Source organism: Acinetobacter sp. AHP123, from assembly GCF_023757925.1.
GTDB lineage: Bacteria > Pseudomonadota > Gammaproteobacteria > Pseudomonadales > Moraxellaceae > Acinetobacter > Acinetobacter oleivorans.
In genome coordinates this window covers 1,326,444-1,384,114 of sequence record NZ_CP092454.1, presented here as the reverse complement: position 1 = coordinate 1,384,114, position 57,671 = coordinate 1,326,444, and the positions used below count along the sequence as shown (strand labels likewise).

49 protein-coding genes and 1 riboswitch are annotated in these 57,671 nt (G+C 40.1%); of the genes, 18 read left to right on the top strand and 31 right to left on the bottom strand.

Features of this window, described 5'->3' with window-relative positions; genetic code table 11:
• Positions 1-8: 8 nt before the first annotated feature.
• Positions 9-983, top strand: coding sequence for a LysR substrate-binding domain-containing protein (locus MJX77_RS06530; protein ID WP_252060938.1), 975 nt, complete (start codon positions 9-11; stop codon positions 981-983).
• A gap of 103 nt (positions 984-1,086) precedes the next feature.
• Here MJX77_RS06530 and MJX77_RS06525 read toward each other — a convergent pair whose 3' ends face one another.
• Together MJX77_RS06525 and gabT are read right to left on the bottom strand one after the other, a co-directional pair.
• Complete coding sequence (locus MJX77_RS06525) at positions 1,087-2,535, bottom strand: NAD-dependent succinate-semialdehyde dehydrogenase (protein ID WP_005134538.1); 1,449 nt, start codon at positions 2,533-2,535, stop codon at positions 1,087-1,089.
• Complete coding sequence (gene gabT / locus MJX77_RS06520) at positions 2,532-3,824, bottom strand: 4-aminobutyrate--2-oxoglutarate transaminase (RefSeq protein WP_031949582.1); 1,293 nt, start codon at positions 3,822-3,824, stop codon at positions 2,532-2,534. The genes MJX77_RS06525 and gabT overlap by 4 nt, the downstream gene beginning before the upstream one ends.
• A 156-nt stretch (positions 3,825-3,980) precedes the next feature.
• On the opposite strand from gabT, the gene pdxR reads away from it, so the two are divergent.
• Positions 3,981-5,480 (top strand): MocR-like pyridoxine biosynthesis transcription factor PdxR, encoded by a 1,500-nt coding sequence (pdxR, locus tag MJX77_RS06515; protein ID WP_013196627.1) that lies wholly within the window; start codon positions 3,981-3,983, stop codon positions 5,478-5,480.
• Positions 5,481-5,545: 65 nt separating this feature from the next.
• Here the strand turns inward: pdxR and MJX77_RS06510 are convergent, their stop codons facing one another.
• Both MJX77_RS06510 and MJX77_RS06505 read right to left on the bottom strand, forming a co-directional pair.
• Positions 5,546-6,988, bottom strand: coding sequence for an amino acid permease (locus MJX77_RS06510; RefSeq protein ID WP_151768127.1), 1,443 nt, complete (start codon positions 6,986-6,988; stop codon positions 5,546-5,548).
• Positions 6,989-7,315: 327 nt separating this feature from the next.
• Positions 7,316-7,864 carry a helix-turn-helix domain-containing protein gene (locus MJX77_RS06505; RefSeq protein ID WP_252060937.1) on the bottom strand — a complete coding sequence of 183 codons (549 nt, stop codon included), beginning with the start codon at positions 7,862-7,864 and terminating at the stop codon, positions 7,316-7,318.
• Between the two features lie 68 nt (positions 7,865-7,932).
• On the opposite strand from MJX77_RS06505, the gene MJX77_RS06500 reads away from it, so the two are divergent.
• Positions 7,933-8,628 (top strand): AzlC family ABC transporter permease, encoded by a 696-nt coding sequence (locus MJX77_RS06500; protein WP_107880477.1) that lies wholly within the window; start codon positions 7,933-7,935, stop codon positions 8,626-8,628.
• Complete coding sequence (locus tag MJX77_RS06495) at positions 8,625-8,948, top strand: AzlD domain-containing protein (RefSeq protein ID WP_144732607.1); 324 nt, start codon at positions 8,625-8,627, stop codon at positions 8,946-8,948. Before MJX77_RS06500 ends, MJX77_RS06495 begins: the two co-directional genes overlap by 4 nt.
• A gap of 41 nt (positions 8,949-8,989) precedes the next feature.
• On the opposite strand, the gene ssb is transcribed toward MJX77_RS06495, so the two are convergent.
• The 3 genes from ssb to MJX77_RS06480 form a co-directional block, all read right to left on the bottom strand.
• Entirely contained in the window at positions 8,990-9,580 is a 591-nt protein-coding gene (ssb, locus tag MJX77_RS06490) for a single-stranded DNA-binding protein (RefSeq protein WP_005300710.1), read from the bottom strand.
• A 51-nt stretch (positions 9,581-9,631) separates the two neighbouring features.
• On the bottom strand, positions 9,632-10,996 hold the full coding sequence (locus tag MJX77_RS06485; RefSeq protein ID WP_005300707.1) for an MFS transporter: 1,365 nt from the start codon (positions 10,994-10,996) through the stop codon (positions 9,632-9,634).
• 147 nt (positions 10,997-11,143) lie between these two features.
• Positions 11,144-12,226: a DUF475 domain-containing protein gene (locus MJX77_RS06480; protein ID WP_005300706.1), complete on the bottom strand. Its 1,083-nt coding sequence runs from the start codon at positions 12,224-12,226 to the stop codon at positions 11,144-11,146.
• A gap of 262 nt (positions 12,227-12,488) precedes the next feature.
• Here MJX77_RS06480 and tenA point away from each other — a divergent pair, with 262 nt between their 5' ends.
• The 3 genes from tenA to MJX77_RS06465 all read left to right on the top strand — a co-directional run bounded on the left by tenA (position 12,489) and on the right by MJX77_RS06465 (position 14,510).
• Positions 12,489-13,163, top strand: coding sequence for a thiaminase II (gene tenA, locus MJX77_RS06475; RefSeq protein ID WP_004789986.1), 675 nt, complete (start codon positions 12,489-12,491; stop codon positions 13,161-13,163).
• A gap of 65 nt (positions 13,164-13,228) precedes the next feature.
• Positions 13,229-13,600, top strand: a complete 372-nt coding sequence (locus tag MJX77_RS06470) for a MerR family transcriptional regulator (protein ID WP_107880474.1) — start codon at positions 13,229-13,231, stop codon at positions 13,598-13,600.
• A 103-nt stretch (positions 13,601-13,703) separates the two neighbouring features.
• Complete coding sequence (locus tag MJX77_RS06465) at positions 13,704-14,510, top strand: SDR family NAD(P)-dependent oxidoreductase (protein ID WP_252060935.1); 807 nt, start codon at positions 13,704-13,706, stop codon at positions 14,508-14,510.
• 42 nt (positions 14,511-14,552) lie between these two features.
• Here MJX77_RS06465 and MJX77_RS06460 read toward each other — a convergent pair whose 3' ends face one another.
• The 4 genes from MJX77_RS06460 to MJX77_RS06445 all read right to left on the bottom strand — a co-directional run bounded on the left by MJX77_RS06460 (position 14,553) and on the right by MJX77_RS06445 (position 16,948).
• Complete coding sequence (locus tag MJX77_RS06460) at positions 14,553-14,894, bottom strand: GlpM family protein (RefSeq protein WP_252060932.1); 342 nt, start codon at positions 14,892-14,894, stop codon at positions 14,553-14,555.
• Positions 14,895-14,945: 51 nt separating this feature from the next.
• Entirely contained in the window at positions 14,946-15,299 is a 354-nt protein-coding gene (locus MJX77_RS06455) for a DUF1304 domain-containing protein (RefSeq protein ID WP_005109291.1), read from the bottom strand.
• A 65-nt stretch (positions 15,300-15,364) separates the two neighbouring features.
• Positions 15,365-16,342: a zinc-binding dehydrogenase gene (locus MJX77_RS06450; RefSeq protein WP_252060930.1), complete on the bottom strand. Its 978-nt coding sequence runs from the start codon at positions 16,340-16,342 to the stop codon at positions 15,365-15,367.
• A 3-nt stretch (positions 16,343-16,345) separates the two neighbouring features.
• Positions 16,346-16,948 carry a TetR/AcrR family transcriptional regulator gene (locus tag MJX77_RS06445; RefSeq protein ID WP_252060928.1) on the bottom strand — a complete coding sequence of 201 codons (603 nt, stop codon included), beginning with the start codon at positions 16,946-16,948 and terminating at the stop codon, positions 16,346-16,348.
• A 297-nt stretch (positions 16,949-17,245) separates the two neighbouring features.
• Between MJX77_RS06445 and uvrA the strand changes: the two genes are divergently transcribed.
• Positions 17,246-20,077 (top strand): excinuclease ABC subunit UvrA, encoded by a 2,832-nt coding sequence (gene uvrA, locus MJX77_RS06440; RefSeq protein ID WP_252060926.1) that lies wholly within the window; start codon positions 17,246-17,248, stop codon positions 20,075-20,077.
• Between the two features lie 40 nt (positions 20,078-20,117).
• Here uvrA and MJX77_RS06435 read toward each other — a convergent pair whose 3' ends face one another.
• Positions 20,118-21,827 (bottom strand): GGDEF domain-containing protein, encoded by a 1,710-nt coding sequence (locus tag MJX77_RS06435; protein ID WP_252060923.1) that lies wholly within the window; start codon positions 21,825-21,827, stop codon positions 20,118-20,120.
• A gap of 1,004 nt (positions 21,828-22,831) precedes the next feature.
• On the opposite strand from MJX77_RS06435, the gene omp33-36 reads away from it, so the two are divergent.
• Entirely contained in the window at positions 22,832-23,731 is a 900-nt protein-coding gene (gene omp33-36 / locus MJX77_RS06430; RefSeq protein ID WP_192834089.1) for a porin Omp33-36, read from the top strand.
• Between the two features lie 60 nt (positions 23,732-23,791).
• Here omp33-36 and MJX77_RS06425 read toward each other — a convergent pair whose 3' ends face one another.
• The 4 genes from MJX77_RS06425 to MJX77_RS06410 all read right to left on the bottom strand — a co-directional run bounded on the left by MJX77_RS06425 (position 23,792) and on the right by MJX77_RS06410 (position 28,840).
• On the bottom strand, positions 23,792-25,759 hold the full coding sequence (locus MJX77_RS06425) for a glycine betaine transporter (protein WP_252060920.1): 1,968 nt from the start codon (positions 25,757-25,759) through the stop codon (positions 23,792-23,794).
• 167 nt (positions 25,760-25,926) lie between these two features.
• Complete coding sequence (locus MJX77_RS06420; protein WP_013196614.1) at positions 25,927-26,619, bottom strand: ion channel; 693 nt, start codon at positions 26,617-26,619, stop codon at positions 25,927-25,929.
• A 171-nt stretch (positions 26,620-26,790) separates the two neighbouring features.
• Entirely contained in the window at positions 26,791-28,506 is a 1,716-nt protein-coding gene (locus MJX77_RS06415; protein WP_252060918.1) for a cation acetate symporter, read from the bottom strand.
• Between the two features lies 1 nt (position 28,507).
• Positions 28,508-28,840, bottom strand: a complete 333-nt coding sequence (locus MJX77_RS06410) for a DUF485 domain-containing protein (RefSeq protein WP_005300680.1) — start codon at positions 28,838-28,840, stop codon at positions 28,508-28,510.
• Between the two features lie 181 nt (positions 28,841-29,021).
• On the opposite strand from MJX77_RS06410, the gene MJX77_RS06405 reads away from it, so the two are divergent.
• Positions 29,022-32,519 (top strand): hybrid sensor histidine kinase/response regulator, encoded by a 3,498-nt coding sequence (locus MJX77_RS06405; protein WP_013196613.1) that lies wholly within the window; start codon positions 29,022-29,024, stop codon positions 32,517-32,519.
• A 389-nt stretch (positions 32,520-32,908) separates the two neighbouring features.
• Positions 32,909-33,676: a hypothetical protein gene (locus MJX77_RS06400; protein WP_013196612.1), complete on the top strand. Its 768-nt coding sequence runs from the start codon at positions 32,909-32,911 to the stop codon at positions 33,674-33,676.
• A gap of 43 nt (positions 33,677-33,719) precedes the next feature.
• Here MJX77_RS06400 and MJX77_RS06395 read toward each other — a convergent pair whose 3' ends face one another.
• A complete protein-coding gene (locus MJX77_RS06395) occupies positions 33,720-34,370 on the bottom strand; it encodes a response regulator (protein ID WP_013196611.1) in 651 nt (216 codons plus the stop codon).
• Positions 34,371-34,746: 376 nt separating this feature from the next.
• Here MJX77_RS06395 and msuE point away from each other — a divergent pair, with 376 nt between their 5' ends.
• Both msuE and sfnG read left to right on the top strand, forming a co-directional pair.
• On the top strand, positions 34,747-35,487 hold the full coding sequence (msuE, locus tag MJX77_RS06390; RefSeq protein ID WP_005300671.1) for an FMN reductase: 741 nt from the start codon (positions 34,747-34,749) through the stop codon (positions 35,485-35,487).
• A 43-nt stretch (positions 35,488-35,530) separates the two neighbouring features.
• Entirely contained in the window at positions 35,531-36,643 is a 1,113-nt protein-coding gene (gene sfnG, locus MJX77_RS06385; protein ID WP_005300669.1) for a dimethylsulfone monooxygenase SfnG, read from the top strand.
• 92 nt (positions 36,644-36,735) lie between these two features.
• On the opposite strand, the gene MJX77_RS06380 is transcribed toward sfnG, so the two are convergent.
• Positions 36,736-37,149: an Lrp/AsnC family transcriptional regulator gene (locus tag MJX77_RS06380; RefSeq protein WP_252060915.1), complete on the bottom strand. Its 414-nt coding sequence runs from the start codon at positions 37,147-37,149 to the stop codon at positions 36,736-36,738.
• A gap of 105 nt (positions 37,150-37,254) precedes the next feature.
• On the opposite strand from MJX77_RS06380, the gene MJX77_RS06375 reads away from it, so the two are divergent.
• The gene (locus MJX77_RS06375; protein WP_252060912.1) at positions 37,255-37,797 is read left to right on the top strand and encodes a cysteine hydrolase family protein; all 543 of its coding nucleotides are present in this window, start codon (positions 37,255-37,257) and stop codon (positions 37,795-37,797) included.
• 41 nt (positions 37,798-37,838) lie between these two features.
• Here the strand turns inward: MJX77_RS06375 and acs are convergent, their stop codons facing one another.
• Positions 37,839-39,788, bottom strand: coding sequence for an acetate--CoA ligase (acs, locus tag MJX77_RS06370; protein ID WP_049837519.1), 1,950 nt, complete (start codon positions 39,786-39,788; stop codon positions 37,839-37,841).
• A gap of 294 nt (positions 39,789-40,082) precedes the next feature.
• Here acs and MJX77_RS06365 point away from each other — a divergent pair, with 294 nt between their 5' ends.
• Together MJX77_RS06365 and MJX77_RS06360 are read left to right on the top strand one after the other, a co-directional pair.
• Entirely contained in the window at positions 40,083-40,658 is a 576-nt protein-coding gene (locus MJX77_RS06365) for a DUF805 domain-containing protein (RefSeq protein WP_252060909.1), read from the top strand.
• Positions 40,659-40,770: 112 nt separating this feature from the next.
• On the top strand, positions 40,771-41,751 hold the full coding sequence (locus MJX77_RS06360) for a mechanosensitive ion channel family protein (protein ID WP_004790025.1): 981 nt from the start codon (positions 40,771-40,773) through the stop codon (positions 41,749-41,751).
• On the opposite strand, the gene MJX77_RS06355 is transcribed toward MJX77_RS06360, so the two are convergent.
• The 5 genes from MJX77_RS06355 to prfB all read right to left on the bottom strand — a co-directional run bounded on the left by MJX77_RS06355 (position 41,731) and on the right by prfB (position 46,590).
• Positions 41,731-42,438 (bottom strand): 16S rRNA (uracil(1498)-N(3))-methyltransferase, encoded by a 708-nt coding sequence (locus MJX77_RS06355; protein WP_252060905.1) that lies wholly within the window; start codon positions 42,436-42,438, stop codon positions 41,731-41,733. The genes MJX77_RS06360 and MJX77_RS06355 overlap by 21 nt on opposite strands.
• Positions 42,435-43,727 (bottom strand): 3-deoxy-D-manno-octulosonic acid transferase, encoded by a 1,293-nt coding sequence (locus MJX77_RS06350; RefSeq protein ID WP_199986800.1) that lies wholly within the window; start codon positions 43,725-43,727, stop codon positions 42,435-42,437. The genes MJX77_RS06355 and MJX77_RS06350 overlap by 4 nt, the downstream gene beginning before the upstream one ends.
• 156 nt (positions 43,728-43,883) lie before the next feature.
• Positions 43,884-44,942, bottom strand: coding sequence for an alkene reductase (locus MJX77_RS06345; RefSeq protein WP_144732563.1), 1,059 nt, complete (start codon positions 44,940-44,942; stop codon positions 43,884-43,886).
• A gap of 28 nt (positions 44,943-44,970) precedes the next feature.
• Positions 44,971-45,273: an ArsR/SmtB family transcription factor gene (locus MJX77_RS06340; protein WP_002121891.1), complete on the bottom strand. Its 303-nt coding sequence runs from the start codon at positions 45,271-45,273 to the stop codon at positions 44,971-44,973.
• A 221-nt stretch (positions 45,274-45,494) separates the two neighbouring features.
• Positions 45,495-46,590 (bottom strand): peptide chain release factor 2 gene (prfB, locus tag MJX77_RS06335; protein ID WP_107880456.1). Its coding sequence is split into 2 segments (ribosomal slippage): positions 45,495-46,517 and positions 46,519-46,590, totalling 1,095 coding nucleotides; the frame shifts between segments, so codons are not numbered across the junction.
• 392 nt (positions 46,591-46,982) lie between these two features.
• On the opposite strand from prfB, the gene MJX77_RS06330 reads away from it, so the two are divergent.
• Positions 46,983-47,750 (top strand): putative porin, encoded by a 768-nt coding sequence (locus MJX77_RS06330; protein WP_004790036.1) that lies wholly within the window; start codon positions 46,983-46,985, stop codon positions 47,748-47,750.
• Between the two features lie 47 nt (positions 47,751-47,797).
• Here MJX77_RS06330 and recJ read toward each other — a convergent pair whose 3' ends face one another.
• The 5 genes from recJ to MJX77_RS06305 form a co-directional block, all read right to left on the bottom strand.
• Positions 47,798-49,498: a single-stranded-DNA-specific exonuclease RecJ gene (gene recJ, locus MJX77_RS06325; RefSeq protein ID WP_252060901.1), complete on the bottom strand. Its 1,701-nt coding sequence runs from the start codon at positions 49,496-49,498 to the stop codon at positions 47,798-47,800.
• Entirely contained in the window at positions 49,499-50,155 is a 657-nt protein-coding gene (pdxH, locus tag MJX77_RS06320) for a pyridoxamine 5'-phosphate oxidase (protein ID WP_252060898.1), read from the bottom strand.
• A 10-nt stretch (positions 50,156-50,165) separates the two neighbouring features.
• On the bottom strand, positions 50,166-51,503 hold the full coding sequence (gene glmM, locus MJX77_RS06315) for a phosphoglucosamine mutase (protein WP_252060894.1): 1,338 nt from the start codon (positions 51,501-51,503) through the stop codon (positions 50,166-50,168).
• Positions 51,504-51,652: 149 nt separating this feature from the next.
• Entirely contained in the window at positions 51,653-53,119 is a 1,467-nt protein-coding gene (gene guaB, locus MJX77_RS06310; protein WP_016139870.1) for an IMP dehydrogenase, read from the bottom strand.
• A 194-nt stretch (positions 53,120-53,313) separates the two neighbouring features.
• Positions 53,314-54,111, bottom strand: a complete 798-nt coding sequence (locus MJX77_RS06305; RefSeq protein ID WP_060465086.1) for an oxygen-binding di-iron domain-containing protein — start codon at positions 54,109-54,111, stop codon at positions 53,314-53,316.
• Positions 54,112-54,337: 226 nt separating this feature from the next.
• Here MJX77_RS06305 and MJX77_RS06300 point away from each other — a divergent pair, with 226 nt between their 5' ends.
• A complete protein-coding gene (locus tag MJX77_RS06300; RefSeq protein WP_252060891.1) occupies positions 54,338-56,476 on the top strand; it encodes a TonB-dependent siderophore receptor in 2,139 nt (712 codons plus the stop codon).
• A gap of 60 nt (positions 56,477-56,536) precedes the next feature.
• Here the strand turns inward: MJX77_RS06300 and MJX77_RS06295 are convergent, their stop codons facing one another.
• Entirely contained in the window at positions 56,537-57,112 is a 576-nt protein-coding gene (locus tag MJX77_RS06295; RefSeq protein ID WP_013196598.1) for a TMEM165/GDT1 family protein, read from the bottom strand.
• Positions 57,113-57,127: 15 nt separating this feature from the next.
• Positions 57,128-57,313, bottom strand: a riboswitch (yybP-ykoY riboswitch).
• 28 nt (positions 57,314-57,341) lie between these two features.
• The gene (locus MJX77_RS06290) at positions 57,342-57,620 is read right to left on the bottom strand and encodes a hypothetical protein (RefSeq protein WP_252060890.1); all 279 of its coding nucleotides are present in this window, start codon (positions 57,618-57,620) and stop codon (positions 57,342-57,344) included.
• Positions 57,621-57,671 lie beyond the last annotated feature (51 nt).

Genomic DNA, 57,671 nt, shown 5'->3' with positions numbered 1-57,671 from the left:
AGATTAGAGTGCTTAAGCGCTCTAATCTTGAATTTAAATGGATTGATCTGACATTGATAAGCTCTTTTGATGATTTTTATTATTTCTATTTAGTCGTAAAACACGGCGGCTTTAGTGCGGCCAGTGAAGCTGAAAATATTAGTAAATCTAAGCTCAGCCGACGCATTATTGACCTTGAAAATAAATTTAACGCTAGCCTCATTCAAAGAACAACCCGACATTTTAAAGTGACCGATTTAGGCCAAGAGTTCTATGAAGAATGCTGCAAAGTCATTGCTCAAGTTGAATGTGCAGAAAACGTTTTGTTAAAGCAAAAAAGTGAACCTCAAGGGTTAGTGAAAGTAAGCTGTCCACCGCTTATGATGCATTTTCAAATTAGAAAAATTTTAAATCAATTTTTAAAAACCTACCCTAAAGTTGAGATTGCTCTTGAGCTGACGAGCCGTCGAGTTGATATTTTGCATGATGACATCGATCTCGCAATTCGGACCAATTTTGAACCCAATGAAGATTCGAATTTAATTGTTCGGGATGTGATTAAAACTGATCACTGTCTAGTGGCTTCGCCCGAATTACTTCAAGGCCGTACCATTGAGCATTATTCGGAATTACAAGACTTTCCAAGTATTAGTTTGGGTACTCAAAAACAAAACCCTATTTGGCATTTATGCAATATACGTAATGGTGAATCGGTTGATGTGCCTTATCAACCACGAATCAAAAGTAATGACTTAGCAGGCGTTTACTATGCCGTGATGGACGGATTAGGTATTGCCGACCTTCCTTTTTTAACCGTTGAATCGGAAATTCGCAAAGGCACACTTGTTCATATTCTTCCTGACTGGAAGTCTAATATAGGCATGCTACAACTGGTCTATGTGTCTAGAAAAGGTCAACGTCTGGTGGTCGAAAAACTCATTGAAACCCTGATTGAAGAACTCAGGCGTTTACCTGAAAGCCATGAAGGATATCTGCCAACTTAAATAAAAAAACCGGTCATGAATGGGCATGACCGGTTTTTGTGAAACATCACATACAGCATAACTGCATGTTTTCGTTCAGAACAAAGCGAACTCGCTTTGTTCCTTACTCAGATAAGTCTACGCATAGGTATTTCATTTCGACATATTCTTCGATGCCGAATTTTGAACCTTCACGGCCTAGACCTGACTGTTTTACGCCACCAAACGGAGCAACTTCATTTGAAATTGCGCCTGTGTTAATACCGACCATACCGTACTCAAGTGCTTCACCCACACGCCATTGACGAGCTGTGCTTTGAGTAAATAAATAAGCAGCTAAACCGAACTCGGTATCGTTCGCCATCGCCACTGCTTCATCTTCAGTTTTAAAGCGGAACAGTGGTGCAAGGGGACCAAAAGTTTCTTCTTTAGACACTTTCATGTCTTGGGTTACGCCAGTTAAAACTGTTGGTTCAAAGAATGTACCGCCAAGTGCCGAGCGTTGACCACCAATACGAACTGTCGCGCCTTTCTCAGTTGCATCTGCAATATGAGACTGAACTTTTGCAATCGCATCTTCATCAATTAAAGGCCCTTGAGTTGAACCTTCTTGACGGCCATCGCCAACTTTCAATTTAGACACAGCTTCAACCAAACGGTCTGCCAACGCATCGTAAATACCGTCTTGAACATAAATACGGTTCGCACAAACACAAGTCTGACCGCTGTTACGATATTTACTTGCCATAATGCCCTGAACAGCTTGTTCAAGATTAGCGTCGTCAAATACCACAACTGGTGCATTACCACCAAGTTCAAGTGAAAGCTTTTTAATGGTTGGCGCACATTGTTGCATCAAGATACGACCCACTTGGGTTGAACCTGTGAAGCTTAACTTACGAACAATATCGCTTTCGCATAGGGTTTTACCAACTTCAACCGCATCACCACTAATGTTAATTAAAACATCAGCTGGTAAGCCTGCCTGTAACGCCAATACTTCAAGTGCATACGCTGTTAACGGTGTTTGTTCTGCTGGTTTAACCAACATTGAACAACCCGCAGCAATAGCCGGACCTGCTTTACGCGTAATCATGGCAGCTGGGAAGTTCCACGGCGTGATTGCAGCTGTAACACCAATCGCTTGTTTAATCACGAGCAAGCGTTGGTTTGGCAACGTAGGTGTTAAAACTTCACCATCAATACGGCGAGCTTGCTCAGCAAACCAACGGATGAATGATGCTGCATAACCAATTTCACCACGTGCTTCTGCCAATGGCTTACCTTGCTCAGCCGTTAAGATTTGAGCCAGATTTTCTTTGTGCTCAAGCATGAGGTTGTACCATGCCAATAACACATCAGCACGCGCCAAGGCAGTTTGCTTTTTCCAAGCAGCCTGCGCTTTTGCTGAACGATTAATTGCGGCTTCAACCCCTGCACGGTCATAGGTTTTTACCCATGCCAAAGTTTCACCCGTAGCAGCATCATTAACCTCGATATAATCATTTGAAGCAGGTGCTTCTAATGAAATATCAGGATGTTTTAATAAATACTGCAAATTATTTTGAATCATGCAGATTGCTCCATTGCTTTTGCACTACCTGCTTTTAGAGTTGCAAAACCTTGTTTTAAGATATCAAGGCCTTGACGGAATTGTTCAGCAGGAATGGTTAATGGATATAAGAAACGAATTACATTACCGTATTTACCACAAGTAAGAAGTAACAACCCGTTTTCCATTGCATAGTTTTGTACAACTTTTGCTTGTTCAGCTGTTTCAAGCTCTACTGCAACCATTGAACCTAATGCACGAATATCAGTTACAACGTCGCCCGTTGCTTGTTGAATATCTTTAAGGGTAGCGACTAACTCTGCACCTAATTCATTTGCACGATCGCATAAGTTTTCTTCTTCAATCGCATCAATTACCGCGTGCGCAGCAGCAACTGCAATCGGGCTACCTGCGTAAGTACCACCTAGTCCACCTGGGTTTGGTGCGTCCATCACTTCTGCACGACCAACAACACCCGAAATTGGGAAACCGCCACCTAAGCTTTTCGCCATCGTGATCAAGTCTGCTTTAGTCTCGTAATAGTTCATTGCGAACAATTTACCAGTACGGGCAAAACCTGATTGCACTTCGTCAGCAACCAATAAAATGCCGTGCTTGTCACAAATTGAACGTAAACGTTTTAAGAACTCAGCTGGCACAACATTGAAACCGCCCTCACCTTGTACTGGTTCAAGTACGATTGCTGCAACATCATGTGGTGCAATATCTTCACTAAAAATATCTTCAACGCTTTCAATTGCTGCATCTACTGAAATACCTTTAGCAGGCACAGGGTAACGTGCGTGGAACACACCCGCTGGCATCACACCGAAATCACGTTTGTAAGGTGCAGTTTTACCTGTCATCGCCATGGTCATGAATGAACGACCGTGGAAACCGTTACCAAAAGTGATAATGCCGTGACGACCTGTGTAACAACGAGCAATCTTCACCGCATTTTCAACTGCTTCTGCACCTGTTGTAAAAAAAGCTGACTTAGCAGGACCAGCAATTGGCGCACGCTCATTAATACGCTCAGCTAAAGCCACATAGCTTTCATAAGGTGTTACTTGATAGGCAGTGTGAGTAAATTTAGTAAGTTGTTCAGTCACCGCTGCAATGACTTTAGGGTGGCGATGGCCTGTATTTAAAACCGCGATACCACCAGCAAAGTCGATAAATTGGTTGCCTTCCTTGTCCCAAAGCGTGGCATTTTCAGCTTTTTCTGCATACCACTGACACATCACGCCTACACCACGTGGAGTTGCTTGCTGTTTACGTGCGTTAAGTGCAGAATGTTGATTATCCATTTGATTCCCTCATATTTTCATCATCAGTTGCAGCTTTGGTTTTTTGCATCCTGTGCTTAATTTTCAGGGTGCTTTACAACGACTGCCTATGCATGTAATTTCGCTCGTCTGGCGGCAACTGACGAGAGCCATTTTTTAACTGTAGGAGAGAGCCAATTGCGTAGTTTACTTGGAGATCATTTATTACAACGGCTCCAACAGGACACCGAAGGTAAACTACATCAACGCCTTTTCCGTTGTCTGCGTGGTGCCATTATTGATGGCGTCATTCAGCCTAAAACACGCTTGCCCGCTTCCCGTGACTTAGCCAGTGAAATTCATGTTTCGAGAAATACTGTTCTTACCGCCTACGAACAGCTACAGGCTGAAGGCTATTTAGAGGCTCGTACAGGTCATGGCACATGGGTTGCCGAAAAACTACCAGAGAGTTTTTTAAATACACAAAATAAGAAAAAAGCAGTTTCAAGTCCGAAAGTTCAAAACTCTTACGCGCTCTCAAATCGTGGTTCAAACTTATTAGGCTATGCCGCAGCGTCGCCGCATCAATGGGGAGCTTTCGTGCCGGGAGCGCCTGACGTAACAGAGTTTCCACATCATATTTTTAGTCGCATTCAGGCCCGTTTAAGCCGAGAGCCCGACATTAACCGCCTGATTTATAGCAATGCAGGTGGATGTATAGAGCTTCGAAGTGCGTTGGCAGATTACTTGCGTGTTGCACGTTCAGTCCAGTGCGATGCAGACCAGATTATTATTACCGAGGGTATTCACCAAGCGATTGACTTAGTCTCGCGTGCGCTCAGTGATATTGGTGATCGCGTCTGGATCGAAGATCCGGGGTATTGGGGAATGCGCAACACTTTACGTATTAATGGCGTAGATATTCAACCTATGCCAGTCGATGCCGAAGGCATTATTCCCGAAGAAAATCCAGTTAAACCACCTAAACTCATTTTTGTCACACCATCACACCAATATCCACTGGGTTCACATTTAAGCCTAGATCGTCGACGTAAACTGATTGAAATTGCCCGCCAGCACAATAGCTGGATTGTAGAAGATGATTACGACAGTGAGTTTCGTTTCTCAGGCCAACCGTATCCGTCATTACAAGGCTTAGAAAATGATGCGCCTGTGCTGTACATGGGCACGTTCAGCAAAACCATTTATCCATCTTTAAGAATTGGGTATTTGGTGGTGCCTAAACCACTCTTTTCACCCCTACGTATTGTGGCAGCCGAGCTGTATCGTGGTGGGCATTTACTTGAGCAAAAGGCCCTAGCAGAATTTATTCGTGAAGGTCATTACGAAGCGCATATTCGTCGTATGCGTTTACTTTATGGAAAGAGACGCGATTATTTAGTCAGTCTGATTAAACGCTATCTTGGCCCCGAATTTATTCATGAATATGACGAAGCAGCAGGATTACACTTAGTTTTAAAACTACCAAACTCTTGCGATGATGTCGCGATTGCAACAACCGCACTTGAACGTGGTGTCAAAGTTCGACCACTTTCACAGTACTACATGCAATCGCATGCTCACGCAGAGCGCGGACTGCTCATGGGCTTTGCCTGTGTAAATGAAAAAGACATGGTGATGGCTTTCGGTGTGTTGCTCCAGTGCTTACGTGAAGCAGGTGTACCTACGCTGAATTAACTGTTTTCTCGTACTAAGCCAAATAAAAAAGAGCCTCATTGTGAGGCTCTTTTTTATTTAAAAATTTAAACTAACTTTTCTTCATGCGTATGGGTTAAATGGGTCGCTCTACGCTCTTTACCCCAACCCAATTTTTCAGACAACAATCCGAAGAACACAATAATGCCGAACAATGCGGTGGTGTAAATTACTTCTTTAAAATATGTACCTTCAATCAACATGGTAAGAATTGCGCCAATAATTGCAAAGATCACCACATAAGTTAAGTAAGGGAACATCCACATTTTAAAGTCAATTTTCACGCCTTCAGCTTCTAACTTTTTACGCATACGAAGCTGAGAATAAGCAATCGTCAGGTACACATACAGTGTTGCTGCACCCGTCGTTAGCATGAAAAAGTCGTAAACATCCATACTCTTAGTTGCAGTTAAAACGACGGCAATCACAGAGAAGAAGCATGACACAATCACACCGACCCACGGACTGCTTTTACTGTTTACAGAGCCAAAACTTTTCGGTGCATCGCCACGTTTAGCTAAAGAGAACAGCATACGTGAACACGTATAAAGTGCTGAGTTAAAGCAACTACATACCGACGTGAGAACCACAAAATTTACGATATGACGTGCCCCCGGAATACCGAGTGCAGACAAAGTCACACTATAAGTACCCCAAGTCGAATCTTTCAAAAGTTCATTGTTGTGAGGAATGAGACATACCGCAACAAACATTGAGCCTACATAGAATAAAATAATTCGCCAAACCACCGAGTTCGAAGCTTTACGAATTTCTTTAGATGGATTTGCCGATTCTGCTGCCGCTACAGTGACAATTTCAGCGCCAATATAAGCAAACATGACCCCAAGCAAGGCTGTAATAACGGATGACCCTCCATTTGGCATAAAGCCTTGAGAGGTTAAATTACTAATACCAGAAGCAGCCGGATTGCCCCAAGGCCACAAATGCATGATGGCTAAACTACCAATCACCAAGAAGATAACAATCGCGATGACTTTGATGAGTGCAAACCAGAACTCAAATTCGCCATAGTTTTTCACGTTTTGTAAATTGACTGCGACTAAGGCACCAATCACGACAACCATATAGGCCCAGATCGGTATAAATGGGAACCAATTATTTAAAATTTTACCTGCCACATAGGCTTCCCAGCCCATGAGCATTGCGAGCGTACACCAGTACAACCAGCCAATTGAGAAACCTGCCCAACGGCCAATCGCACGGTCAGCATATGTTGAAAAAGAGCCACTATCAGGGTTTAAAACGGCCATCTCGCCTAACATACGCATGATGAACCAAACGAGTAAACCACCTAAAGCGTAAGTTAGAAAAACTACAGGTCCCGTATTGTAAATAATACTGCCCGAGCCTACGAATAAAGAGCCACCAATTACCCCTGCAATCGAGATCATCGTTAAGTGGCGTGATTTGAGTCCATGTTTTAAACTTTGGGAGTGATTGGCTTCAGAACCATTTTGATGAGCTGCCATATCATTTTCCTTAATATATGGAGGATATCGGCTAGTCTCGGAAAACCTCCGAAGCCAAAAAATATCCCCTAAAAATTTAGCCGTTCTGCCCAATTCCTAAAACAGAAAAATCACTGAGCTTATCCGGCGCTTCCGTATGCATACTTCCAATGGCTTTAATTTGTCGTTTCGGCAGTCAAGAAACGAGAGCCATTTTTGGAATAAAAGAGAGAGCCAATTGCAAAATTTATACGCAAAATTGGCTCTTTTTGTCTGAAATGCTGGTAAATGCTTTTAAGTTTTTATTTTGAAAATAATTAAGTTTTACTTTAATAAGATTGGAATTATTTAGTTTTGTTCAGAAATTAATAACGCTTTTGTACCTGCTTCCAAGGCTCTAAAGATATGTTTCTGGTCGGCAGGGTAACAAATATAATCTCCGACACCGAGCTCAACAGCTTCATTAATTAAGCCCACTAAAGCTTTACCTTCGACCACAATAATGTGTTCCACAGAACCAACTGGATGAGGTTCTGAAAGACGGTCTTCGCCCGGCTCAACAATTAGTAAATACACATCACGGCGCGCATGAGGGGGACAAGTTGCCAACAAAATTGCCTTGTAATTAGCAATCTCAGAACTCACTGTTGGCCCATCGCCACAGCGAATCACTTGTACCTGATTGCTCGGTTCTTCCATCAAACGTGCAAATGGAATATTCAGTGCCACACAAAGTGCCCATAGCGTTTCAATGCTTGGGTTACCTTGCCCTGCCTCTAATTGAGAAAGTGTAGACTTTGCAACGCCTGCACGACGGGCAACTTCTGCCAAAGAAAGCCCTGCTCTTTGACGTTCACGATTTAAACCTTTGGCAATAATTTCAATTGGCTGAGACATTCACCACATCCGTTCTATAAAAAAAACGATCGTTCGTTTTGACAAAACGATCAGACTTATTCATTATAATGGAAAATCGTTCGTTATATCATACTATGTCCACATACGCTCTCATTAAGAAACTTAGTAAAGACACCACCCGCTCGATTTTCTTTGTCTGTCTAGCAACCAGTGTTGTTGGTATGTCTTTAGGTTCACTCGCCGCAAGCTATGGCTTAGCGCTCTGGATCCCGCTCTGCCTATCTGTATTTGTGCTCGCAGGAACTGCTGAATTTATTTTTATTGGATTCTTGGCTGTAGGTGGTAGCCCAATTGCTGCTGCGATTGCAGGACTACTCGTCAATTTAAGACATCTGCCTTTTGGTATTGCTGTCAATGAATTAATCAGAGGTAAATTCTCTCGATATTTCGGGGCTCATATCATGAACGATGAAAGCGTTTTATTTGGTATGGCACAGCCCGATTTCGAGACAAAAAAAGCCGCTTACTGGCTATGTGGTATAGGCATCATGCTGACTTGGCCACTCGGTGTCACTGCGGGTTATTTTATTGGAAGTGCTATTCCAGACCCAAAAACGTTCGGTCTAGATGCCATTTTCCCTGCCATTTTAATTGCACTTACTTTTAATGCTTTAAAGAATAAATCTACCCGAAAAGCGGCATTTGCCGGATCAACTTTGGCACTGATTACCACACCTTTTTTGGCCTCAGGACTCCCAATTCTGATTTCACTTTTTGGTTTAATATTTGGTAGAAAAAAATGAATCAACAATTACTCATTATTTTGGGCATAGGCTTGCTAGCACTTGGAACATATGGGATTCGTTTTGCTGGTTTTCACTTAGGCGCCAAGTTTACTTTTTCTGAAAAATACCAAATTTTACTGTCAAACGGCGCAACTGTTTTACTCTGTGCGATTGCGGTCACGACGACATTTTTTGAAGGCCAAGATTTCGCAGGTTTCGCGCGTATATTCGGTGTTGGGCTAGCACTTCTCTTGGTTTGGAAAAAAGTACCGCTTTTATTGGTAATTTGCTTAGCAGCAGCAGGCACCGCCCTAATACGTTTGCTCGGAATTGAGTAATAAAAAAGGCGAGATAAACTCGCCTTTTTTGAAACTTTTGATTAGAACGGTAAGTCGTCGTCTAAATCAGCTGGTGCAGACGCAGGTTGTTGTGGCGCTTTAGGAGCGAAACCACCACCTTGTGGGCTGTTGCCACCATTACCGAAACCACCTTGGCCACCATAACCACCGCCATTGTTTTGGCCGTAGCCGCCACCTTGGTTGTTATTATTTTGATAACCATTACCACCTTGTTGAGGTGCATTAAAACGTGGTTGGTTGAAATCATTACCGCCAGCGAAACCTTGTTCACCTTGTTGACGACCATCTAACATTTGCATCTGTTCGCCACGAATTTCTGTTGTATAGCGCTCTTGGCCATTTTGATCAGTCCACTGGCGCGTGCGTAATGAACCTTCAATATAAACCTTAGAACCTTTACGTAGGAACTGCTGAGCAATTTCACCTAAACGGTTATGCAAAACAATACGGTGCCATTCAGTTTGTTCTTTACGCTCACCTGAAGTTTTATCGGTCCAAGCTTCACTTGTTGCGATTGAAAATTGAGTCAGCGAGCCCCCATTTGGAAAAGTTTTTGTTTCAGGATCACGACCCAAAGTACCAACCAAAATAACCTTATTTACACCACGCATTAGCTGTCTTCATCCTATTCATTTCTATGTTTTACTTTATAAGAGTTATGCTTAAATGGCTACCTCTTTACCGAACAACTGCGTTAAATCACGTCGCGCAGCCTCATCAAGAGTCTGTTTATCGACTTTAATATAAGCAACTTGCTGGTCAGGCATCACCACAACTTCTTCTATACCACGAATTGCCAATAGCTGTGTGGTCCACTCATTCACCTGTTGCACTTGCGGTAATGGCAACACAATCGATGACAAATACCGCGGCTGAGCTAAACCAAAACTAATTAGCAACCATATTATAGCAATCCCTGTTAAGACACTCCATCCAATCGCAGTATTATGTAACATCAATAATTGACCACCTAGTGTGCCGCCGAAAAAAGCACCTAAAAACTGGCTACTGGCATTTACACCCATAGCAGTTGCCTTTGACTGAATTGGGGCACATTTTGATAACCACGATGGTAATAAAGCTTCCATCACATTAAATGCAATGAAGAAAATACCTAGGCCTGCGAGTAATACATATTTTGATTGATAACCAAATATAAGCAGCAATAAACCTGCAATAATGCCTGTAATTGCTGTTAAGAAAATGCCTCGCATTTTGCGATATTTTTCAGCCACAATAATGCTTGGAAATGCAAAAAACAGACTAATTACTAGTAGTGGCAGATACACCAAACCATGACTGGCTAAAGGAATATGGGCAAACTCGATAAGCTGTGAAGGCACATAAATAAACATGGCTGTAAGCAATAAATGCAATGCAAAAACCGAAACGTGTAAACGGTTTAAATCACCCATTTGAATGACTTGCTTAAGCTGCGCTATGTAGCCTTGCTGATAATTACGATGATGACGAGTTACTTTAGGTACCAGTAATAACATCAAAATCGCGATTAAACCCATAATGGTCGTGACAAAGAACAAACCAGAAATGCCAACAAGACTTGTGAGCCAAGGCCCCAGACTAAACGCCACCACAAAAGACAGACCAATACTCATGCCCATGGCAGCCATGGCTTTAGTACGCTGCTCTTCGCGCGTCACATCGGCTAAAAGTGCCATCACGACTGCTGAAACTGCACCCGCACCTGCTATAGCACGACCAATAATCACGCCATAAATCGTGTCAGATAAACCCGCAATTGCACCGCCAATTGCAAACAGCAATAAGCCAAGTACCACGAGAGGTTTACGGCTAAAACGGTCAGCCAGTAAGCTAAACGGAATTTGTAAAATAGCCTGACTTAAACCATAGACACCTACAGCCAAACCAATGAGTGCTGGAGTTGCATATTGATATGACTGCCCGACTACAGAAAAGACAGGAATAATCATGAACAAACCCAACATGCGTAGCGCAAAAATACTACTTAAGGCAAAAGTTGAGCGACGTTCCAAAGCATTCATCATATCAATACACGTTTATCAAACTAGGCAAATTATAAGCCGATTCGTTTCTAAAAATACGGGCCACCTTATTTAAATTAACGATTTCAGCTTAAAAAAATAAAGAGGCATTCAGCCTCTTTATTCTAAACAACTTTACTGAAAATTAGCTTAAGGCGACTGTTGCTCGCGCTTCGAATATTGAATTGAAGCAATAACAGCCCACACAATAAACGCTACACCAATTAAACCTGTGACAACTTCAGGTACATGTACACCTGTACCACTTGCAATCATAATGAATGCTAAAGCACCAATTGCGTAATGCGCACCATGTTCCAAGAACACGTAAGCATCTAGCGTACCTTTTTCAACAAGATAAACAGTCATTGAACGGACAAAAATAGCACCGATTGCAAGACCTAACATAATCACAACAACGTCACTGGTGATTGCAAAAGCACCGATCACACCGTCAAAACTGAATGATGCATCTAATACTTCAAGATATAAGAAACCGCCTAAACCAGCTTTAACCACACCAGACGCAGCCCCCGAGCCATCTTGTAATACAGCATTACCATTTTCATCAATTTCAGGCTCACCACCTAACAAATGACTTAATACTTCAACGCCAATGTAAACCACAATGCCCCAAATACCGGCCATGGTCACTGCTAAACGTTGATGGTCATCTACATAACCAGCCATCACAATTAAAGCGATCAAAGCAATAAAAACAGACATTGCAGGTACGCTAGCTAAACTTGAAAGTTTAGATTCAAGCCATCTAAACCAATGGGTTTCTTTTTCATCATCAAAGAAGAAGTTTAAGAAAACTAATAATAAGAATGTTCCACCAAAAGCTGAAATTTCAGCGTGGTGCGCCATTAAGCGCTCAGAATAAGTTTTCGGATCATTGAGTGCCAATTTTGCCACTTCAATAACACCCATATCAGCGGTTACAGCAACAATCACGACAGGGAAAATCAGACGCATACCAAAAACGGCGATTAAAATACCTACCGTTAAAAAGATCATTTTCCAGAACGGATCCCAATTACGTAGAACCGATGCATTTACGACAGCATTGTCAAAAGATAAAGAGACCTCCATTACCGCTAAAATCGCTGTAATCGTTAAAGCTTTAAGCATGGTAGACACGCCAGCTTCAGGTCCATGGGTAAAACCCCAATACGCGGATAGTGCTAAACACACCACCGTAAAAAATATCGAAAATCGGAAATGCTTCATGGATCAGACCTATACCAAGAACTAAATTTAATCTTTCTTAAAACCGCGGCTATTATATCGATAATTAACCACAAAACGATGTTGTTTTGTGCCGTTATTCCCGTTACTTTATCTCTCTGTTTAATAAAGAAATTTATAATTTTTAATTAACTTATTAATCGTATTAAATATTTTCTTGCGATATATCTATCATTATGATTTTTGTATTTTAAAATTGATTTAAAATCCGGTTCAGCTGTCTTATTTTAAATGGAATGATTTTATGCTTTTTTCTCAAGAACTCTGGCAACGTAATTTAAATTTATATCAAAAAATTCTCGACCTGCCTTTTAATCAGGAACTTGCTAACGGTACTTTAGATAAAGAAGCTTTTTGTCATTATGTCATTCAAGATGCTCAATATTTAGTGGCGTATGGTCGCGTACTTGCTGTTGCGGCAGCAAAGGCGTTCGAGGCTGATGATATTATGCAATTTTCAGATGCTGCTAAAATTGCAATTGTAGTTGAACGCAGCTTGCATGATGACTTCATGAAAAACTTTGGGGTGACCAAAGAAGAATTTAAAAATACGCCATTAACTTTAGCAGGCCATCATTACACTTCATTTTTAACAGCAACTGCTTGGTCTGAAAGCTACCCTGTCGTACTCGCTGCACTGTTACCTTGCTTCTGGATTTATGCCGAAGTCGGTAAAGATATTGTAGATAAATCAATTCCTAATAACCCTTACCAAGCATGGATTGATACCTATGCAGGTGAAGAGTTTCATATAGCCGTTCGGAATGTGATTGCGACAGTAGACAAGGTTGCTGCACGTTGTGACGCAGACACTTTAGAAAAAATGCATGCTGCGTACACCATGGGTGCAAAACTTGAATGGTTATTTTGGGATAGCGCCTACCACCAAAGACAATGGCTAGGTTTAGACCATATTTAAAACTTCAAAAGAATCGGTCAGATGGTTCAATACGCTGACCGTTTTTAATAAAATGCGAGATAAATATGTATATCGGTGAATTAGCATCTTTAACTGGAGCCACTCCTAAAGCCATTCGGCATTATGAGAAATTAGGCTTGCTACCAGTCGCAAAAAGAAAAGGCAATTATCGTATTTATGAAGAGATTGATGTTAAATCAGTTAAGATGATCCGCCTTGCACAAGCTGTTGGATTTAGCCTTGCCGAGCTTTATGACTTGTCAGCTTTAAAATATAAAAATAATCGCTTTCCTGTAGAAATTGCACAGCAGCTTATTCAAAAAAAGAATCAACAAATTATTGAGCAAAAAAAAGCGTTAAACCGTTTACAAGAAGATTTAAAAGAACTGGAAGATGAGATTATTCAGACTTATATTACCAATAAGATTTCTGCCTAAAACAGCTGGTTAAAATCTGCAAATAGCTTTCAAAATGAGTGCTTGACTCTGCCCTTAGGGACAAGGTTTATCGTAATGACTTCTTTTATTACGGACCAATAAAATGAGTGCTCATCTTTCTTTATTTAAAAATTCAACAGCATTAATTACAGGCGCATCTTCAGGAATAGGTAAAGCCTATGCTCAAGAACTTGCATCTTTAGGAATTCATTTAATTTTAACAGCACGCTCTGAACAGAAACTAAATGATTTAGCCAATGAACTCAGAAAAAAATATAACGTGAATGTTGAGGTGATCGTTTTAGATTTAGCTCAACCCAATTCAGCTCAAAACTTATTTGATGAAATACAAGCTAGAAACTTAAAGGTAGAGATTTTAATTAACAATGCTGGATTTGGAAAATGGACTAAATTTTTAGATCAATCTATATCTACCTATCAAGAAATGATCACGCTTAATATCAGCAGTGTAACGTCTTTATGTTATTTATTTTTGCCTCACATGCTTGCGAACAAAAAAGGCATCATGATTAATATTTCATCGACAGGCGCGTTCCAGCCGTTACCCTATATTGCCGTTTATGGTGCTAGTAAATCATATGTATTGCAGTTTACTGAAGCGCTTGCAGGAGAATATAGCTCTTTAGGTGTTAAATTTCTGGCAGTTTGTCCGGGCAATACCGAAACCAATTTTACTCAGGTCGCAAATGCCGATACGAGTGGTATGAAAAGCTCTACAGTTGAGGACGTTGTATCTGCAACGGTTAAAGCATTAGATAAGAATAAAGCAACAGTTGTGGTGGGATGTAGCAACTATTTGACATCTCAATTGCCCCGAATTCTTTCTCGCCAAAAGATGATTAATTTAGTTGAAGGTATGCTCAAAACCCGTGTTGTTGAGCATTCATAAAAATAGTTCAATTTAAAAGATTAAGGGATTTCTCTTAATCTTTTAATGTTGAAATAGCTGCCAGCCAGAAATTAAGCCTGCCGCAGCAACCACCCAACAAAGGGTTGCCAACCCTAGACAAGACCACATCGACATCCGTGTTGCCAGTAAATAAACAGCAACTAAGTAAATGGCATAAGGAATAAGTGACCATAGACCAAACAGAGCCGTTTTCTGTAATGCTTCAGCTCCTTTTTGCTGATAGACAATCACATGAGCGATCAAAGCGAATGTAGGAAAAAGCGGAACCAAACCTGCAATATAAAATGCCTTACTTTTCGATAAAATCGAAATAATGAGGACAACCCCTGCCCCCAACATACATTTTAAAAATAACGCCCACATGCGCTGATCCTATCTGGTCATTCCAACTCAAAACGCTGTATTTTGCGCTTTTTAAAGAAAATTAACAGCGACTAAAGCAATCAATGCTGGAACTGCCTGAATATAAATAATCTTTTTACTGGCAGTCAGACCACCATAAATACCTGCAATGAGTACACAGCCTAAAAAGAAGTTGGCAATTGATATTGCAAAAGGTGCATCAGCCAATAAAGACCAGAATAAACCCGCCGCTAAAAAGCCATTATAAAGACCTTGGTTTTGTGCCATCACTTTAGTGAGTTTTGCTTTTTCGGCATTATTTCCAAATGCTTTCATGCCATAAGGCTTGTCCCACAAAAACATCTCTAGCACTAAAATGTAGACATGTAATATGGCAATAAGCGCAATGAATATTTGTCCGATCATATAGTTTTCCTTTTTATTTTAAAGATATGAAAAAAGATCAGTCTCTCGACTGATCTTTTAGTGTGTTACGGCTTTAGCAATACTTTGCCTTGGCGAGCACCTTGTGTTGCTCTTTGGGCAGCTGTTTTAATCTCATCAAAACTAAATACACCTTCTACAGGCAGAATTAATTTTTTCTGAGTTGCTAACGTTAATAACTCAACAATCAGTTCCTTTTTACGAGCTGCTGGCATTTCTTTATTGACTACACTCGCCCAGAAACCTTTTACTGTCGCTTGTTTGAAAATCAAATCGCCCGATGAAATTTGCATGGTTTCACCAGTCATACTGCCAAACGAAACCAATAGACTATTTTCACTGAGTAGATTTAGCATTTCACCACTTGCGCTGCCACCAATCGAGTCCACACCAGCAATGAGAGGCTGGTCGCCATGAATCTGTTTAACTTGCTCTTTCCAGTTTGGCTGATCAGTCGCAACAACATGTTGAATACCTAATGCTTGCATCTCTGCAATCGCATCAGTACGACGAACTAGATTGATCACAGGTAAGCCACGTGCCTGTGCAATCATCGCAACTGTTTTACCTACTGCACCATTCGCCGTGTTTTGAATGAGCCATTGACCCGGTTGAACATTTACAAAGTCGAGTAACATGAGAGCACTAATTGGCATACCAATCAGCTGCGCTGCTGTTTCATCATCAATTTCATTATTGAGTGGAATAAGCCCTTGCACTGGTGCAATAAAGTATTCAGCCCAACTGCCATGCACAGATGCAACTGCGATACGTTGCCCTACCTGTACATGAGTAACGCCTTCGCCCAACGCATCTACAATACCAACGGCTTCACTACCGCCAATCGCAGGTAAAGTTGGCTTGTAGCCATAGCTTCCACGTACTGTCCATACATCATGATTATGAATCGGAGACATGATGGTTTTAATACGCACTTCGCCTGCTTTTGGTTCTGGCTTTGGCATATCCGCCTGCTCTAAAACGTCTACAGGTTCGCCAAAATTACCATGGATAATACTTCGCATTCTTTATTCCTCTATCGGTTTTAAGAGTTGTTGGGTCGTTTCTAAAGCTAAATGTAGATGTGCTTTGTCTTGCGACAATTTTGTGAGCAAAGCGGCACCCAACCATAACTGATACATGACTTGCGCAGTTTTCAAAGGATCAATATGTTTTGGAATTGACCCTTCCTGTTGCCCTTCTTTGAGTAGCAAAGCTAGACGCTGCGTTAATTTGTACACACCGTCATTGAGAATTTGGCGCATATCTTCTGACAAGTCAGAAACCTCTGCCGCCAATTTCACAATCAAGCAGTTTTCAGCCCAGCTGCCATATATGGGATCATCAATCCACGCCTGCCACAACGCCATTAACCGGGCATGAGCACTTTGTTCACTGTGCTGCCAAAGTTGTTCCATACGAACCTTATAATTGGCCATGTATTGCTCTAGCAAGGCACAACCAAATGCCTCTTTCGAAGCAAAGTAGTGATAGAACGAACCTTTGGGTACGTCACAAGTCTTTAAAATTTCTTGCAAACCAACACCGACAAATCCTTTGTGTAATAACAGCTCAAAGCTCGTATCCAAAATATGTTGTCGCGTGGTTTCGCTTTTATTTAATCGTTTCATGCAGACACCATACTCCACTATTAGACCAGTCGTCTAGTAAAATTATGTTGCTCAATAAAATTTGCTAAGAAGTAGAAATCAAAAGAAAGGAATGTTAAAAATACAACCTGCTTATTTAAACAAATTTTGTCGATTGTCGTTTAACCGTCACAATTTGTCGCTTTAAATCATTTTGTACCACTTGAACAATTTTAAATCGTTATCATATATAGGGTCTGTTGTTTATAAATAGCCACATCTCCCTGTGCTAATCAAAACAACACCTAAATTTTCATTAATACATAATTGAGATGTTTTATGAGCCAAAGTCATATCCGTATTCGAGGCGCACGTACCCATAATTTAAAAAATGTGTCTCTCGATATTCCACGCGATAAGTTTGTGGTAATTACGGGGTTATCAGGTTCAGGAAAATCTTCTCTTGCCTTCGATACCCTGTACGCCGAAGGACAACGCCGTTACGTCGAATCGCTTTCGGCCTATGCTCGCCAGTTTTTATCGCAAATGGAAAAGCCTGAAGTCGACTCGATCGAAGGTTTATCTCCAGCGATTGCCATTGAGCAAAAGTCTACCAGTCATAACCCTCGTTCAACGGTTGGTACAATTACCGAAATTTATGACTATTTGCGTTTACTTTATGCTCGTGTCGGTACACCTTACTGCCCTGAACATGACTTGCCGATGGTTGCGCAAACTATTTCTGAAATGGTCGATGCGGTAAAAACACTTGAAGAAGGCACAGCACTCATGTTGCTTGCCCCTGTCGTTCGTGAACGTAAAGGTGAATACAGTAATCTGTTCGAACAACTACAAGGCCAAGGCTTTGTGCGAGCGCGTGTGGATGGTGAAATCATTGATATTGATACGCCACCCGAACTCGACAAAAAGAAAAAGCACACCATTGAAGTTGTGGTTGACCGCTTTAAAGTGCGTGAAGACTTAGGTAACCGTATTGCAGAATCATTTGAAACTGCACTGCGTTTAGGTGGCGATATTGCCGTTTTGTCATGGATGAATGGCGAACATCCTGATCGCGTTTTTTCTGCGAAGCATTCATGCCCTGAGTGTGATCGTGCAGTCGCAGAACTTGAACCTCGCTTATTTTCATTTAACAACCCGTTCGGTGCCTGCCCTGTTTGTGATGGCTTAGGTACACGCAGTCATTTTAGTTCTGAAAAGCTCATTCCAAATCCGGATCTTGCAATTAGTGAAGGTGCTATTCGTGGTTGGGATCGTCAACGTCCATATTACTATTCAATGCTACAAAAAGTTGCCGATCATTTTGGTTTTCAACTTGATACGCCTTGGAACAAGCTAGATAAAGACACTCAAAAGAAATTCTTACAAGGCACTGGCAAAGAAAAAGTTGATTTAAGCTATATCGATGAGCGTGGCCGTAAACATACTCGCGTACAACCGTTTGAAGGGATTTTGCCTCACCTTGAACGTCGTTACCGTGAAACTGAAAGTAACTATGTACGAGATGATTTAGCTCAATACCTTTCTAATGCAGCGTGTGATGCATGTGATGGCTCACGTCTAAATGAAATTTCACGCCATGTTCGCGTTAAAGATAAAACGATTGCCGACATTACTCGCATGTCGATTGGTGATGCTGAAAGCTATTATCAAGATTTAAATCTTGAAGGTGCTAAAGGTGAAATCGCCGATAAAATCTTTAAAGAGATTCGTGAACGTTTACATTTCTTGGTGAGTGTTGGACTTAACTATTTAAGTTTAGCTCGTTCTGCCGAAACGTTATCGGGTGGTGAAGCACAGCGTATCCGTTTAGCCTCACAAATTGGTGCAGGCTTAATGGGTGTGATGTATGTACTCGATGAACCATCGATTGGCTTGCATCAACGCGATAATGATCGCCTACTACAAACGCTGATTCGCTTACGTGATTTAGGTAATACGGTATTAGTCGTTGAACACGATGAAGATGCAATTCGTGCAGCCGACCATATTATCGATATCGGTCCGGGAGCTGGTATACATGGCGGTGTGATTATTGCTGAAGGAACTTATGATGAATTGGCTAACCATGCTGACTCACTCACAGGGCAATACCTTTCTGGCAAACTCAAAATTGAAATACCAAAACAACGGACTCAATCACCACGTCCAGATGAGTTCATTAAACTTTCTGGTGCAAGTGGTCATAACCTTAAAAATGTCGATTTGAAAATTCCGCTCGGCATTATGACTTGTGTGACTGGCGTTTCAGGTTCTGGTAAATCGACACTAATCAACCGTACTTTGCTTCCATTGGCAGCTACACAACTCAATGGCGCAACCACATTAACAGCTGAAAAGTTTGACTCAATTGATGGTCTACAACACCTTGATAAAGTCGTTGATATTGACCAAAGCCCGATTGGACGTACGCCACGTTCTAACCCAGCAACGTACACAGGGTTATTTACGCCAATCCGTGAATTATTTGCTCAAACGCCAGAGGCAAAAGCGCGTGGTTATAGTGCAGGCCGTTTCTCGTTTAACGTGAAAGGCGGACGCTGTGAAGCCTGTGAAGGCGACGGCATGATTAAAGTCGCAATGCACTTCTTACCAGACATGTATGTACCTTGCGATGCATGTCATGGCAAACGTTATAACCGTGAAACGCTTGAAGTGGGCTATAAAGGCAAAAACATTTCTGATGTTTTAGAAATGACGGTTGAAGATGCTGCTGAATTCTTTAGTGCAATTCCAGTCATTCACCGCCGCTTAGAAACCTTAACTCAGGTGGGCTTAGGCTATATTCGTTTAGGTCAAGCTGCGACTACACTCTCTGGTGGTGAAGCACAGCGTGTAAAACTTGCACGTGAGTTAGCAAAACGAGATACGGGTAAAACTTTATATATCTTGGATGAACCAACAACAGGTCTGCATTTCCATGATATTGCAAAGTTACTCGATATTTTGCATGAGCTACGCAACAAAGGTAATACCATTGTGGTGATTGAACATAACCTTGACGTGATTAAAACAGCGGATTGGGTTGTGGACTTAGGTCCTGAAGGTGGCTCAGGCGGTGGGATGATCATTGCCGAAGGTACACCTGAACAAGTGTCCGAGGTTGAGATTTCCCACACGGGTCGTTTCTTAAAACCGATGTTGAAGTAATTTATTGAATAAAAAAGCCGGAACTCATTTCCGGCTTTTTTTATCCTTCAACTGCATTCCGACCTCGGGCCTTAGCTCTTAATAGTGAACGATCAGCTTTCTCTAAAAGCTCGATCCAACTTGCTGCGCCTATGGCAAAACCAATACTGACAGACACATGCAATTTTTCATCTGAACCAGATAAACAGATCTCTTCTAAAGAAATCGCAATCCGAATTTTTTCAGCTAAAAGACGGGCATCTACAAATTGTACCTGTTCTAATAATATTAAAAACTCATCTCCGCCATAACGAACAATTAAATCCGAACTTCGAATATTTTGCTTTAACTGCTCGGCAATACTGACAATGACATGGTCACCCACAATATGCCCATATTGGTCATTCACCTGTTTAAAACGATCAATATCTATAATCATTAAACAGGTTTGCGTAAATTTTTGAGGGTAACTTTCAACAATTTTTAAATATTCAGATAAAGCTAAACGGTTAGACACACCAGTTAATGGATCTGTATTGGCAATATTCTTTAATTGAAATTCAAAAGCATCGCGTTGCTGCAACATACGCTGTAATCGATCAATCGCTTCAAACAGGGAAAGAAATTCACCTTTTGTTGTCATATTCATCTCATCTGTCCAATGATTAGAACTACGCGATAAATCTAAAATTAAAGTCCTTGCTTTTATTAAAGGAGAAAAAACCCTTCTTTGTGCATAATTAAGCGTAAGTAAAGCTGTAGCTAAAGAAATTAAAGATATTAATAAAGTTAAAAGAAAACCTTTTCGGGCACTTATATTTTCTTGAGTTGCAATTGCTACACTTTCATCAAGAATATAACTTTGTAAATCAACCACTGTAGTAAATTTACCTACGATTACTTCTGTCAATTGGGTGCCATTTAAATCATATGGCTCCCCTTTTTGGCTTTCATCTAATAGGTTTTGTACAATCGGAATACCCTTATCTATAAATTCTGATTTCACTCGGGCATATAACCGACGGTATTCAGGAGTCTTTGCCTGTTCAGGCTGCAAGGTATCGACCAAAATCCATAAATATCTAGATTGATGCTGAGTTTGCAGAGAACGTGCGCGATTATTACTTGGAATTTCTTCATTAAAGCTCACAGGAGCAATAATATTAGAAGCCATCCGTCCCGCCTGATCGCGCATATCGGTTAGAACTATAATGAGCGTAAAGTAATTAGAAATACGGCTATCTTTACTTTTTAGCTGCAACATCAGTTTTTGCAGTATTTCCCTGCAATGATCCCAGACTCCAAACATCCCTAAAATAGCATTATCCATTTGAACGGAAGTTCTGGCTCCATAAGGAGTTTCACCATAATAATCAACGACACGTCGGGCTTGTCTAAGGTTTTCTTTGAAATTAGTTTGCAGCTCATTTGCTAATGAAACATAGCCTGCTTGTTTTAAGATAAGAATGCTTGTATCAATTTGCGCATCAACAATTAAACGAAACTTTTTTAATTCTTGCTGATTCTTTAATAAATCACCAGGACTGCTCGACATCATCTTATTGGCAGGAGCACGCTCCTTAGAAATTTTATAGGCAATATCAGCTACTGCTCTTAAACTTTTTATTTCGGCTAAGGCTTGTCTAGTTTTTATATAATCCTGATAGCTTCCCACAATAAGCGGTACAGCCATGAATAATAAGGACAAAATAATAACCAGCATAAAAAAGAACAGTCGATTACTAATATGCTCTGAACGTAATCCTGACATTTCTAGCTGGTACTCCGTAAATGTCCTGCCATTTTTAATACGATATAAATTAGGCTTAAATCCATCCTAGCATTTTAATAACTAGAATTTCATCAATAAAACCTTCATTTCTCTTTTAATAATTATACGGCTTCTAGATTTTAGTAAGCTTAAATAAATAGTATCGAAAAATTAAATGATTTTTATAAAAAAACTCTATTTTACAGATTAAAAATTTTTAGCAATGATAATAAACATATCTAGTTATCCTCTTGGATGCGCTTCTCCCAGCATCCACTGCCCAGCTTTAAGCTGGGTTCTTTTTGTTCTATTATTTTCCAATAAATTTCATATAAATTTTCTTATAATTTTAAGATTTTCTTATAGATAAAAAAAAGCTCAACCTTGGGGAAAGCTGAGCTCGTAAAGTCTGATGTGATACACACATCGTATCTGGGAAAGCACTTTAAATCCTAAAAACGTTAGGCAGTGAACTTTGCGATTGAATTATGTGACTTATCTCTACTTTTGTAAAGTCGATTAAATTAATCAGAATTAAAAATTTAATCGATTTTTCAACTTAAAATAGAGATTTCTTTTATTTTATTCACTTATATAATAATTAAAAATAGTTAAATTTTTTAGTTAAACTAATCTAAATATTGTTAACTACTCCTCAAAATAGTATGAATACGATAATAAATTGGTGAATTTTTACTCAACATGTAAGCAACTCTACAATTTACTTAATGTTAAAACCGATCATATTAATCATTTTTTCCAATCGTAATTGTAATAACTTTTAAACATTTATTTCTAAATTCGTTATGAAATATAATTATTAGCCTCTTGTAAATGTTCATTTTTTTATCAGGTTGACAATTTACTTTTCATTTGATTAGTTTTTCACCAATTTTAACATAAGTGTCAAATATCTTTAACATTCCTTTTTTTCATTGTTGACTTCATAAATTGTTACAATACAATGACCCCAGCTTTATCTCTTGTTATTGCTGGAAATGATTATGAAAAAACTTGGTTTAGCCACTGCTGTACTATTAGCCATGACCGGTGCTCATGCTTATCAATTTGAAGTTCAAGGTCAATCTGAATATGTTGACACAACTGCAAACGATAAAAACTTCACTGGTGACGTTGCTGGTACATACTATTTAAAAAATGTTGATACCACTAAAGGTCCTTTAGCTGAAGCAGCTTTCTTGAACCAAGCTTCTAACGTATCTGTAGGTTACAGCTACCAACAGTATGACCAAGGCAACGTAAACTACCACGTTGGTACTTACGGTGTTAAAGGTGAGGCTTATGTTCCTACTCCTTACCTTCCTGTATATGCTAGCGCAACTTACAACCACACTGATGTTGATGGTAAAAACAACAACTCTAAAGATGACAACGGCGACCGTTATGCATTAGAAGTTGGTGCTATGTTGTTACCTAACTTCTTGATGACTGTTGGTTATACAAGTGTTGCTAACCAATTCGCTTTAGACAACTTTGGCATCATCAGCAACGGTATCTATACTGCTGCTAACCAAACTGCTGCGATTCAAGACGACCAAGATGCTGTTACAGCACGTGCTAAATATGTAGGTCCAATCGATGGAACTAACATGGCAATTGGTTTTGAAGCTGCTGGTGCTTTCGGTCAAGAAAACCAATACGGTTTGAAAACTGACCTTTACTTAACTCCTAAGTTAAGCGTTGGCGCATCTTTCGTTGGTAACGATGGTTCAGCTGACATCAAAGGTAATGACCTTGGTGAATTCCGTCAAGCTTGGGGTGGTAACGTAAACTACTTCATTACTCCAGCTGTAGCAGTTGGTGCATCGTACATGAAAGCTGACGTTAAAAAGTCTAGCTACGATACACAAACTATCGGCTTAAATGCTAAATTCCGTTTCTAATTTAATTTAGAAATCGAATTAAAAAAGGACTCAATTGAGTCCTTTTTTTATACTTAAATATTAGCTTCGCACAATATTTAAGAAATACAGATGACGTTCATATTGATCAATAATGTCTTGAATTAAATCTTCTTGCGTCCAATCCATTACATCATAGTTCTGACCACCCTCTCTTAAGAAAACTTCTGCTTGGAAATATTGTCCATCTTCAGCTTCAGTACGCCCAATTAAAAAACTTGGCGGTACTGTTTCACGTGGAACAACTTTATAAATAAAATTAATTTCATTGTGATGGTCCACCCGAAGCTGCATACCATCTTCAAGTTGGCTAATTGAAACCTCAAGATGACGGCGTCTAAATTCATGTTGAATATTTTCAAATGCACCAGCCACTTGCTTCTCAATATATTCACGCACTTCTTCTTCATTATGAGGATAGTGCATGATTAACCCTAGACGCTGTTGCCAGCTTCTTGGATTATGAATCGCACGCGGTGTAATACGTGCTTCCTGAATGGCTGTCATTTTTGTGACATCAAGATGCAAGGCTTTTATTAATCCCCAACTCATTAAGAGCATGACGACAGTAAAAGGTAAAGCACTCATAATGATGGAAGCCTGAAGTGCAGCCAAGCCACCGACTAGCAATAAAATAATTGCGAGCACAGCCATGAGTACCGTCCAGAACAGACGCTGCCAAGTTGGTGAATTTTCAGATTTAGCAGTTAAATAGTCAGTGACTAATGCCCCTGAGTCAGCAGATGTCACAAAAAATAAAACCACCAAAATAGTTGCTAAGACATTCATCACACCAGACCACGGTAAGTGACCTAAGAATTCAAATAATGCAACTGACGAATCTTGCTGAACAGCCTGAATTAATGTTGTTTGATGTTCGTGAATAATACTGAATAAGGCAGCATTTCCTAAGAAACCCATCCAGATGATGGTAAAGCCTGTTGGAATAAGTAAAACCCCAACAATAAATTCTCGAATGGTACGACCACGAGAAACTCTGGCAATAAACATTCCCACAAACGGCGACCAAGAAATCCACCAAGCCCAGTACAAAATTGTCCAACCACCAATCCAGCCATTCGGCTGATAGGCATATAAGTTGAATGTCATGGTAAATAGGTTAGAGATATATTGCCCAGTGTTTTGAATCGTCGTTTGAAGTAAATAAATACTTGGACCAGCAATAAAAACAAATACCAATAATATTAAAGCTAGAACTAAGTTTAACTCTGATAAACGTTTTACACCTTTATCAAGACCGAGGAACACAGATAAGGAAGCTAACATACTCACGAAAATAATGAGTAAGACTTGAATATTGGTGCTTTGCTCTATTCCAAATAAATAATGCAAACCAGAATTGATCTGGGTTACCCCAAAGCCAAGAGAGGTCGCTACACCAAATACCGTACCAATGGTTGCGAATATATCGATACCATCGCCCCACACTCCATAAATTCTCTTCCCAATAAGAGGATAAAGTGCAGATCGGGTCTTTAAGGGTAAATTATGCCGATAGGCAAAGTAAGCCAAAGCTAACCCAACTACAGCGTAGATTGCCCAAGCATGTAGTCCCCAATGGAAAAAGGTAACTCTTAATGCTTGCTGTGCTGCATCAATAGTCTGGGCCGCACCACTTGGTGGATTAACATAGTGCATGACAGGTTCGGCAACGCCGAAGAACATCAGCCCAATCCCCATCCCTGCGGTAAACAGCATGGCGAACCAAGACCCATTGTTATAATCAGGCTGACTATGATCTGGTCCTAATTTAATGCGTCCAATCGAGGAGCAGGCAATGTAAATCAATAAGATGAGAAAGAAAGCAACAGATAAAACATAGAACCAACTAAATGAATCAGTGATCCACTGTTTTAATTGCTGTGTTAGAAGCTCAAAAGAACTCGGGGCGATCACAACCACTGCTAAAAACAAAGCAATAATAATGACCGTGCCCAAAAATACGTTAGGATTAACGTTTGCGAACCAACCGGACTGTTTGGAAGGCATAAATCCTCCATGTTATTTTAATGACGAGTGACAGGCTTAAATGCCAATAAGATATTCATAGAATGAACAAAGCTAGGGCTTTCAATAGAGAAAGCCGATAACACTCTAAATAAACTTAAAGAATATTGCAGTTACAAAGGTGTAAATAAATTAAAACACCTCCTCCATTATTTATCTGAATTTTTTTTAGGGAGGTGGGTAATATATTGTAAAGCAATTAGACGGGTGACGATTAAAGCTAAATACATGACTCCACAGAACATTTGCAGCATGGCTAAAACTCGCGCTGGTGGAGTGATTGGCATGAGGTCGGATAAGCCTGTAGCCGACTGCAAGCTAAAACTTAAAAAAAGTAAATCTAGCCAAGTTTGGAAAGCATGGGGGTTATTTGGATTTTGAAAGCTATAAGGGAAAATAAGCTGACAAATGTTATATAAAAATGCAAAACCCCATGCAATCAGTGTAAAGACTGCTGCTGCCGCAAATAGTTCATCTCTTGTTAAATATCGGTCAGCGAACATATAACGAAATAAACCATAAGCTGCCGAAAAATAGGCCAGAGCTTCACAGCTATGGGCAAATAGTTGAATATATAAATTGCTATATCCCAACACAATCAGTACTGATGACAGAATTGCACCGCTCACAAATGTTAAGCCCAAAAAAGTAAACATCGGGGTCTGGCGAATAACTTTGGCAATCAATAATAAAGCAAGGACGCCTAATGACCAGGTTAAAGTCCGGTAAGGCAAACTATCAAATGTCAGCATAGCTAAAATCAATAAAATAAACTGAACCAGTAACAGCCATGCAGAAGGCAGTAAACGAAAACTTGCCCAAAACTCAATAATAGATCGCATTATTATTTTCCTTGTTTCATTATGCTTTTTTGAGATTTAACAAATAATACTGTACACAAAATCAGGCAAACAAGTTGTTCTTTATTAATATCTAAACTCTGGATTGGAAATAAAATAAGTATAAAAAAAGCCCCGTAGGGCTTTTTGAGGAATGAGCTAACAATATTCGTCTTAGTGATCCGATGCACCAGATGCACCAATACCTGTCATTGAACGAACATATTGAGCATCGAAAGCAGCACGCTCTTTTTTAGCACGTGCAGAGTTGTCAGTTACCGAGAAGAACCAACAGCAAAGGAATGACAATGGCATCGCAAATAACGCTGGACCATTGAACGGGTTAACTGGTGTATCAGAGATTTTTAAAGTATCTACCCAAACTGCTTTAGACAGAACAATAAGTACTACTGCTGTTACAAGACCAACCACACCACCAATAACTGCACCACGAGTCGTTAAACCTTTCCAGAACATTGAAAGAACAAGGATCGGGAAGTTTGCACAACATGCCACAGAGAACGCCAAACCAACCATGAATGCTACGTTTTGCTTCTCAAACAAGATACCCAAAACCATTGCGAAGATTGCTAAGCCCAATGTCGCAATTTTTGACATACGAAGTTCAGAAGCAGGCGTCGTTTGACCTTTCTTAAATACGTTAGCGTATAAGTCATGAGAGATTGCAGATGCGCCTGAAAGTGTTAAACCAGCAACAACAGCAAGAATCGTTGCGAACGCTACTGCTGAAATGAAGCCCATGAATAAGTCACCGCCTAAAGCGTCACTTAAATGCACGGCGGCCATATTGTTACCACCAACAAGCTCAAGTTTGCCTGTTACTGCCATTTTCGCAACGTCAAGGAATTGTGGGTTGTTTGATACGAAAAGGATCGCACCGAAACCAATAATGAAAGTTAAAAGATAGAAGTAACCAATGAAACCTGTTGCAACCACAACCGATTTACGTGCTTCTTTTGCATCTTTTACAGTGAAGAAACGCATAAGGATGTGTGGAAGACCTGCTGTACCAAACATCAACGCCAAACCTAGAGACAAGGCATCAATTGGATTTGCCGCAAGTTTACCCGGCCCCATAATTTTTGAAGCATCGGCCAAACTGATGTCGTGTACTTTACTGAATACTTCAATTGATTGGCTAAACATGTTGCTGAAGCTGAAACCAACTGCTTTCATCACCATGAATGCCATGAAGGTTGCACCACTGAGTAACATAACCGCTTTAATAATTTGTACCCATGTTGTTGCTAACATGCCACCAAAGATTACGTATGCCATCATCAATAAACCAACGATGACAACAGCGATATTGTAGTTCAAACCAAATAATAATTTGATGAGCTGACCCGCACCTACCATTTGAGCAATCAAATAGAATGCCACTACAACAAGTGAACTGACTGCAGCTAAAGTACGTACTGGTTTCTCTTCAAGACGGAATGAAACCACATCTGAAAGGTTATATTTACCTAGGTTACGCAAACGTTCTGCAACCAAGAATAAAACGATTGGCCAACCTACCATGAACCCAAGCGAGTAAAGCAAGCCATCAAAGCCTGAACTAAACACAAGTGCAGAAATACCAAGGAAAGATGCAGCAGACATATAGTCACCCGCAATTGCCAGACCATTCTGGAAACCGCTGATACCACCACCTGCTGTATAGAAATCTTGTGTTGATTGAGTTTGCTTCGCAGCCCACTTAGTAATAAACAAAGTGAAACCAACGAAGATGACAAACATAATAATGGCATGCCAGTTGGTGGCTTGTTGCTCTGCTTCACCTAAGTCTGGACTTGCTATAGCCACTGTTGAATATAGCGATGCTGCTGCCAATAAGGCTTTCGCTTTTAATGAATTCCATTTCATATTAGTGTAGTCCTTTCTCATGCGTGATGGCTTCAACTTCCTTCAACGCTTCTTCACTCAACTGGTCAAGGGTATTATTTGCGATAAAAGAATACACACCACACAATAGGAAAGATAAAACGATAATTCCTAAACCTAGTGGGATTCCCCATGTCGTTACACCGCCACTAAATGAACTCATCAAAAATTCTTTGTTGTAGCCAACAAGCAGCATAAAACCCACATAAAGAACTAACATGATGATTGTGAGCGTCCAACTTAATGTACTTTTTTTCTTGACCATCTTTTGAAACTTTGGATTGCGTAGAATCTGTTCTACTTGGTTCTGATCCATAACCAAACTCCTTGCCCTGTGCCCAGCCTTGGCCACTTTTTAATAGTAGTTTCTCAGGATTAAAGTTAGCAAAATTACGTGTAATTCGTAACTTAGACTTTGGTCGTTAAAATTTAATCAATTTATAGCTTTGTTTCTGCTTGGGGTATGATAGGCACAAGGTTTTAATCATGTGAGTCATATGAACAGCTGGCTGATTATTGGGGTACTCACCCTTTATATAGCACTCTTATTTATTTGTGCTTTTTTTGGTGAAAAGCATGCCAGCCGTCTGAGTACACGTGGCCGCATGTTCTTGTTCAGCTTAACGCTGGGTGTTTACTGTTCATCATGGACATTTTACGGCGCGACTGGAGCAGCTGTTCGAGAAGGCGTCATTTTCTTGCCTATTTATTTAGGCCCTCTCTTATTTGTATGGTTTGGCTATGACATTTGGCGACGTTTAGGTCGGGTACGCCAGCACCACGCAATTTCCTCAATTGCTGACTTTGTTGCGGCGCGTTATGGGAAAAGTGGGGTGTTGGCTTCACTGGTCACCATTTTAGCTGTAATCGCAATTATTCCCTATCTGGCCTTACAGTTACGTGCGATTGCTTTAAGTACTTCTGTCATTATGGAACAGAATGCTCATATCCACACAACCACCAATAGTGTTTTGCTTTTAACCAGTGTACTGGCTATTTTGGCCATGATTTTTGGTACAAGGCAAATTGCCAATACCGAACAACATGGCGGCCTCATGTTAGCTGTGGCATTTGAATCTTTTGTAAAATTATTCGCGCTGATTTGCGTTGCTTTATTTTTTATTTTTGAAACACCAGCGAACCTTGTCCAAGTCACATCAGATGTGAACCAAACCTTTCAGGAGGTTCAACTATTTGGAGTGCCTGAAACTTTCTGGATTCAGACCTTATTGGCAGGTTTGGCAATTATCTGCCTGCCACGCCAGTTTCATGTAGCAGTGGTCGAGCTGCGTGACGAAAAGCATATTCGCGGTGCACGCAAATGGTTTGCGGTTTATCTGATTTTAACGATTTTAGCCATTATTCCGATCGCAAGCTGGGCATTACATGCTGCACCAAAGTTCTTAACTGTACCGGATGTTGCAGTACTCTCATTGCCCCTGAGTTATAACCAAGAGTGGTTGGCTTTACTGGCCTTTTTAGGTGGGTTCTCTGCATCAACAGGCATGTTGCTGGTTTCATCTGTTGCTTTGTCTATTATGCTCAGTAATGACTTGATTATGCCCGCACTCTGGCGTTTTAAGTTGCTATCACGTCACGATAAACATTTACCTAAAGTTCTTAAATTCAGCCGTCGTATTAGTATTGTCGCGGTGATGCTACTTGGCTTTTTATTCTTCCATTTCTTTAATGATATTAACCAGCTTTCAGTATTTGGTTTATTGGCGTTTAGTGCCGTTGCCCAGTTTGCACCTGCGCTTATTGGAGGCTTGTATTGGCGAGGTGGAAGCCGCCAAGGTGTCTATGCTGGCCTCATTATTGGATTTTTGATGTGGAGTTACACATTACTATTTCCAACGATTTTACGTAGCTTGCCAGAGGCGTATCAGGAAACTGCCCAAAGTATTTTGCTTTTTGGCCCTTTTGGAATTAACGCCTTAAGACCAGAGTCACTTTTTGGTTTTGAATCATTTGCACCTTTAACCCACGGCGTTATTTGGTCGCTTGGTTTAAATATTGTTTTATATATTTGGATTTCTAAACTTTACCGCCCAAGTGTGGCAGAACAAATTCAGGCAGAAAGCTTTTTCTACTATGAAACCAAACCCCTGCCATCACCGCATACCTCTACCGATTTAACTTATTTACCTCACGATGCTGCACGTTTAAAAGTAGGTGATCTGTTCGCTCTTGCTAAAAGAATTACTGGTGAGCAGCCAACAACACAAGCATTCGAGAACTTTTGCGAGCAAAATCATCTCACACTCAACCCCAATAGTATCGCCAATGGCATGTGGTGGCGTTTTACCGAACAGTATCTAGCTGGCATTATCGGTGCAGCCTCTGCCCGTACTTTGCTCACTACAGCAATGATCAATAATGGTCTTGCATTAGGGCAAGTCGCTAATATTTTAGACCAAGCCTCACAGTGGCAACGTTTTAATCAAAACTTGCTCATGACCATGATTGACCACATGACCCAAGGGGTAAGTGTGGTTGATAAAAATATGTGTTTGGTGGCTTGGAATAACCAATATTTAAAACTGTTTGGTTACCCAAAAGATTTAGTTTATGTGGGTTGTCCAATTGCCGATTTGATTCGTTATAACGCTGAACGCGGCGAATGTGGTCCCGGTTCAGTCGAAGAACATGTTCGTAAACGATTACATTGGATGAAAGTCGGAAGTGCGCATGAATTTGAACGAATCCGTAAAGATGGACGCGTTATTCAAATGCGCGGTAATCCTATTTCAGGTGGAGGCTTTGTTACAACGTTCGCCGACATTACTGCTTTCCGTGCAAATGAGGCAATACTCGAAGCCCGCGTAAAAGATCGAACCCAACAACTTGCTGGTGCTTTAACCGAGCAACAGCTTGCACGCGAACAAGCCGATATGGCAAATATGTCAAAAAGCCGATTTATTGCAGCGGCAAGTCATGACTTATTACAACCCATGCATGCGGCTCGTCTCTTTAGTACTGTTCTTGAACAAAGCATTGCGACCGAAGAAGACCGCCAAACTTTGCAACAGCTTGACCGTGCCCTGTATGGCGCAGAAAGCATGCTCTCTGCCCTACTCGATATTGCCCGCTTAGAAGGCGGTAGCATACAGCCAAAAAGACAGCCTTACCCGTTACATGATTTACTCAGTGATCTTGAGCTACAGTTTAAATCGATTGCTGCACAGCGAAATATTTCACTCAAAGTTCACGATGTATCATTCTGGATTGACACAGATCCACAATGGATACGACGTATTATTCAAAACTTTGTGAGTAATGCACTGCGTTATACTGCCAAAGGCCGAGTGATTGTCGGTGTTCTACGTTCGGCTCAAAAACCTGATCATATTCGTATTGGTGTTTGGGATACAGGTCCCGGAATTGCCGAAGAACAACGTATTAAACTGTTTCAAGAGTTCGAACGCTGTGGGCATTTATCACCTTGGGGTGAGCAAGGTCTAGGCTTAGGCCTCGCGATTGTGCAGCGTATGACAGGTTTGTTGAATTACCCTGTTCATGTCTACTCTCAACTCAATAAAGGCTCCTGCTTTATGATTGAGGTTCCAGTCGTAGAAGCGCCAAAAGTAATAACTCCAACCGTACAGGCAGTGCCTTTAAAAACTAAAGCCTACCGGATTTTATGTTTAGACAATGATGAAACTATTTTAGAAGGAATGAGTAGCTTATTAGGTCGATGGGGTTATGAGGTTTTTAAAGCCACTGAACCAGAACAAGCACTTGAGATTATTCAAAAAGAGAATATTCAGGTCTGGCTTATCGATCAGCATTTAAATAACAACCAACTCGGTGTCGATTTTATTATGCAAAATCGACAGCATGACGTTCCAGTTGCTTTAATTACAGCAGACTCTCATCCAGAATTACCTCAACAATTGAAAGAACTGAATATCGTTTTACTCAAAAAACCGCTTAAACCGGCCTCTCTAAGAGCATGGCTATCGGGACTTAAAATTGCCAGCGCGGCAGATTAAATATTTTCCTCTCCCAAGCTTTTTATAAGTTTGGGAGAGATTTTTTGGCAAAAGTTATAGGTTTAATTTAAGCCAATAGGCAGAACTGCTCAAAAAGTCTTCTTTTGTTGATTAAATAATTGGCCAAACTTTCCAACAGCCCTTTTTCTATGGCAAAGCCCATCTTTTTTGTAAGTGAACACTTGTATACTTAGTTACAATTTAATAAATATTTGTTTTTAAAAAATATTATCTGGCCAGAACCATCATATACGACTTTAGTCGTATTCTACTTGCATTCTTGATGACACATAACTATTCCAAACGCATTTGATAAATGTATAACCATTTTTTAACCGATTTCTATATTAAGCACCCCTGCTCACGAATTAATGCAAAGGACAATTGCCATGAATATTTCTGATAATAGCCCACAAAATCAACTCTCATCTCAACAGTTTTATCGTCAATACAGTGCCAATGCTTTACTTCCTGAACTAGATTGGCAAAGTATTTTTCCCAACAGCAAACTGAATGAAGCCCATATCAAAGCGTTAAATACGATTTATCAAAGTGCAGTCCCACTCGCACTTAATGTATTTCATGATCTAAATTTTGATGTATTTGCACCTGCAGCTTATCATCCTCAAGGATTAGGCTTATTTGATAAATTGGCACAACAAGAAGAAAACTTCTTAAAAGTGCTTAGCGCTGAAAGTGAAAATCTTGATCACGATACACGTCATCAAATTTGGAGCATGTTACTTCGCGGTGGAGCTGTACTGGTTTTCAAAGCTTGGCTTGGCCATGTCAAACTTGGCGAAAATCAGCTAGATATGACTCAGTTTGATGAGCTTTCTGACTTACTCTTTATTAAAACTCATCCAGATCAACTTGCTGAACGACTACATGTCGATGAAAAAGCAAAACTCGACCATATCTTCTTAATGTATGGCAATGATATTTTCCTTGATCGCTTCAATAGCCTAGAAACAGCTGCACTTTTTGTAGATTTAGGCGTTTATGATGCAGCTTTTTTAAGCTTGCGTGATGACCGTGTAGCTGAATATTTAAAAATGAAAGGTTATGTGACTCAAGATCAAATTGATGATTTGCAATGTGCACTCAATCCTTTGTACTGCGACAGCCTAACACCAAAGCAAGATTGCCTTGCTTAAGTGGCACACATAAAAAAGACCTCAACTGAGGTCTTTTTTATTTTTAGATCTTCTTATCTTCAATATTTAATGCGCTAATGGCCAATACGGCTTGTGTACGGTTTTGCACACCTAATTTTCTAAAGATAGCTGTCACATGCGCTTTAATCGTTGCTTCCGAAACATCGAGTTCATAAGCAATCTGTTTATTTAGTAAACCTTCCGCAACCATCATCAAAACACGGAATTGCTGTGGTGTTAAAGATTGAATACGTTCAGCTAAAGCAGTTTCATCTGCCGCTCTCGGATCAAGATTAAGGTTAGGTGGCAAATTAGGTGGTAACCAGATTTCACCTTCTAATACTTGACGAATCGCTTCACCAATATGACTTGGATGAGCAGATTTAGGAATATAACCCATCGCACCATGTGCAATCGCACGCTGAATAATTGAAGTTTCTTCATGTGCAGAAACCACAATAATTGGAATAGCTGGATACTGTGCTCGTACATAGACTAGAGCAGAAAAGCCTGAAGCACCCGGTAAATTTAAATCGAGTAATACTAGATCAGGTTCTGCCCCATTTTCCAAACGCTCATAAAACTCATCAACCGAAGCTGTTTCATGAATTTGTGCCTGTGGCAGGCTATAACGTACTGCTTGAATTAAAGCATGACGAAACAAAGGATGATCATCAACGATTAAAATATTCATAAGCGATTAAAGTAATCTTGAGCATAAGTATGGCCTATTGTAACCCTACTATTTAGTTGAAAGATACGTTCATCTTATCCATTTTTATGCAAAATGATGATAAATGCAGAACTTAGCTAAAATTTTCAGTTGTTTTTTAACATTTAATCAAAATTAATCTGTTTTTTATATAAGCTTACTTTTTATTATAAAAAATATATCACCAATAATTATATAAAATAAAAACAGCAACTTAATAGAGAAATAAAGTATAAAAATCCACTATTTATCTTTTATATTTAAAACTGATAAGGTTGACCAATTTCGTTATTTTACAGTTTGCCGTCGTTGTTGATTAATAAGTCCAATCTCTTGTTTTAGGCTTAGGAACCAAATTATGACTGGTATCACATCACCAAAACCTTTGAATATTGTTGCTGTTTCTGGTGGCTTAAATACCCCATCTAAAACGGAAAGTTTGGTTCAAGCCATTCTTGATGAGTTATCCGAAGCAACCGACATTAAAGTTCATTTTATTAAATTAAGCGAAATTGGGCCTTTATTAGGCGGTGCATTTTATCGCAACCAACTTCCACAGCGCGTGCAAGATGATCTTGCAGCGGTTGAAGCAGCTGATGCTTTAATTGTAGGTACACCTGTTTACCGTGCATCTTTTACAGGTCTTTTCAAACATTTCTTCGATTTTGTTGAACAAACTGCATTGGTCGATGTGCCTGTACTTTTAGCAGCATCGGGCGGTAGTGATCGTCATGCACTGGTACTTGAACATCAACTTCGTCCATTGTTCAGTTTCTTCCAAGCACAAACTTTACCAATTGGCGTATATGCAACTGATCGTGACTTTACCCCTGAATATACGGTGAAAAGCGAGCAATTATCAGATCGTATTACGTTAGCCGTGGCACGTGCATTGCCAATTTTAGAATGGGCACCAGCGAAAGGTGAACGTGCTGAAGTAGTCAAATCTAAGACTCAGCAAGCAAATCAAGAGCTTGGTATTAACAAGCAAATTGAGCAAGAAGAAGTATTACCTTCAGCGGCTGTGCCTGATCTTGATGCGGCAGAGTCTCGCTTGCATCACAAGTCTGGCAAATCATTAACAACGCATGTTGCCTAAGTGCAATATCGCTAAATAAAAATACGAATTGGGGGAGCAAACCATGACGCAATTACAACAACCTATTAAATTTGCTTATTGGGTACCAAATGTAAGCGGTGGCCTTGTAGTAAGTAACATCGAACAGCGTACAGACTGGAGTTATGACTACAATGTTCGACTTGCACAGGCTGCCGAAAAAAATGGTTTTGAATATGCGCTCACTCAAATTCGTTTTACGGCGGGGTACGGAGCAGAAAACCAGCATGAATCAGTAAGTTTCAGTCATGCATTACTGGCAAAAACTGAAAAACTTAAGGTGATTGCAGCTATTCTGCCCGGCCCCTGGAAACCGGCACTCGCAGCTAAGCAACTTGCAACAATCGATTATCTAACTGAAGGCCGTATTGCCATTAATGTGGTGAGTGGTTGGTTTAGAGGAGAGTTTGATGCGATTGGTGAAGAGTGGCCAGAACATGATCAACGCTACGTCCGCTCTGAAGAATTTATTCGTACGTTAAAAGGAATCTGGACCACCGATAACTATAGTTTCGATGGTAAATACTATCAATTCCAAAACTACACACTTAAACCGAAACCTCTGCAAAAGCCTCATATTGAAGTGTTTCAAGGCGGGAGCTCACGTGCAGCACGTGACATGGCTTCACGTGTATCTGACTGGTATTTCACCAACGGTAATACCGTAGAAGAAATTCAAAAACAAGTCGAAGACATTCGCACTAAAGCTAAAGCCAATAACCATCAGGTCAAAATTGGTGTAAATGCGTTCATTATTGCTAGAGATACCGAAGAAGAAGCAAAAGCAGTACTTCAAGAAATTATTGATAAAGCCAACACTGAAGCGGTAAATGCATTTGGAGATGCTACACGTGAAGCAGGTGCTGCTTCACCAGAGCAACAAGGTAACTGGGCAAAATCAAGTTTTGAAGACTTAGTGCAATATAACGATGGCTTTAAAACCAATTTAATTGGTACACCGCAGCAAATTGCAGAGCGTATTGTGGCGCTTAAAAATGTAGGTGTTGATTTGATTCTTTCTGGATTCTTACATTTCATTGAAGAAGTAGAATATTTTGGGGAAAAAGTTCTACCACTCGTTCGCCAATTAGAACTTCAACAAGAAAAGGAGATAGAAATTCAAGCAAAATCAGCCTAGAAAACTTCATTTAAAGCAGCGCAAGACAATAAAAACAATAAATTAAAAATAAAGACTTATTGGCTCCAAGACTCGGCTTGGAGCCTTTATTTTTAAGATTTCTCGACTTCTCGAATCACTGTTTCAACTGAGTAACGGCACCATTTTGAAAGTTTCTCGATGAATTCATTTAATGCTGCGGGTTCAAAATGACTCACAATCATATAGCAAGCATTGCCCATAACTTTAAAGCATTCATCTATTTGTTCATATTGCTTAACCAAATTTCCAATTTCTTCAAATGCGCGTTGTTCATTTAAATGCAAATGAATAAATTGTTTATGCGAATATTGCACGGCAATTGTGTAATTTTTAATGACACCAGCATCCATTAACTGAGCAATTCGAGCGCCCACTGCCTGCCCTGTCCGGTGAACTCGCTGTCCAATTTCTTTATTGGTTAGTCGAGAATCCTGTTTAAGCAATGCAATAATTTTTAGATCAATCGGGTCTAATTCAATATTCATTTTTCATGGCGAAAGAAATCTGGCGGTAATGCTTTCATCTGACTATAGCCGATTTTACGGGCAGAGAATAATCTTGTTTTATTGCATATCAACAAGAGTGATCTCATGAAACAAGCACTATTAATTATCGATGTACAAAATGATTATTTTAAAAATGGCAAAATGGAATTGGTTGGGCCAGAGCAAGCGCTAGAAAAAATAAAACAACTCGAACAATATTTTAGCGAGAAAAACTTGCCCATCATTTATGTGCAACATATTAACCCGCCACAAGCGAGTTTCTTCCAAGAAAATACAGATGGGGTTTTACTTCACCCTGAACTTAGTGCTGGCAGTGATTCATTAATCGTGACAAAGCACTATCCAAACAGTTTTTTAGAAACCAATTTAGATGAACTTTTAAAAGCACATCAAATTGAGCAACTCGTGATTACAGGCATGATGACTCACATGTGTATTGATTCAGGCACACGCGCAGCCAAAGAACTGGGCTATCAACCCATCTTAATTGCAGATGCAACGGCAACTCGTGATTTAAGCTATGCTGGGAAGACTGCAAAAGCAGAAGACGTACAAACAGCTTTTTTAACTGCGCTAAGTACATTCGCGAATGTACAAAATACTACTGATTTTTTAGCAAACTCTTAATAAAGCTTAATAAAAAAGCCCCAAATGGGGCTTTTTTAAAATTAGTTTTGCTTATCGGGATAAACCGTTGCAATTAACTGATCTACTACAGCAGGTTCAGCCAAAGTTGAAGTGTCACCTAAACTATCTAATTCATTTGCCGCAATCTTTCTTAAAATACGGCGCATGATTTTACCCGATCGAGTTTTAGGTAATGCTGGTGCCCAATGGAGTGCATCTGGTGAAGCTACTGGCCCGAGTACTTTACGTACCCAGTTAATTAACTCTTTACGCAGTTCTTCCGACTCTGGAACACCCGCTTGTAGAGTCACAAAAGTACAAATACCTTGTCCTTTAATATCATGCGGCATACCCACCACCGCGGCTTCTGCTACGGCTTCATGTGACACCAAAGCACTTTCAATTTCAGCAGTACCTAAACGGTGGCCTGAAACGTTCAAGACATCGTCAACTCGACCTGTAATCCAGTAATAGCCATCTTCATCACGACGAGCACCATCACCTGTAAAATAAGTATTTTTAAAGGTCGAGAAATACGCTTCAATAAAGCGATCAGGATCGCCCCAAATAGTACGCATCTGGCCCGGCCATGAATCTTTAATCACCAGATTACCTTCGGCCGCACCTTCTAGCTCATTGCCCTCACCATCTACAATGGCAGGTTGAATACCAAATAACGGACGTGTTGCCGAACCCGGTTTTAAAGCTGTTGCACCCGGCAATGGAGCAATCAAAATACCGCCTGTTTCGGTTTGCCACCATGTATCAACAATCGGACAACGGCCTTCACCAACAACGTTGTAGTACCAATTCCAAGCTTCAGGGTTAATAGGCTCACCGACAGAACCAAGTAAACGCAGGCTGCTACGGTTACTTTCACGTACAAACGAATCACCTTCTCGCATCATGGCGCGAATTGCAGTTGGCGCCGTATATAAAATAGAGACTTTGTGCTTATCGACCACATGACCAAGTCGTGCCCATGTTGGATATTGAGGGACACCCTCAAACATTAAGGTCGTAGTTCCATTTGCAAGTGGGCCATAGATCAGATAACTATGACCTGTAATCCAACCTACATCTGCCGTACACCAGTACACATCATCTTGTTTTAGATCAAAGACCTCTTTAAAGGTACTTGTTACATACACTAAATAACCACCTGTGGTATGCAAAACACCTTTCGGTTTACCTGTTGAACCCGAGGTATAGAGGATAAATAATGGGTCTTCAGCCTTCATCGGTTCTGGAGGACAGTTGGCATCCACTTCCATAATAATGAGGTGATACCACAAATCACGTCCCGGCTTCATTTCAATCGGGTTCGCATTACGGTAAACCACAACTACATTTTCAACACACTCTGTGCCCGGCAACTCTAGAGCCAAATCGACATTTTCTTTGAGTGGTAATAGTTTTCCGGCACGTAGACTTGAGTCTGCGGTAATCACCAGTTTAGCTTGGCTATCTTCAATACGGCTTGCTAAAGAGTCTGGCGAGAACCCACCAAATACCACGCAGTGAACAGCACCAATACGGGCACAAGCTAACATGGCAATTGCAGCTTCTGTCACCATTGGCATATACAGTACAACGCGGTCACCTTTACCAATACCATATTTCTTTAAAACGTTGGCAAAGCGGCAGACTTCGTCGTGTAATTCTTTATAAGAAACGATCTTATGGCGAGAAGGATGGTCCCCTTCCCAAATAATTGCAGGTTTATGAGGGTGTTCTTTAAGATGCCTGTCTAGGCAGTTTGCTGATACGTTCAACTCACCATCGGCAAACCATTCAATCTTGAAATTGTCTTTGTCAAAACTTGTATTTTTAACTTGGGTAAATGGTTTTATCCAATCGACAATTTTAGCTTGCTCTGCCCAGAATTCATCTGGGTTCTCGATAGAGTGTTGATAACGTTTAAAGTAGTCTGCTTCAACAGTACGAGCTGTTTTTTTAAATTCCTCTGGTACTGGATAGATCTCATTCATACGCAACTTCCTTGATCTTGTGCATCCCATCTCGAGACTGTGGCTATTATTTTACTGGATCTTATTTGCATGCCTTTGCAGTATGATGACTCTTTCAAAGTCTAAACAATGCGACTTTGGTCATATATTAACCACTTACTCAAGCACACGAAATTGTGAACATTTTTATAAAATTAAGTTGATTTAAAACATTTGTCTATAGCTTTTACTTTTATAATTTTTGCAAGATTTGATGGTTTTGATCATCAACAAAGATTATTTTGTCTCTCATACGCAACACAGGAATAAAATAATATGTTTGCCCAAACAAGCTCCTCACGCCCACCTCAGCTCCCTTTTCGAGATAGTCCATTTTCAATTCATGGACGCTTTAATCGCATGAGCTATTTAGGTGGTTATGGACTGATTTATTTAGTCACCCTATTGGGCTATTTCATTTTGGCTTCATTTCTTGGAAGTTTTCAGCTTTCAAACAATTTATTTAATTTTGAATTTTATAGCTCTCTTTCTGGACCCAGTGCATTAGTAGTCTGGGCTTTCTCGCTGTTTTTAATTTATTTAAATATTGTTCTCGTTGTTCGACGCCTGCACGATCTAAATAAGAGTGGTTGGATGGGATTGCTATTGTTCATTCCAGTTGTTCAGTTCTTTTTTATGATTTATTTACTGCTTGCCTCAGGTACAGCAGGTCCAAACGAGTACGGTCCTGTTCGACCAGCAACGTTTATAGAAAAACTGATGGCTTGGCTTATTTTAGTCGCTATTTTAATTAGCCTTATTTCAACAGCAGGAATTTTTTATTATTTCTCAGGAACTGATACTTTAGAAACACCGACACAAATCTTACAAAAAGGAACGGAATACTTTTAATTAAAAAACACTTTATTATTTAGATGAACTCATTATAGTAGGCGCACATTTTATCTCCTACTATGATGAAAGCCGAAAATCGCTTTCATAAATTTTTTAATTGAGACTTGCCGTGGCTGATGAACAAAAATCCTTAACGGATGTCGCAAAGAATACAGGCGAACTTTTGCAAGAAGCGGGCACTAAAACCACTCAAACGGTTTTAGCCCATACTGAAAAGTATCATGATGCCTATACCACTATCGACAAAATCGTGGATAGCTTCTGGGAACGTGTGCCTTATATATGTATTGCGATTATCGTTTTTATTATTTTTTGGCTACTGACCAAATTATTTAAGTTCTTTGTTCGTAAAACCTTAGAAAACCGCTCTTACACACGCCAAAACCTAGTTTTGGTCTTAAACCGTGTAGGCAGTACAACAATTTTATTCTTTGGTTTCTTAATTGCTCTCGTCATTATGATTCCAGGGTTTACACCAGGGCAACTCATGAGTGCCTTAGGTATTGGTTCTGTCGCTATTGGTTTTGCATTTAAAGATATCTTTCAAAATTTACTGTCAGGCATCTTAATCTTATTAAGCGAACCATTCCGCATTGGCGATTCGATTGTTGTCAATTCGCTTGAAGGAACTGTTGAAGATATTCAAATTCGTGCAACATTCTTACGCTCGCCAGATGGTCGTCGTATCGTTATTCCAAATGCAACTGTTTATACCAGTGCTTTAACTGTAAATACTGCTTATCAACAACGACGCTGTGAGTTTGTAGTCGGAATTGGATATGACGATGACGAACAAAAAGCCAAGCAGATTATTTTAGATATTCTTAATAATGACCGAAATGTACTGAGTCAGCCAGCCTTCTCGGTTAACGTTACCGCGTTAGCAGATTTCTCGGTTAACCTGACTGTACGCTGGTGGGTTGATACGACTGAAACTGATATTTCGTCATCTACGAGCACCATTCAAGCTCAGGTCAAGCAAGCTTTTAATGCGAACGGAATTAATATTCCTTACCCAATTCAGGAATTAAAAATGGCAGCAAATCAGCCACTTTTAAATCCTGAAGCATCAACTAAAGAGACGACCTAAAATATAAGAAATAGACGTTTCAGTTCTTAAAATACGGTTGCCTAAGCTCACAGCTTGGCAGCCGTTTTTTGTGAGCAAATCAATTTCATAGGGAATAAAGCCACCTTCAGGCCCAACGACTACACTACAAGCATGAGGAATATTAACGGGCATGCTCTGCTCGGCATAAGGGTGGGCCACATAGGCTGGTGTTTCTTTCGAGATCAAGCTTGGCAAAACATCTTCAACAAAAGGTTTAAAACGTTTATACATTTGAATTTCAGGAACAATCGTGTCACCTGCTTGCTCAAGCCCTAAAGTCACATAGTTATCGAGTTGTTGCAAAAATGGAGTTTGCCAATAGCTTTTATCTACCCGATAACTATGAATCAAACTAATTCTTTCAACACCTAAAGTCACACTGTCCATGATTAAACGGCGTAAAACTTTGGGTCTTGGTAAAGCCACAATTAAATGAACCGGAAGTTTTGCAGGTACAGCTTCTTCACTAATAGGTCTGATACAAACTTCTTCCTCGTTAATCGAAATAATTTCAGTGGTATAACGTGCGCCATTACGAACACCAACTTTTAGATTCTGGCCAACCGTAATATCAAGATGTTCACGTAAATGTTGTAATTGGCGTTTTGAGTGAATTGACCACGTGTCTGACTGAATATCTTCAGGCTCTAGCAAAACAATATTCATGGTTTATCGGCCAAATACCGATTAATTACGCCAATATGTTTTTGCAATGAACCTTGGTTACGTTGTAAGACTTTATGCGCTTGTTCCACCACTTGTTGAGCCTGATCAGGCTCAGCTAAACATGCCATCCAGATTGCCACAACTTGCTCAGCGTCTTGAGCAATAAGCACACCATTTTCATCAATGAATTCATCGACAATAGTTTGGAAATTAAAGTAACGAGGTCCAATTACGGTCGGTACATTTAAAACCATAGGCTCTAAAATGTTATGACCACCACCCGGCTCATTTAAAGAACCACCCACAAAACACACCTGACTTAAGGCGTACCATAACCAAAGCTCCCCCATACTATCGGCTAGATAGACCTGTGTACTTGTATGAATACTTTGGTTCAAGCTTCTACGGTGAGTAATTAAATCTAGGTTTTGGCAAATTTCAAATACTTCATCGAAACGTTCAGGATGTCGAGGTGCGACAATACAGACTAACTCTGGGTCTGACTTTAAATAAGGTTGAAGTGCTTGCAAAATTTGTTGTTCTTCGGGTGCATGTGTACTGGCAATTGTCAGTACTTTTCGTTGGCCCAAATACCATAGCTGGTGTAACTTTGCTGCCTGATTTATAAATGCTTCTGGTGCGTGAATATCAAATTTAATATTTCCAACCACCTGACTTTTTTGTTGATCTAAGCCAAGCTCGACATAGCGTTGGCGAGTAGCATTATCTTGTGCCAACACCCAGTCAATTTGTTTCAGCATTCCTGCTGTTAGACCTGAGACTCGGCTATAACCTTTAGCTGATTTTTCTGATAACCGCGCATTTAACAATAAACAAGGAACCTGTTGTAGCTTGGCTTGATCAATTAAATTTGGCCAAAGTTCAGTTTCAACCAATGCTAAAAGTTTTGGCTGATACAATTCAAAGAATTGTTTTAAAAGATGCTTTTGATCAACAGGCAAATAAACTGCTTGAAATAAATCTAAATAAGGTGCTTTTAAAAATAATGATTTGGCACGCGCCTGCCCAGTTTTAGTCGTATTAGTAACCAAAACAGGTTGTCCGAGTTTAAGATAATGCTCGATTAAAGGCTGCGCAGCATTGGTTTCTCCAACCGAAACAGCATGGAACCAAATTGCTCTCACATTTTTTGGAGATTCAAACGGCCCAAATCTTTCCAGACATTCCTGATTATATAATTCCTGGCTTTCTGCACGTTTTTTTATCCGCCAGTGGTAAAAAGGTTTTAATAAATGGAGTGCGGTGTTGTACCAAAAAGGGGTCGCCAAGCGGTTTGCCTCAAATAGTCAAAGTTTAAAACTGGGGAAAATATAACATAGATAGAAAAAATGGCAGAGTTTCGATACCTAAACTCTACCATTACAAGAAAAGCGATTTACTGAGCCCATAAATGAACGAGGTCAGTAAATCATCAGTTCAAAAAATTACGAAGCTTCTAGCGTTGGATAGTCTGTATAACCTTCAGCACCTTTCGCATATAAAGTTGTTGGTTGAAGTTCATTTAAAGGTAAGTCTTGCTCTAAACGCTGTAAAAGATCTGGGTTGGCAATATATGCTTTACCAAAAGATACTGCGTCAGCTTCACCATCACGCAAAATACGTTTTGCTGACTCTGGTGTTAGGTTCTCATTCGCAATCCATACACCATTAAATTTTTCGCGAAGTTTAGGGCTAATACTATCAGCAGCTTCGTATTCACGAGAGAAAATGAAAGCAACATTACGTTGGCTTAATTGTTCAACCACATAACCAAAAGTTGCTAATGGATTTTCATCACCCATATCGTGTGAATCACCACGTGGTGCAATATGTACACCTACTCGGCCAGCACCCCACACTTCAATAAATGCATCAACGACTTCTAATAATAAACGTGCACGGTTTTCAACAGGGCCACCGTATTCATCATCACGTTGATTCGTATTACTTTGAAGGAACTGGTCAATTAAGTAACCATTCGCTGCGTGTAATTCAACACCATCAAAACCAGCTGCTTTAGCCAATTCTGCTGAATGTTTATATTGAGCAACAACCTCTTTCACTTCTTCTAATGAAAGTGCGCGTGGCGTTACATACGGACGTTTAGGACGTAATAAACTCACTTCACCCGCAGGTTGAATTGCACTTGGTGCAACAGGAATATCACCATCTAACAGTTCAGGATGCGAAATACGGCCAACATGCCAAAGCTGAGCTACAATTTTTGAACCTTGAGCATGAACTGCCTCAATAATTTTATTCCAAGCTTGTGCCTGCTCTTGTGACCATAATCCTGGGGTTTCTGCATAACCTACAGTTTTTGAACCAATCACTGTTGCTTCAGTCAAAATAAGACCAGCATTTGCACGCTGTTGATAATATTCAACCATCAAATCATTAGGTACTCGGCTTTCACCACTACGCGCACGCGTTAATGGAGCCATTACCAATCGATTTTTGATTTCAAAATCACCAACCGTTAAAGGAGTATTGAGTTCAGCCATAGTCGCCTCGACTTACACTTTAATATTGTTAAAGTGTTTGTTTTAAATGTTCGATATATTGCTGAATCAAAGCTTCGTTACGTGAAAAATAAGACCATTGACCATATTTTTGGACCTGAATCAGACCCGCCTGTTGTAAAACAGACAAATGATTCGACATTGTAGACTGTGCTACTTTGCCCAATCGTTCAATATGACCTGCACAAACACCCTTCTCAAAACTACCACCACACTCTTCCACTGGTAAATAATGCGCAGGTTCTTTCAACCATTGCAAAATCTGCCGACGTAGCGGATTGGAAAGGGCTTTGCTAATTGCATCAATATCCATAGGCTCAACACGTCTTTTAAACGAACAAAGCTTTATTCAGCATTTCGAAAACATCATATCGCACTTTTGCGATATTCATATCTATTTTTTTCGATATTCATATCGCATTTTTTCGATTAAGATTCGAAGGCTGAATTGCTTTGCCGTTTTAATCGCTAAAAATCCAAGAGTTCTACATATTCATAGATGAACTGTATTTAAACTAAAAGTTCAGCAGACTCTTATAAACCTTGTTTTAAGCTCGCCTCAATAAAGCGATCAAGGTCACCATCAAGAACAGCACCTGTATTAGAGTTTTCAACACCCGTGCGTAAATCTTTAATACGCGAATCATCTAATACATATGAACGAATTTGGCTTCCCCAACCAATATCAGACTTCGAGTCTTCTAGAGCTTGAGCCGCTTCATTACGTTTTTGCATTTCCAATTCATACAAACGTGCACGTAACTGTTTCCATGCATGATCACGGTTAGCATGTTGCGAACGCTGGTTCTGACACGCCACCACAATACCTGTGGGAGTGTGAGTCAAACGCACTGCCGAATCGGTTTTGTTAATATGCTGACCACCTGCACCAGATGCACGGTAAGTATCTGTACGAACATCAGAAGGATTAATATCAATTTCAATATTGTCATCAACTTCTGGTGAAATAAATACGGCAGAGAATGAGGTGTGACGGCGGTTACCACTGTCAAATGGTGATTTACGAACTAAACGGTGGACACCCGATTCTGTGCGTAACCAACCATAGGCATATTCACCCTCAACACGAATTGTTGCAGATTTAATACCAGCTACGTCACCATCAGATACTTCCATGAGTTCTGCTTTAAAGCCATGACGTTCAATCCAGCGCATATACATACGTAAAAGCATAGATGCCCAGTCTTGTGCTTCGGTACCACCTGAACCTGATTGAATCTCGACATAGCAAGGATTCGGGTCCATTGGGTTACTAAACATACGACGGAATTCAAGTTTAGCCAGTTCATCTTCAGCAGCACTAAGCTCCGACTGAACATCTTCAAGCAAGCTTTCATCATCAGCTTCTACAGCCAAATCTAACATCGCTTTTGCATCTTCAAGTTGTGTTGACAACCCATCCAATACATTAATAACGTTTTCTAGTTCGCCCTTTTCTTTCGCCATTGCCTGAGCACGGCTTTGATCATTCCAAATCGCAGGGTCTTCTAACTCACGTAAAACTTCTTCTAAACGCTCTTTTTTCAGATCGTAGTCAAAGATACCCCCGTAGTGTTTGGCTACGATCAGTTAAGTCTTTCAATTGGTTTAGATAAGGATTAATTTCCACGCGAGTGTTCCCATAAGAGCAGATAAACAGTCAATTATTTTAGCATAGCTGCGGTTATCTTCGAACCTGCTTTGTATTTCTCATTATATTTCACTCATCTAATTTCTAAATTTTGTTCAGTTCATTTTAAGCTTAACCAGTAACATCCTCATACAAAATTGGGTACTTTTACAGCATTTTTTATGATCTACACAAAATCTCCTCAATTTTAATAAAATTAAACATTCTATTTTTATACTTTAAAATCAAATGTTTAAGTTAAACATATTTACAAAAAAAGCACATAGTTACAGTGTGGTTACTTGTACAAGATTGACGCTACCCGATTTTCCTCTAGACTAAAAGTTGTAACAAAACATTTATAAAATCGCTTTTTAGAGGGGAGAGATTCCATGAAAAAACTAGCAATTGCATCAGCTCTTTTATCTGCACTCGCAGTAAGTGGCGCAGCAAACGCTTACCAAGCTGAAGTTGGTGGTTCTTACAATTATCTTGATCCAGACAACGGTAGCAGCGTAAGTAAATTCGGTGTTGACGGGACTTATTACTTTAATCCTGTTCAAACTCGTAACGCTCCACTTGCAGAAGCAGCATTTTTAAGCCGTGCAAGTAATGTTAACGCACTTATCAACTATGGCGATAACAGCGGTACTAAAGATACTCAGTATGGCGTAGGTGTTGAATACTATGTTCCTAACTCAGATTTCTACCTTAGCGGTGATGTAGGCCGTAATGAGCGTGAAATTGATAACACCAATATTGATAGCAAAGTAACTACTTATGCAGCTGAAGTAGGTTATTTACCAGCTCCAGGTTTATTACTTGCGTTAGGTGTTAAAGGTTACGACGAAAAAGATGGTAAAGACGGCGCTGATCCAACAGTTCGTGCTAAATACGTAACTCAAGTAGGTCAACATGACGTAAACCTTGAAGCGTTCGGTGCGTTTGGTGACCTCGACGAATATAAAGTTCGTGGTGACTACTATATCGATAAAACTTTAAGTCTTGGTGTGGATTACTACAATAACGACTTAACTGATAAAGATGAATTTGGTATTAATGCTAAAAAATTCTTAAATCAACAAGTAAGTCTTGAAGGTCGTATTGGTTTCGGTGACAACGATAACACTTATGGTGTTCGTGCAGGCTACCGCTTCTAATCTTACCGACAAGTTTATAAAAAAATCCGCTCAAATGAGCGGATTTTTTATTGGTTTAAATGCACAATACGCAATTGTAAATTTACATTACCCTTAAATACATTACGGTCAATCTCATAGACCAAATGAACTTCATCTCGCATAGGATTAAATTCAAAGCGTCCAGCGGCATTAAAAGCAATCGCATCAAAAGTATATTGATCAAGAGCCAATCTAAGTTTTAGATGTGTTTCTTTAAGCCAGCGATAATCGACAACTTTAAAATGTCCTTCAAACTGAGGAAATGGGAATTTTTGCCCCCATGGTCCAAGCTGCTCTATCCAGTCCAATGTGTCTAGTTGCAAAGCCGAAGCTGGTAATTCCCCATCCGTCCATAGCGTTGCTTGAAACAAAGACTCTTCCATAGCTGCAACACAGGTAGTAAACACTGTTTTAAAAGCATCAAAATTTTCTTTACGTATCGTTAAACCTGCCGCCGCCGCATGTCCACCAAAATGGCTCACCAATTCAGGATGTTGTTCAGCAACCTGTTCAATCATATCTCGAATGTGCACACCATCAATTGAACGTGCAGATCCTTTAATATGGACACCATCTTCATCTGGTGCAAAGACAATAGCTGGGCGATGGAACTGTTCTTTTAAACGCCCTGCGACAATCCCAATCACGCCTTGATGCCAGTTTTCTTCGAACAGCACCAGAGCTGGGGGAATATCTTCTTTTGAGAGTTGCAAGCTATCTAAAGCAGATAAAGCTTGTTGCTTCATCTCTCCTTCAATTTGTCGCCGCTCTATATTCAACTGATTTAATTGTTGAGCAATCGGGTAAGCTGTTTCCATAGAGTCTGCTAATAAACACTCTATACCGATTCGCATGCTCTCCATACGCCCAGCAGCATTAATACGCGGACCTAAAACAAAACCTAGATCTTGTGCACGCAAAGACGACGCCTCTCGGCCAGCAATATCCAACAGTGCCAATATTCCAACTCGACATTGATGTTGCTGAATGCGCTTCACGCCTGCATCCACTAAAATGCGGTTGTTATAATCTAATACAGCAACATCCGCATAAGTTCCCAAAGCGACTAAATCTAGATATTGAGTGACTTTACTTGTGCTTTTATCTTGTCTGCTACGTAAACTTGCCAAATTGGCCAGCACATAAAATGCAACACCAACACCAGCAAGCGCCTTACTTGGAAAATCACAGCCTAACTGATTTGGATTAACCACCGCTTCTGCTAGAGGCGTTTCTTTTGTTGTTAAGTGGTGATCGGTAATAATAACTTGCATACCCAGCGCATGGGCTGTATCAACCCCAGCATGGCTGGAAATTCCATTATCAACTGTAATTAATAAATCGGGCTGATAAGTTTGATGTGCAAGCTCTGCAATTGCGGGGGTAAGCCCATATCCGTATTTAAATCGGTCTGGAACTAAATAGTCGACTTGTGCTCCCATATCGCGAAGCACCAATACCATTAACGCTGTGCTGGTTGCACCGTCAGCATCATAGTCGCCAACAATAACAATCTTTTTCTGTGCATCAATAGCTTGATCTATTAATGCCACAGCAGTTTCTAATCCTTTGAGCTGAGGAGCAAGTAAATTCTTAAGTTTTAGCTCTAATTCCTGCTCAGATTGTACTCCACGCCTTGCCAAAATCTCGGCAATAAACGGAGGCACGCCCTGAAACTGTTCAGGGCGTGTCAATAAAGGTCTTTGTTTGATTTGTATTTTTGTCATTTAAGGCATCAGTCGGTGCAGCGTCCATTGACCGTCGATTTTTTCATAACTCAAGCGGTCATGTAAACGATTTGGTCGCCCTTGCCAGAATTCAAAATAATCTGGTTGCAGACGATAACCGCCCCAAAACTCTGGCTTATCAAGCACTTCACGGCTTTCAACTTGCTGTTGTAAATCTTGAAAACGTTGCTGTAACAGCTCTCGGCTTTCAATTTTACCACTTTGGGGAGTACTGATATGCGCTGCAATCTGGCTATCACGTGGTCGTTTAAGATAGTAATCTGTAGATTCTTGCTCAGCAATTTTAACTACATGACCACCAACTCTCACCTGACGCTCTAGACTTGGCCAGTAAAATAATAATTCGGCATAAGGATTTTCTGCCAAATCAATACCTTTCTGACTGTCATAATTCGTATAAAAATCATAACCAGCTTCTGTGGCCCCACGTAACAATACTGTTCGAACATGGGGTCTGCCATTTGCACTTGCTGTTGCTAATGACATGGCATAGGGTTCATGCAGATTGGCTGCTAGAGCATGGTTAAACCAACCAAGAAACTGCTGATGAGGGTTAGAGTCAACCTGCCCCTCATACAACTCGCCTTGCTCATAGCTCAAGCGTAATTCACTTAGATCTTTGATGACATCACTCATGTCATGCACCTTATGCGACTTGTGCTTGTGAACGAACTGAATCTGCTAAATGCTGAGCTAAAGCATTCACTTCTTGCTCATTGTCACCTTCAACCATGACACGAATTACAGGCTCTGTTCCAGACTTACGAATCAAGATACGTCCACGACCTTTGAGCTGTGCTTCAGCTTTATCAAATTCAGTTACCAATGCTGGAATAGAATATGGATCAAGCATTTGTTCTAAACGTACATTCAAAAGAACTTGTGGGAATAATTTAAAGTCTTGAACCAATTCATGAAGAGCCTTGTTTTGCTCGACCATCACAGTTAAAACTTGAAGAGCAGCGATAATGGCATCACCAGTCGTGCTCTTGTCTAAAGTTAGAATATGACCAGAAGGTTCGCCACCTATCACCCAACCATTTTCTTCTAAAGCCTGTAGTACATAGCGGTCACCGACTTTTGCACGAACAAAATTAACATTTGCTTTTTCAAATGCAACTTCAAGTGCCATATTACTCATGACAGTACCAACAATACCCGCTGGCTTATTTTGCGCCTGAGTCGCCAAAATATATAAGATATGGTCACCATCAATTAAGTTACCAAACTTATCAACCATCACAACACGGTCAGCATCGCCATCAAAGGCAATACCTAAATCTGCTTCTTGCTCAACCACTGCTTTTTGTAAGTGTTCAGGATGTGTTGAACCACAGCCTTCATTAATATTTAAGCCATCTGGTTCATTATATAAAGCAACAACTTTTGCCCCTAGCTCACGGAAAACTGAAGGCCCAACGCTATATGCCGCGCCATGAGCACAGTCCAACACAATCTTTAAATTATTTAAATCAAAGTGGTAAGGGAATGTAGATTTACAGAATTCGATATAGCGACCATTTGCATCATTTACACGAACACTTTTACCTAAGTTTGCAGTGTCCTCAATGAATAAATCTTTTTCTAATTCGCGGTTAATTTCTTCTTGTAATGAATCCGGTAATTTTTTGCCTTCACTTGAGAAGAATTTAATCCCATTATCATAATATGGATTATGTGATGCAGAAATAACAATACCTGCATGTGCATGCAAAGCACGAGTCAGATGTGCAATTGCTGGTGTTGGTAGTGGACCAAGTAAATGAACATATACGCCAGCAGCATTTAAGCCCGCCTGCAAAGCAGATTCTAAAATGTAACCAGATAAACGAGTGTCTTTTCCTAATACAACGAGTGGTTTATTTTTTTGACTCGTTCGTTTTAATACCTTCCCTGCAGCAAAACCGAGTTTTAAAGCAAACTCTGGAGTAATAGGCATTTGCCCAAATTTTCCACGAATACCATCCGTTCCAAAATAACTCATAGCTTATCTCATTCTTACGCCACTTCAGCGGTGGCTCACTTCATATATGGCAATTCCGCCATATTTCTTTTCTTCAGTTTTACTTTACACCAAAAACAAAAAGCCGTCAGTGTAATGACGGCTTTCTTCATTGTTTTGGTTACCAAAATCTAACCAACACGATAGTTTGGAGCTTCTTTAGTAATCGTTACATCGTGAACATGTGACTCAGACATACCTGCTGAAGTAATTTTCACAAATTTCGCATTTTGGCGAAGATCTTCAATCACAGCTGAACCGGTATAACCCATCGATGAACGTAAACCACCCATCATTTGATGAACGATGTTACCCATTGGGCCTTTATATGGAACACGGCCTTCGATTCCTTCTGGTACTAACTTCTCAGCACCCGCTTTTGAATCTTGGAAATAACGGTCAGCAGAACCAGTTGCTCCCGCCATTGCACCTAATGAGCCCATACCACGGTATGCTTTGTAGTAACGACCTTGGAAAAACTCAACTTCGCCAGGCGCTTCTTCAGTACCAGCTAGAAGTGAACCAACCATGATCGTGCTTGCACCCGCACCAATCGCTTTTGCCATATCGCCAGAGAAGCGGATACCACCATCTGCAATTAAAGGAATTTGATCTTTTAGTGCGTTAGCAACGCTGTCAATCGCAGAAATTTGTGGCATACCAATACCTGCCACAATACGTGTTGTACAGATAGAACCAGGACCAATACCTACTTTTACAGCATCTGCACCTGCATCTAATAATGCTAATGCAGCATCACCAGTTGCAATGTTTCCACCAATCACTTGTACTTGAGGGAAGTTTTGTTTCACCCAACGTACACGTTCAATTACACCAGCTGAATGACCGTGTGCTGTATCAACAACGATTACGTCAACACCAGCTTCAACCAATGCTTCCACACGACTTGGTGTATCAGCACCTGTACCTACCGCAGCACCAACACGTAAGCGACCAAGATCATCTTTACAACTGTTTGGATAGCTCTCAGCTTTGCGGAAGTCAGTCACTGTAATTAAGCCTTTAAGTTCGTTGCTCTCGCCAACGACCAAGACTTTTTCAATACGGTGTTTTTGCAATAATGCTTGAATATTTTCTTTAGACTCGCCTTCACGCACAGTGACTAAACGATCTTGGCCTGTCATGATGTTGCTAACAGGTTGTTCTAAATTGGTTTCAAAACGCGTATCACGGCCTGTCACAATACCAACAACCTTGCCGTCTTTAACAACAGGTACACCGCTAATGTTATTAGCAGTGGTAATTGCAATCAGTTCACGTACTGTAGTTTCAGGCGTTACAGTGATAGGGTCTTTCACCATACCCGCTTCGAATTTCTTTACACGGCGTACTTCTGCAGCTTGAGCAGCAATATCCATGTTTTTGTGCAAAATCCCGATACCACCATTTTGTGACATCGCAATCGCCATACGTGACTCAGTCACTGTATCCATTGCAGCTGAAACTAATGGGATATTTAAATGAATGCCGCGAGTTAAACGTGTCTTTAAAGAGACATCTTTTGGGAGAACAGTAGAGTAGGCAGGAAGTAATAAGACATCATCGAAGGTTAGCGCTTCTTGAACGATGGTCAGCATAACAATCTCACTGGTAAATTCCGTGAGCTATTATAAACAAATTTCAATGCAATTTTCATATTATCTTTGCCTTTTTCAGCAATAGATGTAGAGCTGCTCTAAATAATTCCCACTTATTATCGTTTTAACGTTATTTTTTAACCCATGTTTTTGCAACCCAGAATTTTATCTGGGTTGATCATTAGACATCATATTTAGGCAGGACAACTAAAAACTTGTTCTGTCATCAAGTCGACACCACAAGGTAAAACCTCAATCCAGTCCAAAAACTGATTAATCATTTCTTTGCCAATAAATGGACTGCCATGCTGTGGAACAATCATTTCAATGTCCATCTGGCGGACCATGTTTACCCATAAACGAATAACCTTATTGGAACACATATAGCGTTGGTGAAAAGCTTTCATTTTTAGAACATGCGTATCGAAATCTGTTAAAGGTTGGTTAGCATCCTCAACAATCGAAGCTCCCATATCGCCAGAAAATAAAATTTTAGCGACTGGATCATAAAACTGAAAATTACCGACCGAATGTAGAAAATGGGCAGGAACTACAACTAACTTTGATTCCCCCAATTGAATCACTTGGCCACGGTCAGGTAATTCAATAAGACGGTCTTCCCAATTCCCTTTCATACGCTCACTCATAAATGAGGAATTTAGGTGCGGTAGAAAACGTGCCCATAATTTTGACGCCACCACTTTAGCGTCGGTATAGACTAACCAGCGTGGCATTGAAGTAATAATATCTGGATCCTGATGCGAAGCCATCACATAGTCCAGATTTTTCAAACGTGTATATTTATTTAATTCCATCGTTAATGGAACATAGGTCAAATCGCCACCCGGATCGATTACAGCAGCACGCTCATGATCAATAATTAAAAATTGATTGGCTTGGATACCTTCCCCTTTGACCAAACTGGTAAAACTAATACATTTATGTACGCCATTATCAAATAATATCTGCGATGTTGTTTTTTCAAACCCCATACAATTCCCCAAAAAAACTTTAAATATTAGATATTTTTATATCCATACTAAAATAAAGGGATTCGTTAACTCTTGCAATGAATTGCTTTATTTTTCTCATAATATTTTAAAATAGCTTTTGCTTTTCTTATTTTATAAATGAATCATAATGTTATTTAAAATTCACATGCAATAAATTAAAATAATTCTCATTATCACTTTGTCTTTTGCGCTGTCTAGACCTCCCATGAACCAAGCACCTTATTTTTCAAGCTCTAAAACATTATTAGCAGTTGCTATTTTTAGCTTAATGACAGCAAGTTATGCTGATGAAACAGCAGAAAAACAGAATTCGACCAATGTGCTACCCACAATTTCTATTCAGGCGCAAAAAGAACCCAGCTCTGCCTATGTCGCAACAAAAGCAAGTTCTGCCTTAAAATCAGATGCACCCTTATTTAAGACGGCTCAATCGGTTTCTGTGGTGACTCGTGAACAGCTCGACCAGAAACAAGCTAGAACTCTAGCAGATGCACTTGAAGGTGTTGCAGGTGTTGAAGCTGGAAAACTTGGTCGTCGTGGTTGGGATGATTTTGTTATTCGAGGGCAGACCTCTTCTGATTCGGTTTACGTAGATGGTTTAAGAGTTGGACAAAATACTTATGTTGCCACTGAACTATCAGGCATGGATCAGGTCCAAGTCTTAAAAGGCCCTGCCTCTATTAATTTCGGTTTGGTTGCACCAGGTGGTATGGTCAATTTAGTCACTAAACGACCTGAAGCAGAAAACTTTGCACGTGCTAGCATGACTTATGGCAGCTATAACTTAAAAGAAGGTACATTCGATTTAAACTATAGCCCTAATAATAGTGAAAAAGGTGCTTTTCGTTTAAATGGCCGCATCTCTGACCAACATGACCCGACAGATTATGTGTATTTTAAAAATTACTATATCTCGCCTTCTTACAACTTCGACTTAGGTGATAAAACTGACCTCTCTGTAATCGCAAGCTATCAGCATCGTGAATATATTCGTCAGCAAGGCTTGCCTGTAATTGGCACATTAAAAGACAATCCTAACGGCGCCATAGACCGAAGTTTATATATTGGCGATCCTAATTTTGGTAAATATGAAGCAGATGTTTACCGCACTGGTTATACGTTTAAACATGCCTTTGATAATGGCTGGAACTTTAACCAGAATTTTGCCGTCCAAAAAACCGAAATGGATGGCACTGCGGTTTTTGCTCAAACTAAAAAGTTTTGGGCAGACTCATCTTATACAACCATTAACCGAGCTAATAATAGTCGGCATCAAGTGATTGATAACTTAAGTTTCGCCATCGATAACCGTTTAAACAAACAGTTTGATTTATATGGCATGCAGCACGACATTAATATTGGCGTAGATGCTTTTCAGGAAAAAAGTGACTACACCAATGATAAATACGATATTGGTAATTTAAATATCTATGACCCCGTTTATGGTCAAAACGTGACATTGAAACAAAATGTTCGGGATATTAATCGTCTCAAATATTTGGGCCTCTATTTACGTGACCGCATTCAACTTAATGACCAATGGCTTTTAAGCTTGTCTGGACGCCAAGACTGGGCACAAACCCAAAGCACAAGCTTAGTTACAAGTAGTGCGAGTAAACAATCAGACAATGCATTTACGGGTAGCGCCTCTGTCATGTATACCCTTAATGACATTGTTGCCCCTTATGTCAGCTATGCCACTTCATTTACACCTAACAGTGGTACTGATGTAAATAACAATCCGTTCAAACCTGAAGAAGGAAAACAGGTTGAAGTCGGAATGAAATTACAAAGCCCTGATCAACGAGTTCAAGGTGCTATCGCTTGGTATGATTTAAAACGTCAAAATGTTTTAGTCACTGATACTGCGAATAGTGGCTATAAAGCTCAGCGTGGCGAACAGTTAACACGTGGTATTGAAACTGAGCTCAGCGCAGAAATTTTAGAAGGCTTAAAATTAACCGCTGCATATACTTACACCATTGATGCTGAAATTAGTAAAGATGCAAACTCAAGCAATGTAGGAAAAGCGCTCGATAATATTCCTGAGCATGCTTATAGCTTGTCAGCGCGCTATAAATTTGATCCAACATCAAAACTTGGCTGGTATGTTGGCGGTGGATTCCGTGGTGAAACCTATAAAACTGTCGATGGCTTAGATGTCCACATCCCAGGCTATACAGTCTTTGACACTGAAGCTGGCTATGATGCTGGACATTGGGGTGCTCAACTCGCAATCCGTAATTTATTTGATAAAGATTACTATGCAGGTGCGCTGAACGAGAATTTGGTGACGCTCGGCAACCCACGCCAAATTAACTTCACAGTGAAATTTAACTACTAAAATGACCTACAAAAAAACGCACTCGAATTGAGTGCGTTTTTTATGGCAGCTTTAAATGCTTTAGAAGAAATAATGCTGCACTAAAGTAGAGATACCTACAATTAAGAAAATTGCAGCGCCAATTTTATGAATGAGAGAGATAGATAAACGTTCAGCTAATTTATTACCAATAAATACAGCTGGAGCATTGGCAATCATCATCCCTAAGGTTGTGCCTAGCATCACCCAGAAAATGCTATCGTAACGTGCAGCTAAAGCAACTGTCGCAATCTGAGTTTTGTCACCAATTTCTGCTAAGAAAAACAGGATAAAGGTTGCACCAAAAACACCAAATTTTTGCCATCTGTTAATGCTATCTGTTTCATCATCTAGCTTATCTGGAATAAGCATCCAGAACGCCATACCAATGAAACCACCCGCAAGTACCCAAACTAAGATTTCAGGACTCAACACGGTTGTAATCCACTGCCCAAGCACAGCAGAGATACCATGGTTAATTAAAGTGGCTAAAAGAATCGCAATCAGAATAGGGATTGGCTTACGGAAACGTGCAGACAGTAAAAGGGCCAACAATTGAGTTTTATCGCCCATTTCAGCAAGGGCAACAATCGAGGTAGAAATCAGAAATTCTTGCATGTCGTTTCTCTGGCTAGCATAAATGCCCATGACCTACCGCTCCTGCTAGCCAAATATCTGCAGAGTGGTAAATCAAAGGTCTTGCCAACTCGGAAACGATGAGACGTTTAAGCTATGATGACCATGTTCTGTTGAACAATTATGTTGATCATCACCTATTCATTCAGAAATGAATAGCGGCTACTCCCCAATGAAGTATGTGCTCATTATATTCGAGCAGTTCTATTTTTCAAACAAAAAATTTTATCCATGCCCATATTAACAGCCGCCCTAAGCCTAATAGTAAAGCTAAACAGATACTTAAGTTAATAAAACCAAAATTGTTAATACCAGCTATATGTTGGGATTGAAATTCAAATGGCAAAATAAGCGTTGCCACAAATACTTCCAAACCGATTGCAACGTAGGTCATCCACTCCCAAGGAAAGTGCAAAAAACTGACCCATAATCCCATCAATAAAAATACAACCAAAAGAATCGGCAACATGATTTTTAAAAAACCCGCCATCTATTATTTCTCCTTTACCTAAAACGAGAAATTTTTCCTCTCTCGATCACT

What these genes read in the sequence shown, in the direction of transcription:
- MJX77_RS06525 (WP_005134538.1), bottom strand. Translation starts at nt 2,535, where the DNA reads ATGATTCAAAATAATTTGCAGTATTTATTAAAACATCCTGATATTTCA.
- gabT (WP_031949582.1), bottom strand. Translation starts at nt 3,824, where the DNA reads ATGGATAATCAACATTCTGCACTTAACGCACGTAAACAGCAAGCAACT.
- MJX77_RS06510 (WP_151768127.1), bottom strand. Translation starts at nt 6,988, where the DNA reads ATGGCAGCTCATCAAAATGGTTCTGAAGCCAATCACTCCCAAAGTTTA.
- MJX77_RS06505 (WP_252060937.1), bottom strand. Translation starts at nt 7,864, where the DNA reads ATGTCTCAGCCAATTGAAATTATTGCCAAAGGTTTAAATCGTGAACGT.
- MJX77_RS06500 (WP_107880477.1), top strand. Translation starts at nt 7,933, where the DNA reads ATGGAAAATCGTTCGTTATATCATACTATGTCCACATACGCTCTCATT.
- MJX77_RS06495 (WP_144732607.1), top strand. Translation starts at nt 8,625, where the DNA reads ATGAATCAACAATTACTCATTATTTTGGGCATAGGCTTGCTAGCACTT.
- ssb (WP_005300710.1), bottom strand. Translation starts at nt 9,580, where the DNA reads ATGCGTGGTGTAAATAAGGTTATTTTGGTTGGTACTTTGGGTCGTGAT.
- MJX77_RS06485 (WP_005300707.1), bottom strand. Translation starts at nt 10,996, where the DNA reads ATGATGAATGCTTTGGAACGTCGCTCAACTTTTGCCTTAAGTAGTATT.
- MJX77_RS06480 (WP_005300706.1), bottom strand. Translation starts at nt 12,226, where the DNA reads ATGAAGCATTTCCGATTTTCGATATTTTTTACGGTGGTGTGTTTAGCA.
- tenA (WP_004789986.1), top strand. Translation starts at nt 12,489, where the DNA reads ATGCTTTTTTCTCAAGAACTCTGGCAACGTAATTTAAATTTATATCAA.
- MJX77_RS06470 (WP_107880474.1), top strand. Translation starts at nt 13,229, where the DNA reads ATGTATATCGGTGAATTAGCATCTTTAACTGGAGCCACTCCTAAAGCC.
- MJX77_RS06465 (WP_252060935.1), top strand. Translation starts at nt 13,704, where the DNA reads ATGAGTGCTCATCTTTCTTTATTTAAAAATTCAACAGCATTAATTACA.
- MJX77_RS06460 (WP_252060932.1), bottom strand. Translation starts at nt 14,894, where the DNA reads ATGTGGGCGTTATTTTTAAAATGTATGTTGGGGGCAGGGGTTGTCCTC.
- MJX77_RS06455 (WP_005109291.1), bottom strand. Translation starts at nt 15,299, where the DNA reads ATGATCGGACAAATATTCATTGCGCTTATTGCCATATTACATGTCTAC.
- MJX77_RS06450 (WP_252060930.1), bottom strand. Translation starts at nt 16,342, where the DNA reads ATGCGAAGTATTATCCATGGTAATTTTGGCGAACCTGTAGACGTTTTA.
- MJX77_RS06445 (WP_252060928.1), bottom strand. Translation starts at nt 16,948, where the DNA reads ATGAAACGATTAAATAAAAGCGAAACCACGCGACAACATATTTTGGAT.
- uvrA (WP_252060926.1), top strand. Translation starts at nt 17,246, where the DNA reads ATGAGCCAAAGTCATATCCGTATTCGAGGCGCACGTACCCATAATTTA.
- MJX77_RS06435 (WP_252060923.1), bottom strand. Translation starts at nt 21,827, where the DNA reads ATGTCAGGATTACGTTCAGAGCATATTAGTAATCGACTGTTCTTTTTT.
- omp33-36 (WP_192834089.1), top strand. Translation starts at nt 22,832, where the DNA reads ATGAAAAAACTTGGTTTAGCCACTGCTGTACTATTAGCCATGACCGGT.
- MJX77_RS06425 (WP_252060920.1), bottom strand. Translation starts at nt 25,759, where the DNA reads ATGCCTTCCAAACAGTCCGGTTGGTTCGCAAACGTTAATCCTAACGTA.
- MJX77_RS06420 (WP_013196614.1), bottom strand. Translation starts at nt 26,619, where the DNA reads ATGCGATCTATTATTGAGTTTTGGGCAAGTTTTCGTTTACTGCCTTCT.
- MJX77_RS06415 (WP_252060918.1), bottom strand. Translation starts at nt 28,506, where the DNA reads ATGAAATGGAATTCATTAAAAGCGAAAGCCTTATTGGCAGCAGCATCG.
- MJX77_RS06410 (WP_005300680.1), bottom strand. Translation starts at nt 28,840, where the DNA reads ATGGATCAGAACCAAGTAGAACAGATTCTACGCAATCCAAAGTTTCAA.
- MJX77_RS06405 (WP_013196613.1), top strand. Translation starts at nt 29,022, where the DNA reads ATGAACAGCTGGCTGATTATTGGGGTACTCACCCTTTATATAGCACTC.
- MJX77_RS06400 (WP_013196612.1), top strand. Translation starts at nt 32,909, where the DNA reads ATGAATATTTCTGATAATAGCCCACAAAATCAACTCTCATCTCAACAG.
- MJX77_RS06395 (WP_013196611.1), bottom strand. Translation starts at nt 34,370, where the DNA reads ATGAATATTTTAATCGTTGATGATCATCCTTTGTTTCGTCATGCTTTA.
- msuE (WP_005300671.1), top strand. Translation starts at nt 34,747, where the DNA reads ATGACTGGTATCACATCACCAAAACCTTTGAATATTGTTGCTGTTTCT.
- sfnG (WP_005300669.1), top strand. Translation starts at nt 35,531, where the DNA reads ATGACGCAATTACAACAACCTATTAAATTTGCTTATTGGGTACCAAAT.
- MJX77_RS06380 (WP_252060915.1), bottom strand. Translation starts at nt 37,149, where the DNA reads ATGAATATTGAATTAGACCCGATTGATCTAAAAATTATTGCATTGCTT.
- MJX77_RS06375 (WP_252060912.1), top strand. Translation starts at nt 37,255, where the DNA reads ATGAAACAAGCACTATTAATTATCGATGTACAAAATGATTATTTTAAA.
- acs (WP_049837519.1), bottom strand. Translation starts at nt 39,788, where the DNA reads ATGAATGAGATCTATCCAGTACCAGAGGAATTTAAAAAAACAGCTCGT.
- MJX77_RS06365 (WP_252060909.1), top strand. Translation starts at nt 40,083, where the DNA reads ATGTTTGCCCAAACAAGCTCCTCACGCCCACCTCAGCTCCCTTTTCGA.
- MJX77_RS06355 (WP_252060905.1), bottom strand. Translation starts at nt 42,438, where the DNA reads ATGAATATTGTTTTGCTAGAGCCTGAAGATATTCAGTCAGACACGTGG.
- MJX77_RS06345 (WP_144732563.1), bottom strand. Translation starts at nt 44,942, where the DNA reads ATGGCTGAACTCAATACTCCTTTAACGGTTGGTGATTTTGAAATCAAA.
- MJX77_RS06340 (WP_002121891.1), bottom strand. Translation starts at nt 45,273, where the DNA reads ATGGATATTGATGCAATTAGCAAAGCCCTTTCCAATCCGCTACGTCGG.
- MJX77_RS06330 (WP_004790036.1), top strand. Translation starts at nt 46,983, where the DNA reads ATGAAAAAACTAGCAATTGCATCAGCTCTTTTATCTGCACTCGCAGTA.
- recJ (WP_252060901.1), bottom strand. Translation starts at nt 49,498, where the DNA reads ATGACAAAAATACAAATCAAACAAAGACCTTTATTGACACGCCCTGAA.
- pdxH (WP_252060898.1), bottom strand. Translation starts at nt 50,155, where the DNA reads ATGAGTGATGTCATCAAAGATCTAAGTGAATTACGCTTGAGCTATGAG.
- glmM (WP_252060894.1), bottom strand. Translation starts at nt 51,503, where the DNA reads ATGAGTTATTTTGGAACGGATGGTATTCGTGGAAAATTTGGGCAAATG.
- guaB (WP_016139870.1), bottom strand. Translation starts at nt 53,119, where the DNA reads ATGCTGACCATCGTTCAAGAAGCGCTAACCTTCGATGATGTCTTATTA.
- MJX77_RS06305 (WP_060465086.1), bottom strand. Translation starts at nt 54,111, where the DNA reads ATGGGGTTTGAAAAAACAACATCGCAGATATTATTTGATAATGGCGTA.
- MJX77_RS06300 (WP_252060891.1), top strand. Translation starts at nt 54,338, where the DNA reads ATGAACCAAGCACCTTATTTTTCAAGCTCTAAAACATTATTAGCAGTT.
- MJX77_RS06295 (WP_013196598.1), bottom strand. Translation starts at nt 57,112, where the DNA reads ATGCAAGAATTTCTGATTTCTACCTCGATTGTTGCCCTTGCTGAAATG.
- MJX77_RS06290 (WP_252060890.1), bottom strand. Translation starts at nt 57,620, where the DNA reads ATGGCGGGTTTTTTAAAAATCATGTTGCCGATTCTTTTGGTTGTATTT.